This window comes from Chryseobacterium sp. T20 (assembly GCF_047345655.1).
Lineage (GTDB): Bacteria > Bacteroidota > Bacteroidia > Flavobacteriales > Weeksellaceae > Chryseobacterium.
Map to the genome: position 1 here is coordinate 1 of NZ_JBLFDU010000006.1, position 57,671 is coordinate 57,671.

A 57,671-nucleotide genomic window follows, 5' to 3' on the forward strand; every position below is an offset into this window, starting at 1 on the left:
TTTAAAAAACCTTTATCTTTACGATAAAGGTTTTTTTGTTTTGTAGATATATCCAGATCGTAGGTAGCAGGGATTAGTTAGCAGATGGTAGATGTTAGGCAGCTGTTCAACGGGATGAACTTATAAATAATGAGTAATGAGCCAATTATTTGGATCTTTTTCTTTCCTTCCAGCTCCCAGCCTCCGGCTTCCGAATTCCTCCATCAATTCTTTATACCTGGTAGTAGTCTTTACCTTCAATACTGTTCTTTATCCCTCAGCATTGTCACTCCGTAGGAGTCTAAACAGAGTTCTTCTTCATTAAAATGCTTCGACCCAGTTCAGCATGACACTGCTAATACTGAGTGCTAAAAAAACTTGCACATTATCCCTGTCATCTTACATCCTTTAAACCTCTCATACATAAACCTTGATTCCTAGGGAATGACACAATGGGAATAAAAGTGTATTTTCACATTTACAACTCTGAGCCCTAATCTCAATAACTCGAATCCCGTTACCCCGGAAATTAAGCGCTCTATCATTTTAAGCTCATATATCGCTTATTGTAGCTGAAAGTTAATTCAGGTATATAAACGAGATTTAATCCCTCAGAATTTACCTTATTTTAAGTCAAAAGAAATAAAAAACCGCTTCTCTAAAGAAACGGTTCTTATTGGTTACATTTTGATGGTAATCTTACATATCACTGTTGGTGTCCGGGCATTTGAAATCATCGCTGCAGGTTGCACAAACAATGGTTCCATTGCAATAATACATGCAGAAATCTGTTTCTGGAAGGTTAGCTCCTCCTGCAATGTTTTTTAATTGGTCTTTTTTTAGTTTTTTTAGATTTTTCATATTGTTTTAATTGAAAATTTGTAAGTAAAGTAAAAATAGTTAAAATATTTTTTATTAATAATGTTTATTGAGTTAAAAATAAAAAATTAATATAATAAACAGTTTTGAGAGTTATATGATCAATGATTTTTATCTAAATATTTGACTGCTAATAAAATAAATGCTATTTTTAAGCTAGCGTTATCCGAAAAGCTTATAGAGTAGGAAAAATTAAAACTATAACTATGAAAAATCTAAAAAAACTTTCAAGAGACGACAAGAGAAGCATTGTTGCTGGAATAAACTCCCCAGCCTATTGTTTTGAAGGAGGTGGACCGGGAGAAGGAGGTTGTTCTGCAGGAGAAATTTGCTCTGGCGGGAAATGTGTTCCTTACGAAAATCCAGGTGGAGGAGGAAACCCTGGTGGGGGTGGAGATACTTATACGTGCATCTGCCCATGGGGAACTTTTACACAACCTACCCCATGTCCGGAATTTTATTGTATAACAGGATAGGATAAAATGGTATTCATTAATTAACTCTCATAATAGTTAGTAATAGAAAATTATTGATTTTATTTAGTAAATATTGCTAATTTAGGCAAGCGTTATCCGAAAAGCTTTCAGAGTAGGAAAAACTAAAACTATAACTATGAAAAATTTAAAAAAAATTGAGAGAAAGGAATTGAAAAGTATTTCAGGAGGAATTGATAAGTGTTACGATCTGAGGGATTCTCCTGATGATCCTTGTCAGGAATTGAATGATCAAAATAATGGTTGTTACAGAATGAATAGCTGCACAATGCTATGTACACGCGTTTCCTGTTTAACTGGAATGTAATATAGTAAAAACGGCTGCCTCAAATAGAGGCAGCCGTTTCTTTTTTATTTTTTAATCAATCCCAGTTCGATCAATCTTTCATGCAGGAATTCTCCGGCAGTAGTATCTTCGTATAATTTTGGATTGTTTTCATCTATACAGTTTTCAAGCGCATTTAAAGACATTGCACTGATAGGATGCATAAAGAAAGGAATTGAATATCTTGAAGTACTCCACATTTCTCTTGGTGGGTTTACCACTCTGTGGATGGTAGATTTCAATTTGTTGTTGGTATGTCTTGAAAGCATATCTCCAACGTTGATCATTAGCTCATCTGGTTCTGCAATGGCATCAATCCATTCTCCGTTGTGGTTTTGAACCTGAAGACCCTTCCCCTGTGCTCCCATTAAAAGAGTGATAAGGTTGATGTCTCCGTGAGCTGCTGCTCTTACCGCATCATCTGGCTCCTCAGTGATTGGAGGGTAGTGAATAGGTCTTAAAATAGAATTTCCTTCTGCGATTTTGTCATCAAAATAAAATTCATCTAAACCAAGGTGTAATGCTAAGGCTCTTAACACATACTGTCCTGTTTTCTCAAGCATTTGGAATGCTTCTTTACCAACTTCGTTGAACTTTGGAAGTTCATCAACGATTACGTTGTCCGGATACTCAGTTCTGTATTTTGAATCATCAGACAGATACTGTCCAAAATGCCAAAATTCTTTTAAGTCTCCTTTTTTGAAACCTTTAGCAGTTTCTTTACCGAATCCTACATAACCTCTCTGGCCACCAATTCCTGGAATCTCATACTTTTGTTTCGTTTCCACTGGTTGTTCAAAAAAGTTTTTCACCTCTCCATACAAATCATCCACTAGGTTGTCATCAAGAAAGTGGCCTTTTAAGGCTACAAAACCAATTTCTTCATAAGCTTTTCCGATTTCATTTACAAATTTCTGTTTGCGTTCCGGGTTGCCCGAAAGGAAATCACGCAGGTCTACACTAGGTATTTTATCCATTTTTAGAAATTTACGAACAGCAAAATTACATTTTTTTTAAATTAAATGATTTTAAAATCATTATTTATAAGTTAAATTTGCTGTATGAAAAAATATTCTTCTAAGAGAAGTATCCAAATACTTGCACATCTTCTTCAGCAGTACGGAATTGCAGATATCGTAATTTCTCCGGGGTCAAGAAATGCTCCTTTGGCCATCCATTTTTCAGAGGTAGATAGTTTCAACTGTTACAGCATTGTAGATGAAAGAAGTGCTGCTTTCGTGGCAATGGGAATGGCAAAAAGTGAGAAAAAACCAGCAGCGATTACCTGTACGAGCGGATCAGCGGTAGTTAATTATTATCCGGCGATTACCGAAGCTTTCTATCAGAATGTTCCCCTTTTGGTACTGACAGCAGACCGACCGACTGATTTCGTGGATATATTTGATGGACAGACGATAAGGCAGAAGGATGTTTTTCATCAGCATTCCTATGGTGATTTCCAGCTTTTGGAAGACAGTAAGGAGAATGCAGAAGATATTAATTTTGATATTATTAAAAAAGCTATTGAACTTTGTTTTGAAAAACAAGGTCCGGTACATATTAATATTCCTTTAGAAGAACCTTTATATGAACTGGTGTCAGAGCTTCCTACTTTTCCAACGGTAGAAAAGACAATCAAGCATAAAGAGTATGAAATTCCATCTAATCTTATTGCAGAATGGCATACTTCACAGAGAATAATGCTGTTGGTGGGAACAAGAGATTACAGTCCGGAACTGGAAAACCAATTGACTCAATTGGTAAAGAACCATTCTGTGGTAGTATTGAGCGAAGCCAATTCAAATTTACACCATGAGAAGTTTTTCAAACATATAGACCGTTATATTTTCAATTTTACGGAAGAGGATTATAAAACATATGCTCCTGACCTGTTGATTACAGTAGGACAGAATGTGGTTTCCAAAAAGGTAAAGCAATTCCTGAGAAGTGCACGTCCGAAACAGCACTGGCATCTTGATGAAGTATGGCAGCCCGATACTTATTTCTCACTGACAGAAAAGATAGAGGTGAAACCTGAGGTTTTCTTCTCAAAACTATTGAAATTTATTAATCTGGAGCCTAGACCTTATTTTAATCTTTGGGATGTTTTAAGGGATAAAAAAGATGCTAAACACGAGCAGTTTTTAAATACAATTGATTTTTCAGATTTTTATTTCTTCAATAAAGCATCACAGACGATTCCTGAAAATTATAATATTCACATCAGTAATTCATCTGGGATCAGATATGCTCAGTTATTTGATTTCGGAAAGAGAAAAATGTATTGTAACAGAGGAACAAGTGGTATTGATGGATCTACTTCTACAGCAATGGGATTTGCCATTAAAAATGAAAATCCAACTTTACTGATCACAGGAGACCTGAGTTTCTTCTATGATATCAATGGTCTTTGGAACCAATATATTCCACCATTTGTAAGAATTATGATCTTCAATAATGGTGAAGGAAATATCTTTAAAATCATTCCGGGACCTGGAAATGCCAACCCGAATACATTAGACGAATTTATTGCTACAAAACACCGCAAGAATGCCGAATCTCTGGCGAAACATTTCGGATTCTCCTATATCAGAGTAGAGGATGAGCTTACCCTGGACAGAGTTCTTGAGAATTTCTTCAAACCTGATGCACAGCCAAAAATCCTGGAAGTAAATACTCACGGGAAGAATAGTGCAGATGTACTGAAGTCGTATTTTGAGTTTATGAAATAGATTTAAAGATCAAGATATTCTTCATTCCCCGGCAGATTGATAATTCTGTCGATAGGATAGATAAACATATCATCAAAATCATTCAACGCATTAATGATCTGGAAATGGGTGAATTGCTTTATATTCTGTAAAGTAATCTCCGTTTCTTTGATCTTTTTTTGCTTTAAAAGATGCTGTCTTTGTACTCCGTTCAACAGATAAGTAGAAGGTGTAAACCAATCTTTTCCTTTCAAAAACAAAAGGTTAGAGAAAGAAGTATCGGTGATATGATTGTTTTTAACAATGATAATTTCTTCAGCTTTCGCCTTAGCTTTCATTTTATCCAGTTCTTTACGATCCTCAAATTTGAAAGAATAATCGAAGCTGTTATTTTCTACCAGTTTGAAATCCTGTATTTCCGGGATTGCATAAGGAATCATCTGTGTTCTGATCTTTTTGTCAAGGTCATAAGCAATTCTTAACTTGAAAAGCCCATCCTCATCATGCTGTAGATTTTTATAGATTTTGGCCAGATCAATAGAGTCTTCTTTCCCGAAATGGGAAAATGTTTGATTGACACGTTTCTGATGTAGATCCAATAGAAAAACCTCCTGATCTTCTACTTTAATGCTTTCAATGAATTGGGACATAGATTTTATTTTTCATTTCCTGATACTCGTCTTCTAATTTACTCATGTGCGTTATACCGCCTCCGCTTTTGAAATAAAGTTGGTCTTCTTCTTTTTCTATAAAGCGTATCATTACACAACTGTCTACATTCTGGCCGTCAAACCAGCCGCAAACTCCCGTGTAATATCCTCTGTCATATCCTTCCGCATCCAGAATTATTTCCAGTGTTTTAGGTTTGGGAGCTCCTAAAATAGAGCCCGCAGGAAGAAGTTTCTGCATAATGCTTCCTACTTTTCCCTCATATTCAGGTTTTATCATTCCTGAAATTTCAGAACTCATTGCATATAGATCCTTTTGTTGGGTTTTGATAAAGTCAATATGCTGGAACTGGTCCACCTTTACTTCATCAGCTACCATACTCAGATCATTCCGGAGAAGATCTACCACGGTGTAATGTTCTGCCTTCTCCTTTCTGTCATTCTTCAGAATTTCTGCTGCATTTTCAATAGATGCATCAATTGTTCCTTTCATAGGATAGGTGAAAATTTTTCCGTCGATGATCTTTACAAAAGTTTCAGGAGAAAAAAATACAAAAAAATCTTTATAAAAAACTTTGTACTTAGCATTTGAGTGGTAAAAAATTTCTTCTAAGGTTAAATTGGTCTCTATCTTCGTTTTTCTAGTATAATTTACTAAGTAAGAGTTTCCCAAACGAATATTTTTCTGAACCTTATCAAAGCCAATCTGAAAGCTCTCCAAGGTTTCAGGAAAGGATTTCCAGACTACTTTTTTGTCCAGTTTATGGGTCTCTTTGGTGTTTGAAAACTCTTGAAAATCAATAATTAAACCTTCTTTTTCAATTTCATGCTTCTGATAGATTTCAACATTCTCCGAAAGAAAGTCGATGACGAAAAAATAGGGAACCTTCTGAAGAGAAAGTTCGTCCATTTCCATAAATTTTTGATGATTCACTGAAAACATTCTGCAAAAATACTTATTGATGTTTACTTTTGCATAAATTTTTTTATGATGCAGAATAAATATCCTCAGAAACCGGGAATAGATTTTATATTGAAGCAGGCATTTTTTTATTGGAATAAAACACTCGTTTTTCAGTTGATGTTTTCCATTGTCTTTTTTGGAATATTGCTTACCGGAGTGATGCTTTTCGGAGAGAAGTATGATATTTTTTCTTACAATAAAGAATTGCAGGAAGCCTTTATGCAAGGCACTCAGGTTTATCTGAAGAAAATGGAGCAAATAACAGCTACCGAAAATTATCAGATGTTTACATTGGCAATCTGGGGAACGACAGCATTTCTGTACCCCTTGAATCTTGGAATGTTCCAGATCTTCCGTAAGCTTGATCTTAAAGAGAATATTGTGATAGGAGATTTGTTTGCAGGGTACAACGGACTTAACTTTTTTAAGTATGTGGGATATTTTCTTTTCTGGTTCTTTATATATAGATTTACCATTCCTACCGTTGTATTGGCAGTAATTTGGGTTGCTGTAACCATCTTTGTTGCTCCATTGATGTTCTTTACCAATAAAAGAATTTTTGAAGCCATTTCCCTGAATTTTAAAGCTCTTAAAATGTATTTTGTTGAAATCATGGTGTGTGTGATCGTTGCTTTTCTATTTAAGTACTTAGGTTTTGCTTTGTTTCTGATAGGTGGACTTTTCACTTTTCCTTTTTGGAATGCTATGATTTATTCACTTTATAAAACTGTCTTTTCGGAGAAAAGTTAAAATTCATTCGTGTTTAATGTGATGTTTTACTAAAAAAAAGTAAATTTGGTAAAATCATTAAATATTTAAACTATGTCTGAATTTAACGAATTTGATCAGCAAGGCTCAGTACCTAATAGAGATACGGGATCGATTATTTCTCATGCTTTTGAAATGTACAAAGGCGTTTTCGGCTACGGAATTGTAGCTATGATTATTTATCTAATTGGAGGGTCTGTTATTCAGATGCTTACGGGGTTTGATTCTGCTTCTATGGTAGAAGAGATGAAATCTTCAGGAGGCGATTTTAATTATTGGAGTGCTCCGGGACTTCCTTTATATATGGGGGCTTCCAGCCTTTTTGGTCTTTTATTATCTCCTTTGTATGTAGGATTGATCTACATGGTAAATAAATACAATACCAAAAGCCCGATTGAATTTTCTGATCTTTTTATCGGATACCGCCAGAATTTTGTAAACATTTTGATTTATAGTCTTCTTGCCTGGATTATTTCCTCAATTGCTCTGGCATTGTGCGTTTTACCTATCATTTTTGTATATCCTTTCCTTTTAATTGGATACCCGATTCTGTTATTTGAAAATGCTTCAGCTACAGAAGCTTTATCAAAGTCTTTCAACATTGCTAAAGAAAACTATGGAACTTTCTTATTGACAGGATTTTTAGGATTTTTGATTTCTATTGCAGGGGTTATTCTTTGCGGAATAGGGATTATCCTGACAGCTCCGTTTATTATGATTGTAATGTACTCAACCTATTGTGCTTTCTTAGGAAAACCAAGACAAATTATGTACAGTAAATAAAATAAAAATACATGATGAATAAGGACAAACAAATAAGCAGTGTTGCGATAAAGCAGATGTCGTTGCTGGCCATCATTCTGGTATTGGCTGGATTGATCTGTTTTAATCTGGCATTGTTTATTCCTTCGGTGTTGGGAGCAATTACCATTTATGTAGTCTGCAGGAAGTATAATTTTTATCTGCAGGAAGAGAAAAAATGGAAACCATCACTCGCTGCCTTTGCATTAATGTTTGCAAGTCTTATTGTTCTTATTCTTCCGATCTATTTTATTGCTGATCTGATTATTGATAAACTGGGAAATGCACAGGCTTATATGGCCAAGTTCAATATCTTCCTGGATAAAATCCATTCTTATATTTTCTCGAAAACAGGATTTGATATTCTGAGTAAAGAAAATATGGCCAAGCTGAAAGATAATGTAGGAAAAGTTTCTACTTCTGCTGTCAGTGGTACATTCAATACCCTTACGGTAGTGATGTCTATGTATTTTATTCTCTATTTTATGCTGGAAAGACCAAGGCTTTTTGAAAAGATCCTTACTTCTTCAGCACCGTTGAAGAGATCCAACATTTCTTTGATAGGTGATAAAATGAGAAAACTGATCATGGCCAATGCTATCGGGATTCCGGTTGTAGCTATAGGACAGGGGATCGTTGCCCTTATTGGTTACCTGATATTTGGGGCGCCGGGAGCAGCACTGCTTTTTGCACTAACCGCTGCAGCTTCTGTGATTCCTGTAGTAGGAACAGCTATTATATATGTTCCGGTGTGTATCTTTATGATTGCAGAAGGCAATACCGGGCAAGGGCTGGGCTTAGCAATTTATTGTGTGGTCGTGGTAGGTCTTACGGATAACCTGCTTCGTTTTACCCTTTTAAAGAAACTGGAAAATATTCACCCATTGAATACGGTCTTCGGAATCATCATGGGAATGAATCTTTTTGGCTTTATGGGACTTATTTTCGGGCCTATTCTGATCTCATTGACCCTTCTTCTGGTTCAGGTATACAGAAATGAATTTTCGGATGAAGAAACCCCTCCGGATCTTGAACTACCCGGTCAGGATGATATTAAAGAAAAATTAATTTAATTATATAAAAGTGGAAGGACTTAATCCCGAAATATTAAAAGAAATCTGTGTAATGAAAATGCCTTTCGGTAAGTATGAAGGAACGGTTCTGGTAGATCTTCCGATCAGCTATCTTGAATGGTTTAATAAAAACGGAATGCCAAAAGGAAAACTGGGAATGCAGCTTTCAACAGTTTATGAGATCAAATTAAACGGACTCATGGATCTTTTGATTCCCATCAGAGCAGCGGTAAGAAATGGATTGTAAAAATTAAAATATACCCATTTTAGTATATAATTTCGGCGGCATCGAAGATGCCGCCGAAACTATTTTATCATTAATCCTTTTAAGCTTTCAAAGCTGCAATTTCATCTCTCAGCTTGGCTGCTTTAATAAAGTCAAGATTTTTTGCTGCAGATTCCATTTCTTTCTGTTTCTGAGCAATCATTTTCTCAATATCTTCACTGGCATAAGTCGCTTTTGTTTCAGCAACTTTCTGAAGGATTTCTTTTTGTGTATACTTTTCATCAGGGAAGTCTTTGCTTCTTCCCACAAGATTTTCAGAAATCTTTTTATTTAAAGCTGTTGGCTTCAGACCATGCTGATCATTGTACTGCATTTGTTTAGCACGGCGGTATTCGGTTTCATCCAGAGTGGCCTGCATGGATTTTGTAATCTTATCAGCGTACATGATCGCTTTTCCGTTCACGTTTCTTGCGGCACGTCCCACAGTTTGTATCATTGATCTTCTGCTTCTCAGCATTCCTTCTTTATCAGCATCCAGAATGGCAACTAATGAAACTTCAGGTAAATCCAATCCTTCTCTCAATAAGTTCACTCCAATCAGTACATCAAAAAGTCCTAAACGAAGATCCTGCATGATCTGAATACGTTCCAGGGTTTCAACATCCGAGTGAATATATCTTGTTCTGATTCCGAATTTAGTGAAGTACTTGGTAAGTTCTTCAGCCATTTTCTTTGTTAAAGTAGTTACCAGAACCCTTTCATCGGCATCAGATCTTTTCTGGATTTCTTCCATTAAGTCATCAATTTGATTTAATGATGGTCTTACCTCGATAATCGGGTCAAGAAGTCCCGTCGGACGGATAATCTGCTCAATATAAGCACCTCCGGTTTTTTCCAGCTCATAATCTGCAGGCGTTGCAGAAACATAAATAACCTGATTCTGAATGGCTTCAAATTCCTCAAACTTTAAAGGTCTGTTGTCCATCGCTGCCGGAAGTCTGAAACCGTATTCCACCAATGCTTCTTTTCTGCTTCGGTCTCCGCCGTACATGGCATGAACTTGAGGAACGGTAACGTGACTCTCGTCAATAACCATTAAAAAATCTTTAGGGAAATAATCAATCAGGCAGAAAGGTCTTGTTCCCGGAAGACGGCCGTCAAGGTATCTCGAATAGTTCTCAATTCCTGAGCAATAGCCGAGTTCTTTAATCATTTCAAGATCCAGTTCAGTTCTTTCCTGAAGTCGTTTTGCTTCTAATGGCTTCCCAACGGAGCTAAAGAAATCCACCTGTTTTACCATATCATCCTGAATATCTTTAATCGCTCCATTTAAAGTCTCCTTTGATGTTACGAAAAGATTGGCAGGATAAATCTGTATCTGATCAAAATTATCCTCTACATTTCCTGTTACCGGGTCAAAACTCTGAATTTTTTCAATTTCATCTCCAAAAAACTGAATTCTGATTGCATTATCCGTGTAAGCAGGGAAAACATCAATCACATCTCCTTTCACACGGAACGTTCCTCTTTGAAACTCATTGAGAGTTCTGGCATACAACGCATTAACTAATGAATGGAGAAGTGCTGTTCTCGTCACTTTCTCACCAATGGCAATAGAAATTAAAGATTTATGAAATTCCGTAGGGTTTCCGATACCGTAAATACATGAAACAGAAGCAACGATCAAAACGTCTCTCCTCCCTGATAGAAGACTGGCGGTTGCAGAAAGACGTAATTTTTCAACTTCTTCATTAATACTCAGGTCTTTTTCAATATAAGTTCCCGTTGTAGCAATATAAGCCTCGGGTTGGTAGTAATCATAGTAGCTGACAAAATATTCTACAGCATTTTCCGGGAAAAACTCTTTAAACTCCATAAAGAGCTGGGCGGCAAGAGTCTTATTGTGTGCTAATACTAACGTTGGACGTTGTACTTTTTGTATAACATTCGCAACAGTAAAGGTTTTTCCGGAACCTGTTACCCCTAAAAGCGTTTGATATTTCTCACCGATCTCTATTCCTTCAGTAAGTTTTTCAATAGCTTGAGGCTGGTCTCCGGTAGGTTTATATTCTGATTGAAGCTTAAAATCCATAGAAAAGAATGTATACAACAAAAATACGAAAGAAATTATTAGGCCGTATAATGTTTTGAAGGTGAATATTTTGATAATAAAATTTTAACTTATCACTCTTTTGGTTTTGATTTTTTACCGATACCTGAAAAACAATTGAAAAATAAAAAAGCGCTAATTATTAGCGCTTTTGTTATTATGGTCGTGTAAAAGTCATCGTTGCCGGGACCTTTAGTACCGAAGCAATGGCTTTTCCGTCTTTCATTGCAGGGATCCATACTGTTTCGTTACTGATCTCGGTGACGGTTTTCAGAAGTTCCCGGTTCAGGATTTCATTTTCCCCTGAAGTGGTTACCTGAGTTGTTTTTCCTGTCTCATTAATATGAATATAGGCGGTAGATGTTATAGGACCTTTGTAGTCTCCTAAATTACTCACATCCACATTTTTACTTATTTTGATTTTTAAATCTTTAGGTCCTCCTGGATATTGTGCAGGAAATTCATCAGTATTTTGTTGGGTATTGATAGCTGTATCAGTGTTTTCATCTTTGTTGTTTTCGCTTGTGCTATATACCCTTGGAACTATTGTATCTGAAACTTTTTTTAATCCCTGTCTTTTAAAACCCATTATAACAGATGATTTTCCTTCTTCTTTGGCCTTTTCAAAATAAGAATGAGTCATTAAGCTGACCTGATAAGGTTGTGGATTTTTTGTTGTTCTGGCATTTTGAGAAACTTTGCTGATATAAATATTTGAAAAATCGTCTTTATTGTAATTTTTCAAATCGCTGTTTTCTATTTTTTTTGAATCAATCCAAACTGCATAGCTTTTTTTGTCTGAAAATGAATTCAGTTCGTTTTCTGTTGGAATTCTTTTTTTCAGCTCAGGCATAGAAAAGAACGTGATTTTCTGCTCATTTTTCTGATGTTTATTAAGCAATGGATACAGTTCACCAAGCCTTTTTCTATCACTTTCGGTAACCTTCTTTGAAAACTCGGGATAATTTTCCTGCTTCAGGAGATCTGCATACTTTGCTAATATGTCTTTGAATTCCTGATAAGGGTCCTGACCCGCTATTTGGGCAGGGATCTCTGCTATTCTTTCAGAAACAAGAATATGAGAAGAATTACCCGCATATGTTCTTTCTGAAAATAATGCAACTGCTGCAATCAAAACGGTGATTCCCGCTGTTTTCTTTAACATACTAAATTTTGATTTTTTTGTATTCATCATAACAAATCTTTTTTTGGTGTTATTAAAATTAAATGAATGAGTCAAAGGAGGATTTTGGTGGCTGAGAATTTCTTCAAGAATAAGATGCTGATATTCTTTCATGTTATAATTACTTTTCATCACTGCCTCATCAGCCAAAAATTCATGATTGGTTATGACTGCTTTCTTATACAGAAAAAGAATAGGATTGAACCAGGTGAAAATCTTTAAAATATCCAGAAACAATAGATCTGCACTGTGTTTCTGTTCAATATGAGTCTTTTCGTGAAGAAAAATTCTTGGATCTATTGTATGATTATTCATATAGCTTTCTCCCATATAAATGGTGTTCCAGAAACTAAAAGGAGAAAGGTTTTCTTTTGTTAATACCACATTGTGATGCTGATACTTATGCTTTTCTCCCGAGATTCTTTTTACAGCAAGAATGGAGAAAATACTTTTTAGCAACAGAAAAAGTGAAATCATAATGTAAATTCCCCAAAACACATTTTCCCAGTTAAAACTTTCCTGCTGCTGCGGGATAACAACCAGTTGCTGTGCCGTTTCTTCCATGATCAGTTGAGGGGTTTTCCCGATATTCTCGCTTGGAAGGGTAATGGTAATAAACGGAATTGTATAAGAAAGCAATAATGAGCTTAATAAATACAGCCGATTGAAATTGTGCATTCTTTCTTTTTCCAGAAACAGATAATAAACGGTAATGAAAATAGAAGAACATAGAATTATTTTCAGAATAATAGCAGTCATATCTATTCTTTTATCTGTTCATCAATAATGTCGCGAAGTTCTTTCAGCTCTTTTTGGCTAAGTTTAGTATTGGAAGTAAAAAATGATGCAAATTGTGTCACAGAGCTGTTGAAAAAACGGTCAATCATGGAAGTCATTTCTTCCTTGAAATATTCCCCTTTTTCTACCTTTGGATAGTATTCGCGGGAATTTCCATAGAGCTTATAGCCTATCAGTTCTTTGTTCTGCATTCTTTTAAGCAAGGTTGCAATAGTTGTTGCAGCAGGCTTTGGTTCCGGATAGGCCTCCAGAATATCCTTCATGAAAACGGTTTTCTTTTCCCAAAGAATTTCCATAAGGACTTTTTCAGAATCAGTTAGTTTAATCTCTTTCATTCTACAAGTTTGTAATTTGTTCTACAAATGTAGAATAAAAATTGGTTTATGCAAATTTTATTGGCATTATTTTTCCATTCGATTTATAAAACCTAATCATAATAATATGAAAATCAATCAATTTTATATTCCTGTAGTAAGCCTTTTTCTTTTTTTATCCTCTTGCAAAGAGAATCAAGCAAATGCTCAGAAGACAGGAAATGACGGAAGTGTGGAAACGGAAAATCCTAATTCTGATTATAAACCGGCATTTAAAGGGCAGACAAGAATTAAAGCTGTAAAGACAACCACAGCCTATAATGTAGAAATATTGAATAAAGATTTAGGAAGGCCATGGGGAATAATCAATTTACCTGACGGAAAATTTCTCATCACAGATAAAAAAGGATACATGAATGTCGTTTCAACAGATGGAAAACAGGTTTCAAAAATTGAAGGCTTTCCAAAAGTAGATTCAAAAGGACAGGGCGGAATGCTGGATGTTGCTCTTGATCCTGATTTTAAAACCAACAATATGATTTACTTCAGTTTTTCGGAACCATTTGGAAAAGGAAATTTAACATCTGTAGCGAAAGGTAAACTATCTGCGGATCTTAAAAATATTTCAGAAGTAAAAGTTATTTTCCGCGCTGAACCTTCTTATGACGGTGATAAACACTATGGAAGCCGTCTGGCTTTTGATAAAGATGGAAATTTATTTGTCAGTACGGGAGAGAGATCAGACAAAGTTACCCGCGTATATGCGCAGAAAACAGATAATTATCTTGGAAAAATTTTAAAGATTACCAAAGATGGTAAACCTGCTCCGGGAAATCCTTTTATTGGAAAATCCGGCTATAAACCGGAAATCTACGCTTACGGAATCCGAAATCCGCAAGGAATGGCTATTGATCCTAACGGTAATCTTTGGGATGTGGAAATGGGGCCAAGAGGTGGTGATGAAATCAATCTGATTCAACCGGGAAAAAATTACGGCTGGGGAGATGTAACTTATGGTATTGAATATTCAGGGGATAAAGTAGGACAGGGAATTACCCAAAAAGAAGGAACCGAACAACCTGTCTATTATTGGGATCCTGTGATTTCACCAAGTGGAATTACTTTCTATACCGGAAATATTGAGGAATGGAAAGGAAATCTTATTATCGGATGTCTGAGTGGGGAGCATATTAACAGAATTGTGATGAAAGATAATAAAGTAGTCGGTGAAGAACGTCTTCTTACAGATCAGAAAGAACGTTTCCGTGATGTATTAAACGGAATGGATGGAAATCTGTATGCAGTAACAGACAGCGGTAAGCTTTATAAAATTTCAAAAAAATAGGAAAAAACTGTATCAAAATGTCATTCTGAACGAAATGAAATGTAGTGAAGAATCTTATGTTATTGGTTTATAAATGAGATTCTTCCTTCATCAGAATGACAAAGGTGAAATTATTAACCTTTGATACAGTTTCTTTTTATTCTCTTAAAACTTAAAATTAAGTCTGGCGAAAACCTGTCTTCCGGCAAATCCCATCTGTACAGGATCAAAAATACCTCCGGCTTCCGTATTTCCGTCGGATACATGAGTGGTCTGTAGAGTAGGATATCTGTTGAACAGGTTTTTACTTCCTAAAGTCAGATTCAGGTTCTTGCAGAATTCATAGCCGAAAGAAAGATCGGTGGTTACTTTTGGATTATATACCTGTTCTGAGTCGTCATAGCCAATCAGGGTTACCTTATCAAACCTTACCATCTGCAGATTTACATTGAATTTGTTGAGTCTGTAATTAAGGTTTAAATTCACTTTTGTTTTCGGAGCAGAAGCAAGAATAAATGCTTTTTCTCTTGCACTCAGGTAAATATCTTCTTTCCCTGCCAGTTGTTCTGAGGTATTCACTTTTGTGATTTCCATATCATTATAGTTTCCTGCTAATGTAGCGGTCAGTTTTCCTGAACCGATATTTTCAGTATAGCTTAAGATCACATCAACGCCTTTTGTTTTGGTATCAATGGCATTGGAGAAGAACTGTACCTGGTCAATAAATGGATTTTCTGCCTGAACCTCTGCCGGCAAGTCTGCTTGTGCAAAATATCCGGTAAGAACGATTCTGTCTTTAACACGGATGTAATAACCATCTACGGTTGCTGTAAATTTTCCTGTATTGAAAGTAAACCCTGCGCTACCGTTCACTGAAGTTTCCTGCTTCAGTTGAGGAATTCCCAGACTGCTTGCAATTTTGCTGTCATTAGATGCCAGCTGGATAGTAACTAATTGACCGCCCTGGAAGTTGGTAAACTGCTGGCTGTAGTATTTCTGAGCCAGAGAAGGAGCTCTGAACCCCGTAGAAACAGATCCTCGGAAAGCAAACTGTGGCGTGATAGCATATCTTGTCGCAAACTTACCATTTAAAGTACTTCCAAAATCATTATAATTTTCAAACCTTCCGGCAATGCTTATCATCCAGTTTTTGGTAACATCCAATTCAGTATCTACATAGGCTGCGAAGTTGTTTCTGCTCTTTCCTGTATCTGAAGAATAGCCTGGAAAACCTTGTGAGCCACCTGGCCTTACATTGCCACTTGAAGGATTCGTAACCAATAAGTTTTGAGGTGTGCTTGGAGTCACAAGATTTCCATTGACATCATACATGGCGTAAGAGGCTTCTTCACCTTTGATGATATCAAATTTTTCATACCTGAATTCAGATCCGAAAGCAACGTTAAGCCCTTCCAGTACTTTGAACTGCTTCACAGCATTAAACCCAGTTGTATTCTGTAGCAGAGAATGTCCTCCTGCATTAAAGCTTGTAGGAGATTTGACTCCTAAAGTGGCATTAATAGTATTGTCTATCTGATAAGTGAATCTGTTGTTCCCAAAAGCATTATAAAAATCTACATCCCAGTCTGCAACTTTGAACTTTAATCCGTTGTCAAACGTGAAATCCGTAATGCTGGTATTTTCAATCGGGTTAAATCCTGTCGGGTAAACTTCAGGGATATTACCGTCTGCATCAGGGGTTCTGGTCCATGCATAAGCCTTAGTATTTCTATGTGAAAAACCTTGGCGGGAATAAAACTTCAGACCATCAGATAATGGCACTTCGATATTTCCGAAAAAGTAAATGTTCTGAGCTTTTGCATCCCCGAAACGCTGTCTGGGAGAGGTATAAACATCCGGATTTGCATTTCGTATGGCGTAATCTTTATTCACAAACTCTACGGTGAAATTTCCGAAACCGCCTTTTGATCCTATTTTAGTCCCTAAATTTCCATTGAAATCAAAGGTGTTTCCATCCACTTTATGGTCTGATACAACATCATTATTACCTGGACTTTTGAAAAGATTCATACCTGTGAATAGATTTCCTTCAAAACCTTTGTCTCTGTCATTCAAAATAACATTGATAACTCCTGCGATAGCATCCGATCCGTATTGGGCTGATGCTCCGTCACGAAGAACTTCCACTCTTTTTATAGCGCCAATCGGGATCGTATTCATGTCATATCCCGTATTTCCTCTTCCTTTGGTTCCAAAAAGGTTAATCAGTGAAGATTGATGGTATCTTTTTCCATTTAACAAAAGTAAGGTCTGATCAGGGCCAAGACCTCTTAAAGTAGCGGGATCTACAGCATCAGCACCGTCGGATCCTGATTGTTTATTGGAGTTGAAAGAAGGTGCAGAAAATTGTAAAAGTTGGTTGATTTCCACTTGTCCTGTTGACTGGCTTACCTGTTTAATGTCAATGATATCGATGGGAACGGGCGTGTTTACCACTGTTCTTTTCTTGTTTCGGCTCCCGGTAATGGCAACTTCGTCAATTTTTGATTCTTTCAAAGTATCTTTTACCTGCTGGGCATAGGAGAAGGCAGAAACTCCAAGGAAAATAATGCTGATGTATTTTATTTTCATATTAATAATTTTAAGTGATGATTCAATCAAAATTATCAATATTTATTTTTAAATCAATACGAAAATAAAATATTTAGTATGGATATCTTAATTTCGTATTGATTTGTAATAAATTCGGAAAAATAATAATCTATTATTTGAATTTAATTAAAATTTTTAATGTTAAAAGCTGGTAATGATTCTGTTAATTCCTTCTTCTAAAATTTCCTGGGATGTAGAAAAGCAAATTCTGATATGTCCTTCAGCTCCTTTTCCGAACCATCTTTCTGATCCCGGAACAATGGCGACTTTCCCCTGAGTTAAGACATGCTGGGCAAATTCATCACTTGTCATTCCGTTTTTAATCTTTGGAAACAGTACAAAAGTTGCCTCCGGGAGATTAGGGGTTACAATTTCTGAATGGCTTAATAATCTGAAAGCAAGATCTCTGTTACTCTGTAAGTGACTCAAAAATTCTTTGTACCATGGTTTTGCTTTCTCCAGTGCTACACTTCCGGCAATCTGAGACAGCGTAGAAACTCCTTCTATGGTGGAGTTGAAATTAGATTTTTCTGTGAAATCTTCAAGGATATCCTGATCATTGCAGAGTACAGCTCCAATTCTCAATCCTGCTATTCCAAATGATTTTGAAAACCCATACACGGTAAAGCTCTTTCTCTTTGCCTTCTCTGAAACGGAAGAATACGTATGAAAGTCTTTATGATCATAAATAATATCACTCCAGATTTCATCACTCATTACCCAAAGATCATGAGCAGATGCAATTTCTGCTATTTTTACTAATACTTCTTTAGAATAAACTTTTCCGAGCGGATTGTGAGGATTGCATATGCTGATAAGTTTAGTCCTGGGATTGATTAAAGAAACCAGTTTTTCAAAATCAATTTCTCCTGTTGCAGTATCTACAGGGCAAAGCATTACTTTACCACCTGTAGTTTCGACTGATTTTTTGAAAAGAAAATCTACAGGATCCAGAATAATGGCTTCATCCCCGGGATTGAGAACGTAGGATGCTATAAGGAACATTCCCTGAGCAGCACTGTTGACAGCCAAAACATTCTCCGGTGAGAAACTTCCATGTTTTTCCAGGTTAAAATGATCTGCAACGCTTTTCTTAAACTCCGGAAGTCCGGAAAACGGGCCATAGCTGAGGTAACCGTCTTTCAGGTATTCAATAATTCCCTGTTCTATTTCAGGTGCTGTTCTGAAGTCAGGATCAGCTGCCGTAAGAGGAATAATTCCTTCTTCGAGCGTAGCCCATCTTCCGTTATACGCCTTTCTTTTCAGGGCTTCAAAATTGATATCGTTATTGGTGAACATCATTATTTATAAGATATGGGTAAAATATTTTCGGTTTGTTGGTTGAGTGGAAGCAGAAACTGATTGAGCAATATCCTTCCGTTGTTGATATGAACCTCAATTTCAGGCTTTCTCTTGGCTTCATATTTACTGAAAGCGATCTGTATATTTTGTTCTTTAACTAAATATTTCGTTAATAAAAAAGAATCTTTCAATGCAGAAGTAACTCCCTGGCTGGTAAATGGAATCAGTGGATGTGCTGCATCACCTATGAATACTATGTTCTCTTGATAAAATGGATTAAGCTTTTCAAGTTCATAGACATTCCATAAATGTACATTTTTATAATCTGATTTTCGGATGATTTCCGGGACTAAAGGGTGCCAGTTTTCAAAAACTTCAATCATATATTTTCTTAAGTTCTCCACAGAACATTCATTGATCATATATTTTTGGTTATCAAACTGTGAATACCAGAGAACGGTATCTTCAGAAAGTTTAAGAATCCCGAAAGTAAGGCCTCCGTCTTCATGGTGAAACTTCATAAAATCATTTTCAATAGAATTGGCAATTTCTTTGTTTTGAATGATATTCACAACTTCACTTTCTCTTACTGCTCTCATTATTCCATCTTTAAAAAGATGTTTTCTGATCCTGCTTCTGGAACCGTCGGAGATGACAGCAAGGTCAGCATCAACATCAGTCCCATCGGAAAGTTTCAGTTTTCCGTCTTGTAAATCATCAATAATGATGGTTTCTTCGTAGGTTATCTTTTCCGGAGCAATGTTTTGTGCTAATAAACTGATCAATGAGTGTCTTGAAATGGCGAAAACATGATCAAGTTCCTTTTCAGCCAATACATTTCCGGTGTGAGAATACTTTGTGTATTTTTTTAAAAAGTTTCCATACTTAAGAAGCATTTCTGGGTCAATAATCTGGTAAAGATAATCCATTCCTTCCTGTGGAATGAGAAAACCGTGGCCTGCCAGATCTTCTTTTTTTCTTCTTTCGTAAATGTGGTAGTCGATCTTGTGCTTTTCTAAGTAATTCGCCATGCTCAAGCCAGAAATACCGGCGCCCACGACAGCAATTTTCTTCATTTTCGGAATAAAGTGTTTTTCAGGTTGGTTTTTTAAGTATTTTTTTAATCTCCCTTAGGTAAATGCAAAATTAAAATTAAAAACCTTCACTATTTCAAAAAATAAGTCAATTTGATTTTGATTTCATGAAAAATAAAACGAAAAGTATAAGATATACTGTGTAATAAAAATATATGATTGATTTATGTGTGTTTGTAAAAGGAGTTTGTTTGTAATATCTTAATGGTTTTTAATGGGTTAAGTGATCGTTTCTTTTGAGAACGTAAAGAATCAGATTGTTTTTTTGCTTAACAGACTTTGAGTTTCAGGGCATAAAAAAACCGGAAAAAATTCCGGTTTTATGATTAAGCTTTTTCAAGCTGAACAGTAAAGTGTCTTAAGATTTCCGGTTCCCAGGTAATCTTGTATCCTTTTGCTATTTCTTCACGTCTTTCGTATACGTTTTTGATAGCAGCAGCAATATAATCCATGTGGTTGTTGGTATAAGTCCTTCTAGGAATTGCCAGACGTACCAGTTCTAACTTCGGATAACGGTTTTCTCTTGTAGCAGGATCTCTATCTGCCAGTAAAGTCCCGATTTCTACAGTTCTGATCCCTGCTTCTTTATAAATTTCAAGCCCTAATGTCTGCGCCGGATATTCTTCACGGGAAACATTCGGAAGGAAGTTCAAAGAATCGATGAATACAGCGTGTCCTCCGATTGGCTTCTGAACAGGAATTCCATATTCAATCAGTTTATTTCCAAGATATTCAACCTGAGAAATTCTACTTTCAAGGTAAGCGAACTCAGTAGCTTCGTCAAGACCTACGGCCAATGCAGCCATATCTCTTCCTGCCATTCCTCCATAGGTAATGAACCCTTCGTAGATAATGGTGAAGTTAGAGGCTTTTCTGAAAACTTCTTCGTTATTCAAAGCAATGAACCCTCCGATGTTCACTAAACCATCTTTTTTGGAACTCATTGTCATTCCGTCTCCGTAAGAGAAAATCTCTTTACAGATCTCTTTAATGCTTCTGTTTTCCTGTCCTGCTTCTCTTTTTTTGATGAAGTAAGCATTCTCTGCAAATCTTGCTGAGTCAAAGAATACAGGGATTCCGTATTGATCAGAAAGTGCTTTTACAGCTTTCATGTTTTCCAAAGAAACGGGTTGTCCTCCGGAAGAGTTGCAAGTAATGGTAATTAAACAGAAAGGAATATTTTCTTTTGGATGACTTTTGTAAACTTCTTCCAGTTTTTCAAGGTTGATATTTCCTTTGAATGGGTGAAGATCATTAATATCAAAAGCTTCGTCTATCGTACAGTCAATTGCATGTGCTTTTCTGATTTCGATATGCCCTTTTGTCGTATCAAAATGCGAGTTCCCCGGAACTACGTCACCTTCTTTTACCAATACTGAGAAAAGAACGTTTTCAGCAGCTCTTCCCTGGTGCGTTGGTAATAAATATTTGAATCCTGTGATTTTTTCAACAGTCTTCTGTAACTGCTCAAAAGAACGGGATCCAGCATAGCTTTCGTCTCCGGTCATCAAAGCAGACCATTGTCTGTCAGACATTGCTCCTGTTCCTGAATCGGTAAGCAGGTCAATATAAACATGTGAAGATCTTAGGTTGAAAAGGTTATAATTAGCTTCTTTAAGCCATTGCTCTCTTTCTTCTCTGGTGGACTGATAGATTTCTTCCACCATTTTAATGCGGAAAGGTTCCGCGTACGGTAAATTCATGAGTTAAATTATGTTTTAAATTGTTTGTAAAGAAAATGTGCTTGAAAATAATTTTTCAAAATTCATCAATGTATAGATAAGTCGGAAAAAGGGATTATTCCGGAGCCTTAAATATATTTTCATCAGAATGGAATCCGGCTACACCGCCGCTCACTGCAAACTTCATGGCAGAAGCTGCTGTCATTCCCACTACAGGTTTGATGTTTTTTTCTTCAGTAACAATTACCCAGCCCGAGATGGCGTACGAGTGGGGAAGGTATACCGCAACGTAATTATGCTTGTCAACGTCCGACATTTCTTTTTGAGTTAAAAAACCGATTCTCCAGATTTCCGGATTTTCATTGGTTTTTACCCATACAGGATCGTTGAATTTTTTCTTGTCGCCTACGAATGAAGACATGACATCTTTCGTAGGAGTGTAAATGTGTTTTACTCCCGGAGTTTTCTCCAGTAAGCTGTCCATGGTATCGAAAAAGAATCTTCCGACCACGAATTTATTTCCTAAATATCCTAAAATAGCTGTAAACAAAATAATAGATACGAATACAAGCCCGGGAATCTGCTTGGCCAAAGAAGGGACAAGGTTGTCAATCGCACTTACAATATACCAGATTACAAAAATGGTAAGCCCGATAGGACCAATAATAACCAGTCCCTGGAAAAAGTTTTTCAGGAACATATTGGCGATATTTTCAAAGCTTGGCTTCTTCAAGGTGTATTCTTTACTATTCTTATTTTAACCGTGGATGGTTTCTTTATTTCCGTAGGATTTAATAATATTGGCTTCATATTCCAGCCATTCTTCCCAACGTTTGTTTACTTTTTCCGGATCTCCGAGCTGTCTTGCAAATCCGATGAAAGTAGTATAATGATTGGCTTCAGAAATCATCAGTTCTTTGTAGAAAACCTTAAGCTCTTCGTCTTTGATGTTTTCTGTAAGAACTTTGAACCTTTCACAGCTTCTGGCTTCTATCATAGCAGCAAAAAGCATTTTGTCTACGATGAGGTCTTCTCTGCTTCCCTGTACAATAAATTTTGCCAGTTCATTCACGTAATCATCTTTTCTTGCTCTTCCAAAAGTGAAGCCTCTTTTTTTGATGATCTCATGTACCTGATTGAAGTGATCAAGTTCCTCTTGTGCAATGGCAAGAAGTTCTGTCACAATCTCAGGATATTCCGGAAGCATCGTAATCAGGCCTATGGCATTGGTTGCTGCTTTTTGCTCGCACCAGGCATGATCCGTTAAAATTTCTCCAATGTTTCCTTCTGCAATATTTGCCCACCTTGGATCGGTAGGTAGTTTCAACTTAAACATGTTGTAAAATTTTTGTAAATTTAAACAAATTGAGGTAAGAAATGTGACTTTATTTCAATTTGATCTTTAAAGTCTTAAGATGCGGTCTTTTTTCTTAAGAATTCCAGAATGTTCCAACCAGAGGTATCTACTTTTTTCAATCCTGCAGAAATAATGAAAGCTAAAATGATATTAATCCCATAAATAATGACCATCAAAAGCCACCATGGCATATTTTCTTTTAACGGAACGACCAGAAAATAGACAAGTGAAGAGCTGATTCCCTGCGCAAAGTAGAAGAAAATAGCATTCTTTCCGATATGGGTAATGAAGTTTTCTTTTGTGATTTTCAGTCGGTTGTAAAGAACGAATAAGGTCACCAGAGAAAATAATGCCCAAATGATATAAGGAATTTTTGGGGGGAATTTATTTTTATTGATTTTATAAAAGATGTCTCCTCCGTAGTACCAGAACATCCATACAAGAGCTGCTCCTACAAGTCCATACAATACAGGTATTGCTTTGGTAGGGATCTTTTTTCCACGCATTGTGTGGCCGATTAAAAATACAGCAAGATAAAATGCAACATATCCCACCTGCCCCGTTGGATAATATTCCGGGAAGATGTTGAATAATAAGGTTAAAGCAATACAAAGTCCAATGAACCAATTGATATGTTTTGGGAAAAATCTTAGGATGAGCACTCCGAAAACCGTGAGTATATAATACACTTTAAGATACCAGAAACTTCCCATCACTACCGGAAAAGTATCAGCATTGGTGTACTGGTGAAGATACCAGTTTCCCAGGTTTTCCCATTGAGGATATGTTGAAATGCTGGTTGTAGAATATTTTGAGCCAAATGTAGAGTAAAAGCTCTGGAGCCATTCCATAGAAAAAAAGCTGAGCCCAAAGACTTTAAAGAAGTAATCTAAAAAGAACAGGAAGGTCACAAAAATCATATAGGTAATCTGGAGTTTCAGAAGACGGTATAATGTTTTTTCAATATTGGCTCCTGAAGTAATCCCGCTCAGTGCGTAAAAGAGTGCCACATCAAAAACCAAAGAGAAAACTCTTACTTCTGCGGGAATATAAAACTGTCCAGACCAGAAAGCGGTATGGATAAATATGATGGAAAGTGTTGCCAGTCCTTTGGCGAAATCAATGTAGAGATCTCTGTTCATTATAGTTACTTGGGTGTTCTTTTTTGTTGTTTCAAAAATACAAAGAAATTGATTGGGTAAAATATAAAAGCTTTTAAAAACAAAAAAGGGGCGGAACATACTGCCCGCCTCCTTTCTTAAATATGCTAAAAATGAATGTTCTTGTTTATTGAAGATGTTTAAATTCTTCTGCAGAAATTTCTCCCGACTGAATTTTTCTAAGCTCATCTATATATTGACTCATGTATGCGTCAATTTCAGGATTTACAGTGTTCTTAGCCATCTTGTAAGTACCATTTAATACTCCCTGATAATAATAGAAGAAGTTGTAATCGAAATTGGATGCATTAAGATCGTATTGTCCTAAAAGGAATCCTAAACGAACTGCAGATCTTCTCTGTGCAGGAGTTCCGTGATGGTTTACATTGGTTGTTTGGTAATCTCCAATGCTTTGTGCAAATTCATAAGCCGCTGCAATTTCCGGGAAGCTGGTTTTATTGTACCCGTTAGGTCTTCTTAAATAGTATCCAGCAAAGCCATCTGCTTCAAGTTCGTTCGGTCTGTACGTTGATTCTGATACCGAAGGAAGGTTGAAGATGTACTGCAGTTGATGTCCATACTCGTGAGCTAGGATCATCGCGTTTACAATGTCGCCGCCTTTTGATTTTGCATCATAATAGATCGCATATCCGTAATAGATCTTTCCTGTAGAATAGGAAATCGCATTATACGTTGAATTGAAATTGGATGGATCGTTCACGAAACGAAGCGTAGGATTGCTTCTTCCCCACATACTTGCAATTTTAGTCATTTGTGCATTCATAAAATTGGTGTCTGTGGAATTTTGAAGTCCTGTTAGTAAAACTGAGTTGGAGCTCCAGTTGTTGTCTACATAAGAACAGATTTTTTCAAGATCCCCAGGCTGATCAATTTTTGCACTTAGTGCTTCTTGCTGAGGTTGAACATTGTTGTCCATTTGGTCATCACTACATGCTGTTAATGAAGTAACAGCAATGGCACCTGCTAGTAAGCAGAGATTAAAGTTTCTTTTCATATATAAATTCAATTTGGTAAAACGAAGGTATGAAATTATCTCTTAAGTGTGAGTACATTATTGAAAAAAATTATTCAAAACATAGTGAATAGGATTTTAATTAAAAAAACATTGCTTTGATTGTAAGCTATTTAGAAATTTATATGTATATTTGCACCTCGAAATAACTAAAAATTTATAAACAATGTTTGCAATTGTAGAAATAGCAGGGCTTCAATACAAAGTTGAGCAAGACCAGAAGTTGTTTGTAAACCGTTTAAAAGGAGATAAAGGAGGAAAAGTTTCTTTCGATAAAGTTCTTCTTACTGTAAACGGTGCAATCACTGTAGGCGCCCCAGCTGTAAACGGAATCACTGTAGAAGCAGAGATCCTTGACCACGTTAAAGCTGATAAAGTAATCGTTTTCAAAAAGAAAAGAAGAAAAGGTTACAAAGTGAAAAACGGTCACAGACAATCTTTAACTCAAATCGTAATCACTGGTATTACTGGTTTTGAAGGTGGAGCTAAAAAAGCTGCTGCTAAAAAAGAAACTGTGAAAGGTGAAGTTCTTTCTGACAACGCAACTGTTAACTTTGGTGAAGATCACGAGTTGAACTACCACTTAAAGAAAAACAACTTGTCTCAGTCTAAAGAGAACAGAGAAACTTTAATTACTTTAGGTAAAGCAGTTAAAGTTGAATTAGAAAAGAATATTCTTACTCATGAAGAAGTAGATGCTGCTATCATTAAGAATATCGATCAATTTAAAGCACTTAATAAATAATCCAGTAATAAAATGGCACACAAGAAAGGAGTCGGTAGTTCCAAGAACGGTAGAGAGTCTCACTCTAAAAGATTAGGTGTGAAGATTTTCGGAGGACAAGAAGCTATTGCCGGAAATATTATTGTTAGACAAAGAGGTACTCAGCACCACCCAGGTGATAACGTGGGAATCGGTAAAGATCACACTTTGTTTGCATTAGTAGATGGTAAAGTAGTTTTCAGAAAGAAAGCAAACAACAGATCTTTCGTATCTGTAGAGCCAAACGCATAATTTAAGCGTTTTATAAAAATTAAAACCTCAGTTTTTACTGAGGTTTTTTTATTGGCTTTTTTTAATATATTCATTTATTCGTGAAATATTTTATATTTGCTAACTATTCAGTTTTGAATCAGTTGCGATAGCCGAAAAGCAAAAGAGTAGGCCAATATTAAAACAAAATATCTATGAAAAATGTAAGAAAATTAACCAGAAAGAATTTAAGGGAAGTAACCGGAGGTGTAGCAGCAGAATGTCCTTCCATGTTTCAGTCTTGCGATGAGTGGTGCAGATGGACTCCATGGCAGAAATCACACTGCATGCTTTCTCAGCCATGCACAGAATGTTTTGAATAGCATCAGAAAATATCAACCGAATCTTCTTTAAGATCACAAATAGAGCTGAACCTTTAATAGTGTTCAGCTTTTTTTAATATTAAAAAACGTTAAATAATGTCTCAAGGCTGTGAAATATTGATATATTTGTCCGTAAACCTATAAAAAAATTATTGCGGAAGCCGAAAAGCAAAGAGAGTAGGCAACAAATAAAACTAAACAATCATGAAAAATTTGAAAAAATTAACGAAAAAGAGCCTTAAAGAAATCAATGGAGGAGCGGGTACAGTATGGTGTCCACCAAAACCAATTACTTCATGTAGTACATGGTGCGGACTGACAAAGGAACAGAAAATGCGTTGTCTGCTTGATGTAGAAGAGCCTTGTGAATGCATTTAATCATCTCTATCTTGTATAGAGCTTTAAAATAAAGTTCGGCGGCTTCAAAGAAGCCGCCGAACCTGTTTTATATTATGTTCTGTTTAAAATCCTACCTGGAATCCTGCTTTAACCCCGAATTTAGAAATATCAGGTCTGTCAAGATAATTTCCTCTCCAGTTGAAATCCACTCTGAAAATTCGAAGGTTTCCAATTCCTATATTTTCAATCCCGAATCCATATTCATAATAGATATGTTCGCTTGGTGCAGAATATTTAAAACCTTCTACATTGATCGCTTTGGAGGCATCACTTAATGTTCCATAGGCTCCTCTGATAAATGCAACTTCTCTCAGTTTCAGTTTTTTAATCAAAGGAATGTAAGAAAGGATCTTACCGTTAAAATGATGTTCTAATTGAAGAGTCGTATACGCATCCGTCACAAACTCATAATAGTTAAGCTGAGAGAATGTATTCGGTACCAGACCATAGGAAAGGTTGGCAGGAATAATATTCTGTAATGCCAAAGGAACTGTATTGAAGTTCTTTCCAGCTTCGAAATTAACCACTAGTTTTCCCATACTTCCAATTAAAAATGGCTTGTAGAGCATAAACTGGAGTTTGTCATAATTAAAATCAGCATTGAATAAACCTTCAATACCTCGTGTATATCTTAAAACAATAGTTGGAGCTAAGTTTCTGGCCTGGTAACGGTCAATTCCGGTTTGTGAGAATTTTGCACCAGGTTTGGCAATTAAACTGATGGTAACGTGCGAGTCATTAACTGTCTGTCTCAACTGCCCGTCTTTATAATACATCAGATTGAATTTCTCAGGAATAGCAGACTTAATACTCTGCATCACTCCATCTACTCTGATCTGGAAATTTTTCCATGGTTCAATAGCAGCAAAAACGCTTGTTTTGTTTACGGAACTTAAAGAAATGTTTTCTCCTCTTGCAAAAAAGGTACTGGTAGACGAAGATTGTGGAGTAACACCATCACCTGATGTAAGCTGTCCCCCAAGCTGAACAATATCTCTGCTGGTTCCTGCCCCAATCATAAAGCGGTTAAGCTTATTGAACATATATCTTGCTTCTACGCCATATTTAAACTGTTGATCTTTGAACCCATACGCTGTGTAAAACTGCGCTCTCCAGGTATCATTCAATCCGAAATAGGTTCTTGCTCCTAATCTTATTCTGTCACCTTCTACTTCATTTCTTCCGTAAATTGAGAAAATAGGACCAATATCTATTCCTTTAAAGGCATTATAATAACGTGAACCAAGTGTTTCAAACAGTTTTACCATTCGGTTGAATTTCGGCGTCTGCTGAAGCTGGTCAAGCATGTTATAAACGCCCTGTTCTGCTTTAGATAAAGTGTCAGGTCTGGCTTTAGTCCAATATGCATCGTCTTTATTGGTGAACTTGTCTTCGTACTCTTCTTCAGTACGTTTGAATACTTTAGGATCAAGAGGCTTGTTGAATTGATAATCGGAATAATCTACCGATCTTTTGGCGATGATACTTTTTGCGCCTTTCTTTTTTGAGAAAGGACTCATTTCAAATTCGGTGATCAGTTTTTTAGGAAGAAATGTAGCGTCATCAGGATTGTCGTATTCTACCTGAGTATACACACTGTTGACAAAGTTGACGTTGATCTTCTGTGTTGACTTTAATGTTGCTCCTAAAACAGCATAAGTATCAGTATCAATATAAAGGTTTCCCTGGAATGCGAGAATGTCTTTTCTCTTGGGCTGATACCTTATCTGAAAGGCTTTCTCACCACGTATCGTAATGGTGTCCATAAGGCTATAATCGTAAGTGCTGAAACCATCACTTCCAACAGGGCTCTGGAATCCGATATCGAAATAATTCAGAGTATTGTCGTAGATATTGATATCACGGTATAAGTTTTTAGCCGAAACCGTAATGACCTGATTGTCCTGGAAACCTGAGGTTTTTTGGGCAACTAATGTTCTTTTACTGTCTTTATCCGGTTTGTTTTTACCATAATTTTCATAAACGGCTTCATTCAGGAAAATAGGAAGTCCAAGTCTTCCGCTTGCTGTGGAATCTGCATAATCGAAAATGAAATCCAGTTTGTTGAAAATCTTTTTCTTCATGAATGCGCTGTCAAGATTGTTCAGGTCAAACTGCGTTTTTTCATACTCTTTATAAGAGTAGGTATCGAATTTTTCCAGTCCGTTATTTCTTTTCTGTGCCCATACTTTCTGCATAATGGCATAAGCCGGATTTTCTTTCTTGCTTTTGTATTTTGTTTTTCCGCTTTGAAGAACAATCTCCTGAATGTCGCTTACTTTAGCCTGTGAAAGCTGTACGAAAATATTGTCAGCATTTTCAGGGGTGATATCAAGAGTTTCTGTAGTATAATTTTTTCTGGAAAATTTTAACTGATGAATGATGCTATCAGACTGAATGATGAAACTGCCTGAAGTTGTCGTCAGGGCAGGTGTTTTACTGTCGTTGATAAAGATATCAACTTTATTGAGTTCTTTACTGTTCTTTTCGTCAACCACCTTACCGCTCGCTTTGTTTTGAGCGCATACGGAACCGGCGAGAATCAGAAAGAAAAATAAAAGATAGTGTTTTTGGGAATTATTGTTTAACATCATTCGTTTCTTCAGGCAATTATCATAAACAAAAAGCATGCAGTTTATTTAAAAAATAGGTAAAAAAATAAAATATTTTTATTCTATCCTATAAAACGACAAAAATAGCGAAAATAATATATGTATGGGCGAAAAATTAATCGGGAAGTTTTAATGCTTAAAATATAATAATCAGAGAATTAAAAGAGAGCATAAGTCACAATCTCTATAGCAGATTCAGGTGCTGTTTTAAGGATTTATAAAATGAAAAAAGACTTACAAAAATGTAAGTCTTTTTTGCTCCTCCTGCTGGGCTCGAACCAGCGACCCTCTGATTAACAGTCAGATGCTCTAACCAACTGAGCTAAGGAGGAATTTCCTTTGTTTTAAGTGGTGCAAATATAATAGGAATATCCGTACCAAGCAAGTTTTTGTTCCTGAATATTGAACGAAAAAAGCTATTGGTTTATTTTTCAATAAATTAAATTTTAAATATTTTTCTGTGATGGGCAGGAGATTATTCATGATTTTATAAATTCCAGCCGATAAGCTTTGGGACTTTTGCCCCGCTGCGTTTTAAAAAATTTATTAAGATGGCTCTCATCAGTGAATCCCAGCTCATCAGCAATCTCTGAAATTCTGTTGCTGCTGTGTTTTAAACGGTGCTCTATTAAGGTGGTTTTATAATTATTCAGATAAGACTGAAGGGTTTCACCGCTATGTTTTTTAAAGTATTTACCAAGATAATTTTCAGAAAACCCGAACTCTTTACAGATATTTTCAGTTCGTATTTTTTCAGGTTCATAGATATTCGCCTGTATATAATTCAGAATCGTAATAATTCTTGATTCTGAGGTTTCATCAATCTTCTGTGGGAGATATTTGGCAATATTGCGGGCAACGATAACAATAAGTGTATTAATGAGTTGTGCGGTTATGTCACTGTGGTACAGGTCTTTATTGACGGCTTCTCTTATCAGAGCTTCTACAATAGGTCTTACAAGTGTTTTATCTGTCTGATTTTTTAGAATACATCCGGGTTTGTGGTTGGCATTTTCGAGAATAAACTCCAGACGTTTGATATTCTCTTTCGAAATTTTATCACTTTTTAAATAAATATTACTGAACCTCAGAAAGAGAAAACGGGTCTTTGTATCAATCCAAAACTGGCTGCAATCCTGTGGTGTCAGAAGAAACATGTGGTTATCCGAATAGGAAAAGCTGTGCTTATTAATGCAATGCTGCCCTGTGCCTGATAAAATAAAGACAAGTTCAAAGAAATTTTTTCTGCTCTCTTTATCCGGGAACGTTTCTAATGTTTCAAAGTGAATGCTGTAAGGCTCATATAATACGTCTCTGTTCATGTGTGTTACTTTTATAGGCAAAATTATACAAAAATAGGGAAGTTTTGTACCGGTAATTTGCTAATTATCAGTATAATTTTGCCTTGTTCAAATATTGCAATTGTCTACCAACATAAAAAAGTTACTCGATAAAGGATCAAATTTCAATATTAAAAAATTATAACATACTAATCATATATACAGATGAAAACCAATAGATTTTTTTTGATTTCTTCGATTTCAGTACTATTTTTCTTCAACTCAGCTAAGGCTCAGCAGAAGGTCATTCAAACGGATTTTAATAAAGGAACCTGGGAGCAGGTGGGAAAAGGATTACAGCGTAAATGGATATCCGGTTCGGAAAGTACTTTTGCCTTCTGGAAAATGGATAAAGATGCTCACGTAGCTCCTCATAGTCACCCCAATGAACAGGTGACCTATATTAATAAAGGAAGTGTAAAAGTACTCATGAATGGAAAAGAGCATATTATAAAGGCTGGCGGTGTGCTGGTGATTCCTCCAGGTATTACGCATGAGTTCTTCTGCCTTGAAGATGGAACCGAAGATCTGGACTTCTTTACTCCTGTGCGTAAAGACTGGATGGATGGATCAGCATCTTATCTTTCAGCACAAAGGAAAAATCTTGAAATCGTGGCGCAGTTTACTGATTCCAGACCAGGAAATGTAGCAGTGAGTCATAACGGGAGGGTATTTGCTACTATGCACCCTTTATCCGATCCCAAACAGCAATTGGTAGAAATCTTCAATGGGAAGGCGGTACCTTTTCCTTCTACGGATTTACAGAAAAATGGACAACCGGCTGAAAATAATAAATTTGATACTCCGCTGGGAGTTACTATAGATAAAAAAAATCGTCTATGGATGATTGATATGGGGCTTGAGCTTGGGAAAACCCGTCTTTGGTGCTTCGATTTGAAAAAGAATAAAGTAGCTGAAAAGATAGAATTGTCTGCCGATATTGCTCCGAAAGGCAGTTTTATTCAGGATGTAGTGATAGATGAAAAGAATGGCTGGGCTTACCTTGCAGATATAGCCAATCCGGGAATTATTGCATTGAATCTTAAAACAAAAAAAGCAAGGAGGTTCGGTGGTCATCAGGCTTTACAGTCGGAAGATGTAGATATGATTATAGATGGGAAAGTCATTGATTTTGGAGGTAAACCATCCCGTGTAGGCGTTAATCCTATTACGCTTTCAGATGACAGGGAAACATTATTCTTCGGTTCTATGAATGGAACATCGTGGTATGAAGTTCCTGCCCAACTTTTTAGAGAAAATAAAGACGACAGTACAATAGGAAAATCCATTAAAAAATTCGGAGAAAAACCAGTGAGTGATGGTGTGGCTACAGATCAACAAGGGAATCATTACATTACTGATCTTGGAGGTCATGGTATCAGTAAGCTGGATAAAAATGGAAATCTCACGGAATTCATTAAAGATTCAAAATTACAGTGGCCTGATAATATTGCAGTTTCTGATGATGGCTACCTGTATATTTCAGTCAACCAACTTCATACAACAACAGCATTTTCCGGTCAGCCGGATGCCGGAAAACCTCCGTATTTTATCTATAGGGTTAAATTATAAGCTAAAATTTCTTACAAAATATAAATCACATAAAATATTTAAACAATGAACAAAACGTTTAAGTCGGTGGCGGTGTTGAAGTCTAAACCGGAGAAAAGAGATGATTTGAAAAATGCTTTACTACAACTGATAGAACCAACCCGTAAGGAAACCGGCTGTATGTATTATATTCTTTTTGAGGATAAAAAATCTCCCGGAACTTTCTATATGTGGGAAGCGTTTGAAGATGAAAAGGCTTTTGAATTTCATACCCAAACCGAACATTTCAAGAACTTTGCAGGCCAGATGGATGAATTGATGAGTGAGCCTATACAGCTTGTTGAACTGGAAAGAATTTCAGAGGAATAAAACTCTTGTCATCATAAAAGTTAAGATCAGACCAAATAAAAAGACCTGCACTTTTGCAGGTCTTTTTATTTTATAGTTCCGGAATTTTATTTCTTTAAATCTTTAAGAATTTCCTGAACAGCTCTTTCCAGTTGTGGATCATTGTTCTGAAGACGGTCCATAAAGGTATTTTTAACATAAATATCAGGTTTTACACCTGTTTTTTCCAGGTTCTGTCCGTCTAAGGTGTAAGTCCCCCATGAAGGAAGTCTATAAGAAGATCCGTCTACCAACCCTTTTGCTGAAGTGAAAATAATCCATCGATAAGTATCCTGACCGATAATTTTACCAAGTTTTAGAGCTTTGAACCCGGCTGCCGTCATTTCGGCATCACTTAATGAAGCTTCGTTGATCAGAAGAACAATAGGTTTTCCGGAAGGAGCGAAGTTCGGTTGTGTTGTTATTTTTCCTTCACGGTATTTCCATTGCAGATAAGGTCTCTGAGAAAGGAAATTCAATACTTTGTCATGAACATTTCCACCGGTGTTGTAGCGTAAATCGAGAATAACAGCGTCCTTTCTGTTCTCCTGTTCTACCATGTCCAGAAGGAATCGGTCCAGTTCATCAGTAGACATGTTTTTCATGCAAGAGTAAGCAATGCGGTTATTGCTCAGTTTGTCTACACGCTGGTGATTGTTGTAGATCCAATCATCGTAAAGTAATCCTTTTAATTCCCCATTAGAAATTGGATGTACTTTGGTGGTTACAGTTTTACCATCACGATTAAAGGTAAGAACAAGTTCATCCTGTTTTTTAGGGCTTGTGAAATACGTTTCGATATTTTCGTTTAGATCAATCTTCTTTCCGTTTACAGAAGTCAGTTGATCACCAGGTTTGATATCAACTCCTGAACGGTAAGCGGGAGATTTTCTCACAATGCTTTCTACCGTGTAAGGCTGATCTTTTTTGAAGATAATTCCGGTTTCGTTGGTGAAATAGTTCAGGAAAACAGTTTCCTCTTTTCCGGTAGATGAAAATCCGGTGTGTGAAGAATTAAGCTCACCTAAAAGATCATTCAATAAAATTCGCAGATCATTTCTGTTATTTACAAACGGAAGGTATTTTGCATACTGCTTTTTTTTGGCTTTCCAGTCGATACCATGGAATTTTTCATCGTAGAAGTTTTCTTCCACACCCGTCCATGCTTCAGCATACATCTGCGTAAATTCTGAGGCCAGATCTTTATCAAAGCTATATTGGATATTGATTTTCTCAGGCTTTAATGTGGCAACAGTTGTTTTGTAGATATTGCCTTCTATCAGAGCGAATAGGTTTTTCTCATTTTTGGTTAGATAATAAGCTGCTTTATCAAACACTTTTTCAGATTTGGCAGGCTCAAAATCGGTGAACACCTTTTTGTACAGTTGTCTTTTCCCATTATCCTGATTAGAATTAAATAATAGAATCTCTTTTTTATCATCAGCGAAAACGGTCGGATCATCCTGATATCCATATCGGTCGGTTACCAGTTCAATTCTGTCCAGGGTATCTTCAGGATTTACTTTCAGCTCTTTGATTACCGGTTCTTTTTCTTCTTTTTTCTCTTTGTCCTTGTCTTCTCCTTTTTTGTCCTTCTTATCTTTATCCTTTTCTTTATCAGAAGATTTTGTTTCCTTTTTTTCTTCAGTGAAAAGACTGTCAAATTTTTCAGATTTAAAAGGTTCATCAAACCAATCCAGAGCCATGCGGTAAATGTTAGATTTCTGCATGCCTAAAGGGTAAGACGGATTGGTTCTGTCGCTCGCGAAATAAATATACTTGCCGTTTGGAGACCACACAGGATCTTCTTCTGAAACTCCAGTGTTGGTAAGGTTTAAAGTCTGTGCTTTTTTAATATTATGGATGAAAATATCGAGTTCGAAGTTTCTTTTTGCAGAAAATAATACATATTCATTGTTGGGCGAGAAAGAAGGTCTTGAGTTTTGGAATGCCCAGATTTCATCTTTTACAATGGTAGTGGATTTGAAACTTTTTAAATCCAATAATCTTACTTCATCCCTTCCGCTTAAGTAAACGGCTTTTGAAAGGTCGCTGTTCAGGGTGATGCTGCGGTTGTTTCGTAAATCTTCGGTTAATTGCTTTGGCTGTCCTTTTCCGTCTGCCTGAATCGTAAACCAGTTTTGATAGCCGTTATAAGTTTGATTGTAAAGTAAAGTACGGTTGTCTTTCAGCCATTTTACTTCCATAGCACGTTCTTTACCGTCAGAAACCTGCTGGGCAAACTTCCCTTCAATATCAGAAACGAATATGATACCACGGCTTATGAATGCCATTTTTTTACCGTCCGGAGATACATCATAATAGGAAATATTATTTTCCACATTGAAATTCTGTGCTTTTTCCAGGGTTTTATTGGTATTCAGGCTGATGTTGAGTGGAGTTGTTTTTTTTGAGGCTACATCATATGTATAAAGCTGATAATCCTTTTCAAAAATAACTTTGGATCCGTCGGCTGAAACAAACGGTTTTTTAATAGAAGTATCAAATTGCGTTAAAGCAGTTTTTTTACCATTTTCGATTTTATAAAGATTGTATTCGCCATTATTTTCATCAGAAATAAAATAGATAATCCCATTTTTATCTACACTTGGGTTGAAGTCTTTTCCTTCGTAGTTGGTGTACTGTTTGAAAGAATTACTTTTTGGATTGTATCCAAGAATATCAGGATTATTTTCTCCCTTATAACGTTTTCTCTGTACCTGATGAGCACTTTCAGATGAGCTTGTGAAAAGATATTCTCCTGCAGGAGTTTCCACAAGTCCATTGGTATAGTTAAAGTAATTATTGAAAAGTTTTTCTGGAGTTTTTCCTTCAATTGTCGTTTTAAAACTGCCGAAATTATTATTTCTGGTGGAAGTAAAATAAATCGTTTTACTGTCCCATGCCCAACTTTCCATTTCGTCTTTTCCGGTATGGAAAGTCAGTTGCTTGATGGTTCCGCCTCCTGCGGGCATTACATAAACATCATAATTTCCGTATTGGTTAGAGCTGAATGCAAGCCATTTCCCATCCGGAGAAAGACGGGGATTGATTTCTTCTCCATCCAGCGCAGTAATTCTTGAAGCATTTCCTCCATTGGAATCTGCTTTCCAGATGTCACCGTCATAAGCGAAGTAAGTTGTTTTTCCATCAGGACTCAATGAAGGACTTGATAAAAAATAAGACTTTTCCTGCGCTGAAACTCCGATTATAGAAAATGCTGTTAATAACGAAATAATAGTTTTCTTCATGGTACAATTGGGTATTTATTCAATGCTGTATATTGGTTTTTATTATTCTTATCGTTGTAGAGCGTATTTGTTAGGATTTTCTCAATATCGATTACTCTAAAAAAGAATAGTCGGATGATTAAGGAAATCGTTACATGAAAAATGCCTGAAAGGTGCAATGATATTCAATACAACAGGTCAATACTTCATAAAAATTAAGGTAATTTACAAATATCTGTCTCCTGAGGTTATTCTACAACATACTTTTTCATTAGTGAATTGGAAGTATTGATTTAAGCAGGTAAATTCGGAGATGTGAAAATGATTAAATTCCATGACTTTCATTCAATGTTTTTATAGCAAAAACCTTTACCAAATTTGGTAAAGGTTTCTATAGTATATGATTTCGAGAAAAAATTATTAAAAATTATATCCGATTCTTAAGTGTAAATCAATTTCACCATAATTACCATAGTCTGTTTCATGACGAAAGCCAAAACCGATTCCTGCTTCATAATTGAAATTTTTGGCAAAACTTCTTCTTATTCCCCATTTTGGAACAATAGAATAACTCTCAATACCTTTATTGTTGCTTGAGAATACATCAGTTCCAGGTCTATAGTTTACAGCAATTCCAAGAAAATTTCCTGAATTATTTTTGGTGTTAAATCCCTTTTCGCTTCTTTTACTAAGGTTGTAGTAATATCTTGGTTCCAATCTAAAGTTAGGATGCCAAACCGATCCATTTCCTACAAACCATGAGGGTTCTAAACCTGCTTCTGCTCTTAGTGCGAGGCTATTAGAAATTTTTAACTCATTATTCAGCCAAACTCCTACAGTGCCCAGCTGAATATTGAAAATTGATTTTTCAACAGTTGCTTCCTGTTGTGAAAATATTTTACAACTTGATAGTAAGAATATAAAAAAAAACAAATTTTTTCATTATTGCTATTATTGTTTTGTTACACTCCAATTTCCACTACCAGCACCCATTTTCCAGGTGCCTGAGTGACTTCCCATATTTCCAGATAGAACAAATCCAGAGTTAGGGGAAGGCGTATTGTAAATTACGCCTCCATATACATTTGTATAATATATATCTTGTGTATTATTTATGGTTCTGATGACTTCAACCGATCCACTTTTTTTAATATCTAAAACAAGATTTCCATTTTCACTACCTGTATACGTTCCTACCCATCTACCCATATATGGTGAAGTTTGATTCTCCTGTTCTTCTTTCAAGCGTGTATTTTCTAATATATCTTCACACGAAAATATCACACCTGAAATTAGAGATAGTAACAGAAACAATCTAACATTTTTCATATTTAATAGTTTGCAGTAGCAATTTTACTTCCATGCCATTGTCCGTTTCTCTTAACAATACCATACATAAGTGTCTTAAATTCCTGAGGCTTTTTCAGTGCACCTGGCGAGGCACTTGGACTCACATTACCACTAGAATCTATATTAAATCCTATTTGGAATCCCCAGTCAAAAGTTTTATGAACATCATCTGTACCATATTTATGGTCATAAAAAGTTTTGGCTACCATTAATTTTCCTAGAGGTGCAGCATTGTAAGAGAAGGTAATGTTATTACCAGGTCTAGGCTTTCCTAAGGATTGCCAGAAATTGCCTAATCTTTTTACTGTTTCATTCCAGAACAATTTGTTTAAATTTTCATGTGACAGCTGTTTGTTTCCTGCCTGTAAAGCAGCATATAATCCTTGATCCAATAATGGATTACTAGAGGTGTAATTATATGGTAAAATATCTTCAATATAGAAGTCATCTTTGAAAATTGTAGGATAACCTTGAGTGCTATATCCGGATATTGTATAAACATTTGGATAATAGGTAGGTGTCCAAAACGTATTGGCATCAAAAATTGTTCTGTTGTTGTTATTGTAGATAGACGTAATTCTATTTTGAGAAGGAGCAGGATTGAAATAGGATGAATAATCATAGTAGAATGTACCAGAAATAACTCCTAGCCTAATTTCATCAACATTTTCTTTTCTCCAAAATCCTGTCCATCCTCTATATTGGTGTTTTACTTTAACACCTAAATTGTAAACAAGGTAATAATTATAATTATATGCTTTGGATTTTACTCTTCTTCTACTCTCGTATTTGTCTACACACATATCAGAATCTCCAAATAAACTTTGAAGAAACGTTGTATAGGTATCACAGTTTGGCAGGGAATTGATAAAGTTTGACATTTGAACATTAGGATCTGTTACTGGAGGGGAATTTGTGGATGTCCCTCCTCCGCCTCCACCTCCCAAAGGAGGCATTGTAACCGGATAGTATCCCAGTCCATCGTCAGAATAAATAGAATAAACCATAGGTGCAGGACGTTCTGCTACAAAGTTGCTTCTTATTTCATTATCAGTAGTATATAGTAAGTTGTCTGCTATTTTTTGTTCCGCTAGATAATTAGTTAATACTTCATATTTGTCTTCATTAATTATAAATATACCTACATCAGTATATTTGTAAATATCTGTACCAACTTGTATTTCCCCATCACTATTTAATAATGCCGAAAAAGCATCATCTCCTATGATTTCTTCCAGATCATCGATGTCACTAATCATTAAATCAATGTTTCCAATGTGTGAAGCTGCATCAGGGGATTCCATGAATCTTGCATTGTTTTTTAATGCTTCCAAGCGCTCCTTCGTTTTGTTGTAAACGGTTTCTTCATTACCTTCAGTAACAATTGGTCTCAAGGAAGTAATACCCAGACCATCTATAAAAGCAGCAATTTTTTCATCTTCTGCTTCTTTTAAATCGTCATAAGCTTCCTGTAAAGCTTGTTTAGTTGGAAAATAAGCTCTGCCATTGATGACTTTTGCCTCTGCAAGTTTCCCCGATAAATTTTTTGTGATTTTTTCTTGTGTAGCTTGAGACTCTGTTAATAGCTCATCATTACAAGATGCAAGAAGTGTTACTACCGTTAATAGTAACAGTACTTTTCTTTTCATAAGTTATTAGTTGTTTAGTTTTAAGTTGTAAATATATGTTTTTTTATGATTATGATAATAAATTTCATGTAAATTTATATTTGCAATATTAAATAATGAGGTATAGGAGGCTTTTATTTACTTTTTCTCCAAATTTTCTGTATTAAAATAGTTAGGGTAAGACGGTTTTATAGTATGTATTTGGTATGTTAATTCAGATTTTTTGTGGATTCTCTGTATCGGACTCTTATTAATTCAAAAGACCTGTAACTGCTGTACTGCTGTATTTGATGATGACTTCGGTATTTTGTGCTCTGCGATTGGTTTTTGCGGTCGACTTTTTCAAAGCAGTAGGGAGGGGCTCTTCATAAATGAATGCTGTTCACTATGAACTAAAATATCTGTCTTTTTGAATTACAGTGTAGATAAAAACAAAAAAAGACTTACATTTCTGTAAGTCTTCTTGCTCCTCCTGCTGGGCTCGAACCAGCGACCCTCTGATTAACAGTCAGATGCTCTAACCAACTGAGCTAAGGAGGAATGTCCTTTGTTTTAAGTGGTGCAAATATAGGACGAATATTTATACCCTACAAATATTTTTAAGAAAAATTTTTAAAATTTTATAATTTACCCATAAATACTTTGAAGATGTCGCTTCCAAAGATCAGTAACATCAATCCTAACAGGAAGATAACTCCAATCATCTGTGCGTTTTCCAAAACTTTCTGCGGAACAGGTTTTCCTACAATAATTTCATATAAAGTAAATAAAACGTGTCCACCATCAAGTCCCGGAATAGGAATAAGGTTCAGGAATGCCAACCATACGGAGAACATTGCTGTAAAGCTCCAGAAAGCTACCCAGTTGATCTTAACGCTTCCATCCGCATCTTTATCTACAGGCATATTCTTTACAATAGCAATAGGACCTCCAACGTTCTTATACCCCTGAACTTTAGAGTTGAACATAATTTTGAACTGCTTAACCTGAGTAGTTAATGCTTCAATAGTTCTAGTAAATCCTCTTGGAATAGCCTCACCGAAAGAATATTTTTTATTGGTTACAATATCTTTTGCAATGCTTTTTGTATCAATTGCGATACCCAGTTTTCCGTTTTTATCTACAGAAACTGCCGGTAATGTCTGTACAGCTCCGTTTCTTTCAACGTCTACAGAAATTGTTTTTCCTTTATTTTCACTTAAAAGAGCACTTACTTCATCAAAAAATGCTGCTTTCTTACCATTGATTCCTACAATTTTATCACCTTTTGCAAGACCAGATGCCTGAGAAGAAGGAGTTGCTAATGAATCAACAACCATAGAAACTCTTGGAGTGATATAGAGTCTTGCTTCTTTCTGTTTTAGAACATCTGCTACACCATCTGCATTCACCGGGAAAGTAACTTCCTGCCCGTTTCTGTTTACGGTAACATGATCTCCTAATAGAATATTGATTGAAGTATTTTCAAGTCTTTCCGCTGGTTTTCCGTCTACGCTGATGATTTTGTCACCATTCTGGAATCCCATTTTCTTTCCTGCTGAAGTAGCTTCAATACCGTTGTTGAATTTTGTGATATCCGTATACGTTTCCCCGTTGAAGAAAGATAAACAACTATAGATTAACCATGCAAGGAAAAAGTTAACAGTAACCCCACCCAACATAATGATCAGTCTCTGCCAAGCCGGTTTTGATCTGAATTCCCATGGCTCTGCCGGTTTTTTCATTTGGGCAGTATCCATACTTTCATCTACCATTCCGGCAATCTTCACATACCCTCCGAAAGGAAGCCATCCGATACCATATTTCGTTTGTTCAGGGTGTTTTCTCCAGTCGTTATCCGGAAGTTTTGATATATCGATAGGAACTTCTTCCTTCTTTCCGTTCACTTCTATTACTTCAGAATCCGGTAAGTTTTTTGATAAAAATTTATACTGCCATTTTCCGTTGATTTTCTTCATGGAGAATATGGAGAAATAAGGATCAAAAAACAGGAAAAACTTCTCTGCTCTGGTCTTAAACCATATTGCCGGTAAAAAATGCCCAAGCTCATGAAGAAGCACAAGTATAGAGATGCTCAGAATGAACTGAAAAAGTTTAATTGCTATTTCCATTAATAAATTTTAGATTTTAATTTGCAAAGGTAACAATTATCAAAACTATGCCAAATAAAAAAGCTCCCCGAAACAAGAAGCTTTGTCATATTTAAAGACGATTTGATGATAAGATTATAAATTGAAAGAAACACCAAGGCTGCCATTATTACCAACCTCTGCAAAGACTCCAATTTTCTCTGTGAAGAAATAGCGGGCTCCGATGTGAGCTCCTACTCCAAAGTCTCTCCCAAGAACTCCAAGGTCTACTCCAGGATAGATGTCCCATTTGGAGGGCAGGTTTAAAGCTTCCTGCAAGTGAAAGTTTAGTCTTCCGAAAACAAAAACACGATTATCCTTATCGTTGTTTTTATAATTATCAAAGTAGCCATTAATCCCGGCTCCTACTGAAATAAGTTTGTTGAGTCCATAGTCATAAGTTCCAGTGATTCCGGTTCCATATCCCCACGCGCTCAGTCCCAGTTGTATTTTCTGATCTCCCTTTCCTGTCCAGGCCTGAGCATTAGCCATAGCACCAAAAAAGAAGATCGCCACCATAAAAAACAATTTCTTCATAAATTTTTAATTTTAAGGGTAATAATAAAAAATATCTCTATCAAAAATGAAACCGAAAGAATAGCAATAATATAAAAATGGTTGACTTTAATAAATTATTAAGAAATAGGAGCTGATTTTTGCTTAAAAAACTATCTTTTCCATCATTTAATTCTCTTTTTGTAATCATAAAAGCTGTATTTTTATAGTTCACATTTGGAATAATTTAAAAAGAATAAAAGATGAAAGTTGTAGGACTTAATTTAGATATCATCTGGAAAAATAAAACTGAGAATTTTGCACATATAGAAAGCGAACTACTGAATGTGGAAGCAGATCTGTTTCTTCTTCCTGAAATGTTTTCAACAGGCTTCTGCATGGATGCTTCTGAAGTCTCAGACAGAAATAATGAATCACTGGAGTTTTTTAAAAGAATCTCAAAAGAGAAAAATGCAGCATTTAGCGGAAGTGCTCCGGTAGAACAGAACGGAAATTTTTACAACAGAATGTTTTTTATAAAGCCGGATGGTGAAACTGTTTTTTATGATAAAAGACACTTGTTCTCTTTTTCCGGGGAAGATAAAGTTTATACACCAGGAAAAGAAAGAGTAATTGTTGAATATAAAGGAATACGTTTCCTGCTTCAGGTATGTTATGATCTGCGTTTTCCTGTATTTGCAAGGAATAATGATGATTATGATGCCATTTTATATGTTGCCAACTGGCCCGAGAAAAGGGTAGGAGCATGGGAACACTTGCTAAAAGCCAGAGCTATTGAAAACTTATCTTTTGTATTTGGTTTAAACAGAATCGGGACGGATGGAAATGATCTGTTGTATCAGGAAAGTTCTCACTGCTTCTTTGGGGATGGAAAAGAAATTTCTCAGAAACAGGGAAATCTTGTATCTGCAGAACTCTATATGGAAGAATTAAAAGATTTTAGAAAACATTTTCAGTTTTTGAATGATAGAGATTCCTTTTCTATTGAATTTTAAGATTTTCCCACAGATTTCGCAGATCTTCACAGATTTTTAATTTCTATATAAAGAAAAATAAGCATAATTATCTGTGGAAATCTGTGCGATCTGCGGGAATTATAAAAAACAAAAAACTGTGAAAAATCACAGTTTTAAGCGTATTCTTGTAAAAGTTGTGTGAGGGTATTCACATCATGAACACCACTTTCCTTCCATAGCATTTCTCCTTTTTTGAAAATGGCCAGTGTAGGGACTCCACGCACGCCATACTGAGCTGCCAGTGCAGGATATTGATCTACATCTACCTTTATAATTCTGGCTCCTTCGCCAATATTTTCCTTTACTGTATTTAATACCGAAGACTGTACTTTACAAGGCTGACACCATGTTGCGAAAAAATCAATAAGTACGGGTCTTTCGGAATCTATGATTTCCTGAAATTTTTGTGACATAATTTTGGTTTTATTAGTTTGCTTTTTTGTTTGTTTCATCCTGGATCGCTTTTACATTCTTCCAGGTCGTACCATCATAAGCTTCCACACCATTTTTCTTCAGAATTTCCATAGCCTGATCTGCCTGGATTCCTTTATTGCAAAACACTACAACTTTTTTACCTTTTAGAGTTTCTATATTGTTTTGAATCTCTGCCAAAGGAATGTTGATGGCATTCTTCGCTGTTCCTGCAGCATATTGCTCTGGAATTCTGACATCTACCAATGTTACATCAGAGCTGTTAACCACTTCTTTGATGTTGGCTGTAGAAACGGTTGCTGTAGGATTTGTTTTACAGGCACTTAGCGTAAATGCTAATGCTAAAAATAATCCGAAAAACTGAATTTTCATGTCTTACAGGGTCTTAGATTGGCATACAAAATCTGTGGTTGGAAGTTTTTCCGTTTTTTTGATTCCGTTAAAACCACCTTCTATTTCGGTAAAGTTTCTGATTCCGTGTGAGTTAAGAATGCTTGCGGCAATCATGCTTCTGTACCCACCTGCGCAGTGCAGGAAAAAGTGTTCAGAATCATCAATGGTACGTGCCCAGTCGCTGATGGTATCCAATGGCTTATTGTAAGCATTGTCAATGTGTTCTGCAGAGTATTCAGTCAGTTTTCTTACATCAATTACCGTAGCGCCTGTTGTAAACTGCTCTGCAAATTCAGATGGAGTAATTCTTTTAACTTCGTCAATTTCCTTACCAGCATTTTTCCATGCTTCAAAACTTCCTTTCAGATAACCAATCACATTGTCAAAGCCTACTCGGCTCAGTCTTGTGATCACTTCCTCTTCAGTGCCTTCGTCAGTAACTAATAATAAAGGGTGTTTTACATCTACAATAAGCGTTCCTACCCATGGGGCAAAATCACCTTTCAGTCCTATATTGATAGAGTTGGGAACAAACCCTTTATGGAAGTCCGCAGCGCCTCTTGTATCTAAAATTAATGCTCCTGTTTCTTCTGCCAGTGCTTCGAAATCTTCTGGTGCTACAGGCTGCAGTCCTTTGTTCATAACAACGTCCAGACTTTCATAGCCACCTTTATTTAAAGCAACATTCATCCCGAAATATTTCGGTGGAGCTGTTAAACCATCCAGAACTTCTCTGATGAAAGATTCTTTATCTGGTTGATTAAGAGCGTAATTGGTCTTCTTTTGGTTTCCTAAAATATCAACTGTCTCTTTCTGCATATTTTTCCCACATGCAGATCCGGCTCCGTGAGCTGGATAAACTGTGATGCTGTCATCCAATGGCATGATTTTGTTCTGAAGGCTGTCGTAAAGAATTCCTGCAAGGTCTTCCTGAGTAAGATTAGTTGCCTTCTGGGCAAGATCCGGTCTTCCAACATCTCCTAAAAACAGCGTATCACCAGTAAAGATTGCAGTTTCAACACCGGTTTCATCAATTAAAAGGAAAGTGCTGCTTTCCATCGTATGTCCTGGAGTGTGCATCACTTTTATTTTTACCTTCCCGATCTCAAAAATCTGATTGTCTTCAGCAATAATGGCATCAAATTCCGGAGCAGCAGTAGGTCCGTATACAATAGGAGCACCTGTTTTCTTGCTTAAATCCAAATGTCCTGATACAAAATCTGCATGGAAGTGAGTTTCAAAAATATATTTTAAAGTGACATTGTCTTTTTCCAGACGATCCAGGTAAGGTTTTACTTCTCTTAGCGGATCAATAATGGCAGCTTCATTCTCTGATACAATATAATAGGCACCCTGAGCCAGACAGCCCGTATATATTTGTTCAATTTTCATTGGGGTCTTTTTTTAATGAGTTAAAGATACAAAGTATTAGATAAATTCTAAATGAAATGTTAAATCCCATTGATAGTTTCTTTCAATACTTTGTTAAACGTATGTTTAGTATGCGTTGTTTTTTCAGCAAAAAGAATGCCTTACATAATGTCAATTGGCGAATGCTGTTTTATATCATGTTTAGGTTTTATATACTTCCTGATATGAAAAAAAATAATCATGGTTTAAGATTTGATTATCAAAGAGCAAATTTATTTTCGAAAGGAATAGAGAGAAGTTCTTCAGAAAATATCTTTACATATTTTACAAAAAATTTTATATTTATAAGTTTAAAAAAGCAATCAAATGGCAGACAAAACACAATTTATTGAAGAACTTAACGCTAGATATACTCCGAAAGGAGAGCATATAATATTAGGAAAAGGGATGTTGGACGGAGAAGTAGTCACAGAAGTGAATGTAAGTATTCCTCTGAAAACCATAAACCGTCACGGTCTTATTGCCGGAGCTACCGGAACCGGTAAGACAAAAACATTACAGGTGTTTGCAGAACAGCTTTCTCACGCAGGAATTCCGTCTTTGGTTCTGGATATTAAAGGAGATTTCTCCGGAATTGCAGAAGCAGGCCAGATGAATTCTATTATTGAAGAAAGATATGCCAAAACACAGCTTCCTTATAATCCACAAGGTTTTCCTGTAGAACTCATGAGTATTTCCGGAGGAAAAGGAGTAAAACTGAGGGCTACGGTTACAGAATTCGGGCCTGTTTTATTAAGTAAAATCCTTGAATTGAATGATACCCAGCAAAGTATCATGTCTATTGTCTTCAAATATTGTGATGATAAAGGACTTCCATTGATTGATCTTAATGACTTGAAGAAAGTGCTGCAGTATGTGACGGATAATGCACAGGGAAAAGCTGAGCTTGCAGCCAATTATGGATCTATTGCACCAGCATCTTTGGGAGCTATTTTAAGATCTATTGTAGCTTTGGAACAACAAGGAGCGGCAGGATTCTTTGGTGAGCTAAGCTTTGATGTTCATGACTTGCTGGAAACAAGAGACGGAAAAGGAGTGGTTAATATCTTAAGAGTAGCAGATATCCAGAACAAGCCACAGCTTTTCTCCACGTTTATGCTTTCGCTTTTTGCAGAAATTTATATGACGTTTCCAGAAGAAGGAGATAGCGGAAAGCCGAAATTGGTATTATTCATTGATGAAGCTCACCTAATTTTTGATGAAGCTTCCAAAGCGCTTCTTTCACAAATCGAAACAATGGTAAAACTGATCCGTTCCAAAGGAGTGGGGATCTATTTTATTACCCAGATTCCTGGTGATGTCCCTGAAAATGTCCTTTCCCAGTTAGGATTGAAAATACAGCATGCCCTAAGAGGATTTACGGCAAAAGATAAAAAAGAAATTACCAAAGCCGTTGAAAATTATCCTACCACAGAATATTACAATGCTTCCAGCCTGATTCAGAATCTGGGAATTGGAGAAGCATTTGTGACGGCTCTTGATGAAAAAGGAATTCCAACCCCATTGGTACATACTTATCTGATCTCTCCGGAATCAAGAATGGATGTTCTGAATGATGCGGAAATTTCTGATCTGACTTCAAGATCAGCACTTGTGGCGAAATATGAGCAGGCAATTGACAGAGAATCTGCTTACGAAATGCTTACTAACAGAATGGAACAGGCGGCACAAAATCCGTCACCTACCCAAAAGACAAGACCGGTAAAAGAAGAGCCCGGAATGTTTGAACAGGTATTGCAGAGTAAAGCTGGCCGTACTTTTACCTCTACATTAATGAGAGAAGGAGCAAAAGCTATTCTCGGAATGTTCGGTCTGGGAGGCAGAAGAAGATAATTTTGAAAGACAACCTGCTGTATTTTGATATATTTTTTGTTATTTTAGCAGGTTATCTTTACTTAACAAAGAAAAATAAGACCGTATTTTATTGGGGAATAAAGGGTCGGTTTTGAATATTAAACTAGAAAAACAGCAGTTAACACACATTCATGTATTCAATTATAGATATAGAAAGTAATGGTGCAGGTTATAGAAATGAATGCATTATAGATATCGCCATTTACAGATATGACGGTCAGAAAATTATAGACCAGTTTATATCTCTGGTAAACCCTGAGGGTGATATTACCCCTTTTGTACAAAAGCTGACCAGTATTACCCCGAAAATGGTCAAAACTGCTCCGAAATTTCATGAAATTGCCAAAAGAGTGATAGAAATTACTCAAAATACAACTTTGGTAGGTCATAATATAGATTTTGATTACAGAATGCTTCGTCAGTCATTCAAAAGGCTTGGTTATGATTTTAAAATCAATACTTTAGATACAATTCCTTTAGCGAAAAAGCTGATTCCTGATGAGGTAAGTTATTCGTTGGGAAAATTGGTGAAATCATTGGGTATTCCTTTGACGAATCATCACAGAGCAGAAGGTGATGCAAGAGCCACATTAGAGCTTTTCAAACTTCTGATTTCAAAAGATACCGAAAATGAGATTATTCAGAAGCAACACGATGAGTCTAACGCCAAAACGTATATTAATAAGATTAAAGAATTGACCCAGGATCTTCCTAATGATAAAGGTTTTGTCTATTTTCAGGATGAAGGCGGACGTATCATGTTCTCTGATTATGTTCAGGATATCAACAAATTTTCCAAAAAGGTTTTCAATTCCAAATCAAAAAAATGGGAACAGATTCAGAAAGATGTTGAACAGATTAATTTTGAACTTACCGGAACAGATATTATTGCTAAACTGATCCTGAATTCCAAGAATATTAAAAAGAAAGAAGTTTTACCTTTCGGATTATATTTCAGGAATAATAAATATGTGGTTGAGAAAAATAAACTCAATAAAACTGAGAAACCGGTCTTGAAATTCAGATCATTTACCCAGGGAACAAAAGCTGTTCAGTTTATTGGATCTCAGGAAGAATTTAAAGATTTTTCTGTATTGAAACAGAAAATTGAATTCAGGAAAAGAAATGAACTTTGGCTGGGGCCTGGAAGAAAATTAGGAGAAAAGTTATTTTTAATCATAGAAAACGGGAAAGTGGTTTCTTTTGGATTCTATGAACTGTTTACGCAGATTCAGACACTGAGTAAGCTGGCTAAGTTGAAAATTGATCTTCCGCTATCTTCCACAGATCTGAATAACGAATTGCAGTTGGCGCTGCTTCGTGGGGATTTTGAGACATTACCGTTACCGAAGTAATAGAGTGTCTATACGTTACAAGTTGTCTTCTGAAGACAATACTTGTAAAATCAATTTTTAAAAAGTAAAAAATAAATAGTATTTTTGCAAAAAATAAATACAAGCAATGCAAAATTTTAAACAAAATAAAACTGGAAAAAAGGGAGCTGTAAAGTTCTCTAAGGTTTGGAATATTTAAAAGAGTTGTCTTGCATAAAAAATAATCAATGTGGCAGGCTCTTTTCTGAAGAATCTGCCTTTTTTTATGTTAAAATGAAATTATGAATTCAAAAGAATTATTAAAGATTGCCAATGAGTTTGGCACACCAGTGTATGTTTATGATGCGGAGTCCATCAAAGTTCAATACGAAAAACTTACCTCTTCATTTTTAAAACATACGAAGTTCTTCTACGCTGCAAAGGCTTTGACAAATATCAATATTCTTAAGTATGTCAAGAACCTGGGGGCATCTTTGGATTGTGTATCTATTAACGAAGTTAAACTGGGATTAAAAGCAGGATTTTCGAAAGAAAAGATCTTATTTACTCCCAACTGTGTTGACCTGGCTGAAATAGAGGAAGCAATGACTTTCGGAGTTCATATTAACATTGATAACATTTCTATTCTTGAGCAATTCGGGAATAAATACGGAAACACCTATCCTATTTTAGTAAGAATCAATCCGCATATTTTTGCTGGTGGGAACTATAAAATCTCAACAGGGCATATCGACAGTAAATTCGGTATTTCCATTCATCAGGTTCGTCACATCGAAAGAGTGATGAAAAGTACCAACCTGAATGTTGAAGGACTTCACATGCATACAGGAAGTGAAATTAAAGATCCTGATGTATTCCTTCAGGCGTTGGAGATCATGCTGGAACTTTCTGAGCATTTCCCGAACCTGAAATATCTGGATATGGGAAGTGGTTTCAAAATCCCTTACCAGGACAGTGAAGAAGAAACTGATGTAAGAACATTAGGTAAAAAAGTAGAGAAAGTAATTTCTGAGTTTTCAAAATCTACAGGGAAGAAATTCGAATTATGGTTTGAGCCTGGTAAATTTTTAGTTGGGAAAAGTGGATATTTATTGGTGAAAGCTAATGTAATCAAACAGACAACGGCTACTGTTTTCGTTGGGGTGAATTCTGGATTTAATCACCTGATCCGACCAATGTTCTATGATTCTTACCATATGATTGAGAACCTGTCTAATCCGAAAGGAGCAGAAAGAATTTATACGGTAGTAGGAAATATCTGTGAAACGGATACATTCGCATGGGACAGAAAGCTGAATGAAGTAAGAGAAGGTGATATTCTTGCTTTCCACAATGCAGGAGCATATGGTTTTGAAATGAGTTCAAACTTCAACTCAAGATTAAAGCCTGCTGAAGTTCTGTTCTTAGATGGAAAAGCTCATTTGATCCGTAAAAGAGATGAGTTTGAAGATTTGTTGAGAAATCAGATAGAAGTAGTGATGTAAAATCCGAAACATATCATATAAACAGCTGCCTTTTTTGGGCGGCTGTTTTGTTTTACTGGGAAACTAAACCTCACAGGTTTTCAAAACCTATGAGGTTTAAAATGGAAAAAGAATTCAAAATTAAATTACAAGTTTTTAACATTGAATTAGGGACGGAGTCTCAACTTTATTAGCTAAATTTGATAGTGATAGGAAGATTTTTCTCTTTCTCAAGTACTATTTTCACCAAAAAACAACCACCAAAACATAGTAATTATGGCAAAAAACATCGCAGAGCAGATTGTTGAAATGCTCGAAAATGCCAATGTGAAAAGAATTTATGCAGTAACCGGCGACAGTCTTAATCATCTGAATATTGCGGTCAAAAAAAGCAGTATCCAATGGATTCATGTAAGACACGAAGAAGTAGGAGCTTATGCTGCCGCTGCAGAGGCTGAGCTTGATGGGTTCGCTGTATGTGCCGGAAGCTGCGGTCCTGGGCACGTTCATCTGATCAATGGAGTTTATGAAGCTCATCGCTCGCATGTTCCAATGCTGATTATTGCTTCTACGATTCCCAGCGACGAAATGGGAATGGACTACTTTCAGGAAACCAATACGATAAAACTGTTTGATGACTGCAGCTATTATAACCAGATGATTACCCGGCCAGAGCAGGTACAGAGAACTGTACAGACTGCTATTCAACATGCAATTTCCAAAAAAGGAGTTGCGGTGATAGGTCTTCCGGGAGATGTTTCTGAACTGGATGCTGAAGAAGGCTCTACTTCCACTCAGATCTTTAAAACCAATCCTGTGATAAGACCATCCGATGATGAACTGAAAAGCTTATCAGGGCTTATAAATAAAAGCAAAAAAGTAACCTTATACTGTGGAATAGGTGCGGCTGAAGCCCGTGATGAAGTGATTGCTTTGTCTAATCTGTTAAAAGCGCCCGTAGGATATTCATTTAGGGGAAAAATGGCTATCCAGCCCAATAACCCAAATGAAGTGGGACTTACAGGTCTGCTAGGATTTCCTTCAGCGTATCACGCCATGCACGAAGCCGATCTTGTGATTCTTCTGGGGACGGATTTTCCTTATCAGAAATTCATGCCTGTAAAAAATAAAATCGTCCAGATTGATGAAAGTCCTGAAAGATTAGGAAGAAGAGCAAAACTGGAGTTAGGACTTGCTGGAGATGTCAAAGAAACCATTAAAGCATTATTGCCCTTACTTGACGAAAAAACGGATGTTCATTTCCTGAACGAGCAGCTGGCATTTTACGATAAAGTGAAAGAAAACCAGTTGGAGTATGTGAAAGATTCTGGAAAAGAGAATGCTATTCAGCCGGAATATGTGGCCCACACTTTAGACAAACTTGCTAAGCATGACGCTATTTTTACGGTTGATACCGGAATGTGCTGTGTTTGGGGAGCAAGATTTATTACAGGAACGGGCGAAAGGAAAATGCTGGGTTCGTTTAATCATGGATCAATGGCGAACGCAATGCCAATGGCTATCGGGGCAGCTTTAGCACATCCTGGCAAACAGGTGATTGCCATGTGTGGAGACGGAGGATTGTCTATGCTGTTAGGAGATATGGCTACTATTTTTCAGTATAAATTACCGATAAAACTGATTGTATTCAACAATAGAACGTTGGGAATGGTAAAGCTGGAAATGGAAGTTGGCGGAATGCCGGATAATGAAACAGATATGATTAACCCTGATTTTGCAATGGTTGCACACGCTATGGGCTATCCCGGAAAAAATGTGCATCTTCCTGTAGATGTAGAAAGTGCTATCAAAGAATGTCTGAATCATGATGGACCTTATCTTCTAAATATTTTCACCAATCCTAATGCGCTGGCGCTTCCTCCTAAGATTGAATTTGACCAGATTATGGGAATGACGAAATCTATGGCTCAGCTGATGCTGGGTGGTAAAATGGATGAGGTTTTTGAAACCGTAAAAAGCAATTATAAACATATTAAAGGTCTGCTATAAGATTAAAAAGCAATGAATTTAAAACTTGCTTTGAATTCACAATATTTAAATTCTGAAACTTCATGCTTTGCGTGAAGTTTTGTTTTTTATAAATAAGCTAAATATTTACCTTTGTTTATTATTAGTAAACAAAATTATGAGAACGGTACTTTTATTTTTGGCTTTGTGTGCTGTGAATTTTTCATTTGCACAGGATCAGGAAGACCGTGATGATTCTTTCATCAGGGAGAGCAATAAAAATATTCTGAAAATAGACATCAAAGAACCTTTTATGCAGGTGGCTGTAAAATGTAATGATTTTAAACCTGCAGCCTATGAAGGAGGTGTTGTAGCCTATAAAGAAATCCTCAACAAATATATGTATGCATACCTGAATTCTGATTTCTATGCTTTGACTGGAGATTTTACATTTACCTTAGTGCTTGATGCTAAAGGAAAAGTAGTAGATGTGAAAGGAATGCCCAAAGTACAAAACAGTGAAGTTTTTTTTGACGATATGCAATATGTAGTAAGAAGAATCAAGAAAAACTGGACTCCTGCCTCTTGTGGCGGGCAGCCTGTAGCTTCACAGATTAAAGTTAAAATGAACTTCTCTTCAATGTCTGTGGATATCGATTAGATGCAAAGGTTTTCTTTTCAAAATTTAAACGCAGGGAGATATTTATTAAAGGGATAAAATAAGCTCTGGAAAAAATAAAAATCAAATGGAAGCCATTGTCAAAAAAAAGGAGTTTCAGTTGATTCTAAAACAATAAGTGAAAATCAGTTCTGTTAAAAATACCTATAATCATGATTAAGAAATTTTTGTTGCTCGTCACTTTCTTTACAACAAAATTAATTTTTGCTCAAAATGAAGTTTTGGATAAATATCCTTATGGCCAAGATTTTTATGTTGGTGGGCTAAATTAATTAACGAAGGAGATGGTAAAGGTTGTTAAAGAACAAAAGTTGTTGCCTTGTGAAAAAAGCGAAGAGCGGTATAATGTACAGATTCTTGTGTATGAAAATTCAACCATCAATTATGTTAAAGATTTTGATACTGTAGATATTCAAAAAAATAAATGTGCATTTGATTTCAGTCGTAAAATTATTCCCCATCTCAAAAGATGGATGCCGGCAAAAGTGAACGGGAAATTTATTGGAGCAATTACCAAAATTGAAATAAATCCTTTTTATTTAGTTAATTCCAATGATGATCCAAGTAAAAATAAACGGAAGAATCCAACCTTTAAAAAAGGAATAGAAGCTTTTGGATTTGAGATTAAATCCATTTTTGAAAGATACATAGTGAAGAATGAGGATAAAAGAACTGTATTAACATTTATTGTTAATGAAAAGGGGGAAATGGAGAATTTCGTGATAGAAGGTGATTTTTCTGACTTTGATAAGAAAAGTATAATCAATAGTCTATCTAAAATAAAAGGGAAATGGAATCCTGCTACATTTAATAATATTCCAATTAGAGCTAGAATTAAACAGCCCGTTTTTCAAGAATTTGATTTTAGGACAGAGATAGAAGATAAGAGCAACATAATCAATTCAAATTTTTATAATAACAGATACAGATAATCTCCTGACATTCTGTCACAATATTTTGTATCTTTGCAAACTTATTTGTTCGTAATTTAAAATTGCGGACCTTAAATCGATTATCGTGCAGGAAAAATATATAGACGAAACAAAACAGGGCGAAGCTTTTGCTATTGCAGAAAGACCGGAGAACTCTAAAAAACTGTTTTTAGAAAGCTATGGTTGTCAGATGAATTTCTCTGACTCTGAAATTGTTGCATCCATTCTTAATGAGCAGGGCTATAATACAACAATGAAAGTTGAAGAAGCAGACCTGATTCTTTTAAATACATGTTCCATCCGTGAAAAAGCAGAACAGACCGTAAGAATGCGTCTTTCTCAGTTCAAAAATCTGAAAAAAGAAAGACCGAATATGACGGTAGGAGTTCTGGGATGTATGGCAGAAAGATTGAAAACCAAGTTCTTAGAAGAAGAACAACTGGTTGACCTTGTTGTTGGCCCGGATGCCTATAGAGATTTACCGAATCTTTTAAAAGAAACCGATGATGGAAGAGATGCGATTAACGTTATTCTTTCCAAAGAAGAAACTTATGCAGATATCAATCCTGTTCGTTTAGGAGGAAACGGAGTTACCGCATTTGTTACCATTACCAGAGGTTGTGATAACATGTGTACATTCTGTGTAGTTCCTTTTACAAGAGGAAGAGAAAGAAGTCGAGATCCACACTCTATTATTGAAGAATGTAAAGACCTTGCCAATAACGGATATAAAGAAATTACCCTTTTAGGGCAAAACGTAGACTCTTACCTTTGGTATGGAGGAGGTCCTAAAAAAGACTTTGCTAAAGCTTCTGAAATGCAGAAAGCAACGGCCGTTAATTTTGCTCAGCTTCTTGATTTAGTGGCTAAAGCTGTTCCTGAACTGAGAATCAGATTCTCTACTTCAAATCCTCAGGATATGAGTCTGGATGTATTCAAAATGATGGCAAAGCATCACAACATCTGTAAATATGTTCACCTTCCTGTACAAAGTGGAAGCAATAATATGCTTGAAGCGATGAACAGACAGCATACCCGTGAAGAATACCTTGATTTGATTAGAAAAGCGAAGGAAATTGTTCCGGAAGTAGCATTCTCTCAGGATATGATCGTTGGATTCTGTAATGAATCTGAAGAAGATCACCAGGATACCTTAAGTCTGATGAGAGAAGTAGAATATGACTATGGCTATATGTTTGCCTACTCAGAAAGACCGGGAACACCGGCTCACAAGAAAATGGAAGATAATATTCCGGCTGATGTGAAACAGAGACGTCTTGCTGAGGTTATTGCGCTTCAGGGTGAGCTTTCAAACCAAAGAATGAAATCTTATGTAGGCAGAGTACATGAGGTTCTGATTGAAGGAATTTCCAAGAAGAACAAAAACCAATGGAAAGGAAGAAACTCTCAGAATGCTGTATGTGTTTTCGATAAATTGGAAGGGCAGAAAATAGGTGACATTGTGAACGTTTTTGTTCATGATAACACACAGGGCACACTTTTAGGGAGAACAGTAGATCAGAATTAAGCAGTGATCAAAGCAGTTTATCTTTTTGCAATGCTTTCGTTTGCTATGGTATTTAGCCAGACAGAAAAAAATGTAAAAAAATATCCTGCAACCGTAGGAGATATCAAATTTGATGCGAAATTGGATAATGCTGATTTTAAGAAGTGTGGCTCAGAAAAATGGGGACATTTCAGTTTTCAGTATTATCAGGGTTCAAAGGAATTTAGCTATAAGGGTGAAAAGATTACGATCACTGAAAAACTTAAAAAAGAAAATATATATTCTGAAAAAAAGATCAACGGCTATATTACCGTGAGATTTTTAGTAAATTGTGAAGGAAAGACAGGCCTCTTCAGATTACAGCATTTGTGCCCGGATCTGAAAGATTCTGTACTGGATGAAGAATTAGAAAATAAACTGCTGCAGTTTACAAAATCACTCAATGGCTGGATGCCGAAAGAGATAAAAGGTTTAAAAGTAGATTATTATCAGTATTTAACCTATAAAATTGAAAATGGAAAAGTTTCAGAGGTATTACCTTAGCTTTTTGTTACTTATCGTTTACACCAATACTATTGCACAGGTCAACTGTAATGCAGTAGAGGGTGAGAACTGCAAAAAAGCGTGTGAGTTATACAACTGGGCTTCAGATTTACAGGGGTTCGCAGAATCTCAGGAAGGTTTCGATAAGGCCATTGAATTGTGCCCGGATTTCTCACATGCTTATATGGAAAAAGCCGTTCCATATCTTAAAAACGGAGATTTTGTAACCTGGAAAATTTTAATGGATAAAGCGGTTGCTTTAGACCCCAAAATGCACCTTGGCTACAGAGGCTGGACGAAGTTTCAGTTTTTAAGAGACTATAAAGGAGCAATTCAGGATTTAGAATGGTTAAAAAAATATGAGCCCGGAGACTTAGGAAGATCTCAAAACGGGGACTATAATCTGGACGTAGTAAGGGCTATGTCCTACAGTGCTTTAGGACAGAAAGAAAAAGCAGCAGGGATTATAGAAAGACTTCTGGCTACCAGAGGTTATGTGAAGGGAATGTTTGATCATTATCAGCTGGGAGTTACCTATTTCGAGCTGGGAAGATATGACAGAGCCCTGGAAAATTTTGAAAAACAAAGCAAAGAGTACGACTTTGCTGAGAATATATACTTTAAAAGTAAAGTTTCTAAGATCAGAAACAAAGATTATTTGGATTTAAAAATGTTAGCCTTACAAACGTATGATGAAGGGAAGACTATGAAAGATGTCTACACTCATCACTTTAACAAAGTCTACAGAAAAGAAATTGAAGAGCTGTAGAAGATTAACATTCAGTCAATAATCAAAAATTTACTTATGAGCAACGAGCTACAAAACATAAAAAACCGTTTCGGAATTATCGGAAACTTTCCTGCACTCAATCGTGCCCTCGAAAAATCTATTCAGGTTGCACCTACAGATATCTCTGTATTGGTGATTGGAGAAAGTGGGGTAGGGAAAGAATTTATTCCGAAAATCATCCATTCAGAATCCAGAAGAAAACATCAGCCTTATATCGTCGTAAACTGTGGAGCCATTCCGGAAGGAACTATAGACTCTGAATTATTCGGACACGAAAAAGGAGCTTTTACAGGAGCTACAGCTACAAGAAAAGGATATTTTGAAGTAGCAGACGGCGGAACCATCTTTTTGGATGAGGTGGGAGAACTTCCTCTACAAACTCAGGTTCGTCTTTTAAGAGTGCTGGAAAGTGGTGAATTTATGAAAGTAGGTTCTTCACAGGTACAGAAAACCAATGTGAGAATTGTGGCTGCGACCAACGTTAATATGATGAAAGCCATCCATGATGGAAGATTCCGTGAGGATTTATATTACCGTTTGAATACTGTTCAGATTGATATGCCGCCTTTGAGAGAAAGAAAAGGAGATATCCATTTGTTATTCAGAAAATTTGCAATAGACTTCGCAGAGAAATACAGAATGCCGGAGTTGGAACTGGAGCAGAGTGCTGTTCATTACATTGAAAGTTATTCTTTCCCGGGGAACGTCCGCCAGCTAAGAAACTTAGTAGAGCAGATGACCGTTGTAGAAAGAAACAGAAATATTACTGCTGAGAAGCTTGCTGAGTATATCCCTATGGAAACTCACCTTCCAATGGTTGTCAATACGCAAAGCACCCCAAAACAAAGCGATTTCGGAAGTGAAAGAGAGATCATGTATAAAATTCTATTCGATATGAGGAATGATATTAATGATTTAAAATCCTTAACTTCGGAACTGATCAAGAACAGAGGAACAGCAGATCTGAGCAACCATGAGAAAAACCTGATCAACAGGATTTATACGCCTGAAAGTCAGCCGCAGGTAAATTCCGGATCTTTGTTATATTTTGATAATAATAATGATACTCCGGCCGTTCAGACTCCTACGATTATTTCGACACCTGAGGACAGCTATGAAGATATTGAAGATATCGAAATTGAAGAAAACAGACCAGAATCACTCTCTCTTCAGAACAATGAAAAGGATTTGATTATCAAAGCTTTGGAGAAGCATAAAGGACGTAGAAACAGAGCTGCAGATGAGCTGGGAATTTCACAAAGAACTTTATACAGAAAAATAAAACAATATAACCTGGAAGATTAGCAAAACATAAATAATGAAAGTCAATTTAACACCTAAGCCGATCAATTTTAAACTCGGAGAATACATTAACAAAGGGTTCGAACTTTTAAAGAAAGATTTCGGGAATATTTTTGTAGCATTTTTAGTATGCTTTGTGATGTCTATTATTCCGTTCTGCGGACTGCTTGCAATGGGCAATTTATACAAATACCTTCAAAGGTTGAACAGAAATCAGCCGGCAAGTCCAGGAGATATTTTTGATTTCAAAGATTTCATGCCTTATTTTATGCTGCAGTTAATTGTTTTTGGTGGCGTTTTATTGCTTTACATTCCTTTATTTGCTGTGCTGGGTATATCAGGTGCATTATCTGAGGGTAATGAACCCAATCCAATGGTAGCACTATTTGTGTTCCCTTATGTATTTTTAATAATAGCAGCTATATATTACTTTGTACTAAAAGGCTTTTATATCATTCCGTTAATCAGTCTTAAAGGAATCAAAGAAGTAAAAGAAGCCTGGAATATTTCAAAAATAATGAGCAAAGGAAATCTATTGTCAATTTTTCTTTTCTCATTGGTAGTGAGTATTTTATCCCAGATTGGTATTGTTGCTTGCGGGATAGGAATTTTTCTTACCTTACCATTCTTATACACAGCAAATTATTTTGCTTATGAAGATGCTATTCAAC

The 57,671-nt window shown here is 36.1% G+C and carries 52 protein-coding genes and 2 tRNA genes (1 of these 54 running past the window's edge); 26 read left to right on the forward strand and 28 right to left on the reverse strand.

The features are described from left to right. Positions 1–678 precede the first annotated feature (678 nt). On the reverse strand, positions 679–840 hold the full coding sequence (locus tag ACMA47_RS14605) for a bacteriocin-like protein (RefSeq protein WP_185103632.1): 162 nt from the start codon (positions 838–840) through the stop codon (positions 679–681). Positions 841–1,064: 224 nt separating this feature from the next. On the opposite strand from ACMA47_RS14605, the gene ACMA47_RS14610 reads away from it, so the two are divergent. Both ACMA47_RS14610 and ACMA47_RS14615 read left to right on the forward strand, forming a co-directional pair. Further along, a complete protein-coding gene (locus tag ACMA47_RS14610) occupies positions 1,065–1,334 on the forward strand; it encodes a bacteriocin-like protein (RefSeq protein ID WP_413930349.1) in 270 nt (89 codons plus the stop codon). Between the two features lie 136 nt (positions 1,335–1,470). Beyond that, entirely contained in the window at positions 1,471–1,659 is a 189-nt protein-coding gene (locus tag ACMA47_RS14615) for a bacteriocin-like protein (RefSeq protein ID WP_413930350.1), read from the forward strand. A 44-nt stretch (positions 1,660–1,703) separates the two neighbouring features. On the opposite strand, the gene ACMA47_RS14620 is transcribed toward ACMA47_RS14615, so the two are convergent. Continuing rightward, on the reverse strand, positions 1,704–2,654 hold the full coding sequence (locus ACMA47_RS14620; protein WP_413930351.1) for an isopenicillin N synthase family dioxygenase: 951 nt from the start codon (positions 2,652–2,654) through the stop codon (positions 1,704–1,706). A gap of 84 nt (positions 2,655–2,738) precedes the next feature. Here ACMA47_RS14620 and menD point away from each other — a divergent pair, with 84 nt between their 5' ends. Further along, on the forward strand, positions 2,739–4,409 hold the full coding sequence (gene menD, locus ACMA47_RS14625; protein ID WP_413930352.1) for a 2-succinyl-5-enolpyruvyl-6-hydroxy-3-cyclohexene-1-carboxylic-acid synthase: 1,671 nt from the start codon (positions 2,739–2,741) through the stop codon (positions 4,407–4,409). 2 nt (positions 4,410–4,411) lie between these two features. On the opposite strand, the gene ACMA47_RS14630 is transcribed toward menD, so the two are convergent. Then, positions 4,412–5,038 carry an aminotransferase class IV gene (locus ACMA47_RS14630; RefSeq protein WP_413930353.1) on the reverse strand — a complete coding sequence of 209 codons (627 nt, stop codon included), beginning with the start codon at positions 5,036–5,038 and terminating at the stop codon, positions 4,412–4,414. Beyond that, the gene (locus ACMA47_RS14635; protein ID WP_413930354.1) at positions 5,022–5,999 is read right to left on the reverse strand and encodes an aminodeoxychorismate synthase component I; all 978 of its coding nucleotides are present in this window, start codon (positions 5,997–5,999) and stop codon (positions 5,022–5,024) included. The genes ACMA47_RS14630 and ACMA47_RS14635 overlap by 17 nt, the downstream gene beginning before the upstream one ends. A 45-nt stretch (positions 6,000–6,044) precedes the next feature. Between ACMA47_RS14635 and ACMA47_RS14640 the strand changes: the two genes are divergently transcribed. From ACMA47_RS14640 to ACMA47_RS14655, 4 genes are all read left to right on the forward strand, one after another. Then, a complete protein-coding gene (locus ACMA47_RS14640; RefSeq protein WP_079243568.1) occupies positions 6,045–6,770 on the forward strand; it encodes a hypothetical protein in 726 nt (241 codons plus the stop codon). Between the two features lie 72 nt (positions 6,771–6,842). Further along, complete coding sequence (locus ACMA47_RS14645) at positions 6,843–7,571, forward strand: beta-carotene 15,15'-monooxygenase (RefSeq protein WP_413930355.1); 729 nt, start codon at positions 6,843–6,845, stop codon at positions 7,569–7,571. 11 nt (positions 7,572–7,582) lie between these two features. Beyond that, a complete protein-coding gene (locus ACMA47_RS14650; RefSeq protein ID WP_413930356.1) occupies positions 7,583–8,662 on the forward strand; it encodes an AI-2E family transporter in 1,080 nt (359 codons plus the stop codon). 10 nt (positions 8,663–8,672) lie between these two features. Then, positions 8,673–8,909 (forward strand): DUF3820 family protein, encoded by a 237-nt coding sequence (locus ACMA47_RS14655; protein WP_413930357.1) that lies wholly within the window; start codon positions 8,673–8,675, stop codon positions 8,907–8,909. A gap of 79 nt (positions 8,910–8,988) precedes the next feature. On the opposite strand, the gene uvrB is transcribed toward ACMA47_RS14655, so the two are convergent. The 3 genes from uvrB to ACMA47_RS14670 form a co-directional block, all read right to left on the reverse strand. Next, a complete protein-coding gene (gene uvrB, locus ACMA47_RS14660; RefSeq protein ID WP_413930358.1) occupies positions 8,989–10,980 on the reverse strand; it encodes an excinuclease ABC subunit UvrB in 1,992 nt (663 codons plus the stop codon). Positions 10,981–11,155: 175 nt separating this feature from the next. Beyond that, entirely contained in the window at positions 11,156–12,940 is a 1,785-nt protein-coding gene (locus ACMA47_RS14665; protein ID WP_413930359.1) for a M56 family metallopeptidase, read from the reverse strand. 2 nt (positions 12,941–12,942) lie between these two features. Further along, positions 12,943–13,314, reverse strand: a complete 372-nt coding sequence (locus tag ACMA47_RS14670) for a BlaI/MecI/CopY family transcriptional regulator (RefSeq protein ID WP_413930360.1) — start codon at positions 13,312–13,314, stop codon at positions 12,943–12,945. Between the two features lie 106 nt (positions 13,315–13,420). Here ACMA47_RS14670 and ACMA47_RS14675 point away from each other — a divergent pair, with 106 nt between their 5' ends. Further along, complete coding sequence (locus ACMA47_RS14675; protein WP_413930361.1) at positions 13,421–14,638, forward strand: PQQ-dependent sugar dehydrogenase; 1,218 nt, start codon at positions 13,421–13,423, stop codon at positions 14,636–14,638. A 144-nt stretch (positions 14,639–14,782) separates the two neighbouring features. On the opposite strand, the gene ACMA47_RS14680 is transcribed toward ACMA47_RS14675, so the two are convergent. From ACMA47_RS14680 to ACMA47_RS14715, 8 genes are all read right to left on the reverse strand, one after another. Beyond that, positions 14,783–17,209 carry a TonB-dependent receptor plug domain-containing protein gene (locus tag ACMA47_RS14680; RefSeq protein WP_413930362.1) on the reverse strand — a complete coding sequence of 809 codons (2,427 nt, stop codon included), beginning with the start codon at positions 17,207–17,209 and terminating at the stop codon, positions 14,783–14,785. 162 nt (positions 17,210–17,371) lie between these two features. Then, on the reverse strand, positions 17,372–18,532 hold the full coding sequence (locus ACMA47_RS14685; protein ID WP_413930363.1) for a pyridoxal phosphate-dependent aminotransferase: 1,161 nt from the start codon (positions 18,530–18,532) through the stop codon (positions 17,372–17,374). Further along, positions 18,532–19,608, reverse strand: a complete 1,077-nt coding sequence (locus tag ACMA47_RS14690) for an FAD-dependent monooxygenase (protein ID WP_413930364.1) — start codon at positions 19,606–19,608, stop codon at positions 18,532–18,534. Before ACMA47_RS14690 ends, ACMA47_RS14685 begins: the two co-directional genes overlap by 1 nt. A 344-nt stretch (positions 19,609–19,952) precedes the next feature. After that, positions 19,953–21,329: a tryptophanase gene (locus tag ACMA47_RS14695; protein WP_413930365.1), complete on the reverse strand. Its 1,377-nt coding sequence runs from the start codon at positions 21,327–21,329 to the stop codon at positions 19,953–19,955. 94 nt (positions 21,330–21,423) lie between these two features. Then, on the reverse strand, positions 21,424–22,041 hold the full coding sequence (locus ACMA47_RS14700) for a DUF502 domain-containing protein (protein ID WP_034692765.1): 618 nt from the start codon (positions 22,039–22,041) through the stop codon (positions 21,424–21,426). 24 nt (positions 22,042–22,065) lie between these two features. Next, positions 22,066–22,644: a tRNA-(ms[2]io[6]A)-hydroxylase gene (locus ACMA47_RS14705; protein ID WP_062676098.1), complete on the reverse strand. Its 579-nt coding sequence runs from the start codon at positions 22,642–22,644 to the stop codon at positions 22,066–22,068. Between the two features lie 74 nt (positions 22,645–22,718). After that, entirely contained in the window at positions 22,719–23,807 is a 1,089-nt protein-coding gene (locus ACMA47_RS14710) for an acyltransferase family protein (protein WP_413930366.1), read from the reverse strand. 145 nt (positions 23,808–23,952) lie between these two features. Continuing rightward, complete coding sequence (locus ACMA47_RS14715; protein ID WP_413930367.1) at positions 23,953–24,840, reverse strand: metalloprotease; 888 nt, start codon at positions 24,838–24,840, stop codon at positions 23,953–23,955. Between the two features lie 184 nt (positions 24,841–25,024). On the opposite strand from ACMA47_RS14715, the gene rplU reads away from it, so the two are divergent. The 4 genes from rplU (at position 25,025) to ACMA47_RS14735 (ending at position 26,592) form a co-directional block, all read left to right on the forward strand. After that, complete coding sequence (gene rplU / locus ACMA47_RS14720) at positions 25,025–25,603, forward strand: 50S ribosomal protein L21 (protein ID WP_076597840.1); 579 nt, start codon at positions 25,025–25,027, stop codon at positions 25,601–25,603. 12 nt (positions 25,604–25,615) lie between these two features. Next, a complete protein-coding gene (rpmA, locus tag ACMA47_RS14725) occupies positions 25,616–25,873 on the forward strand; it encodes a 50S ribosomal protein L27 (RefSeq protein ID WP_002984034.1) in 258 nt (85 codons plus the stop codon). 173 nt (positions 25,874–26,046) lie between these two features. Continuing rightward, on the forward strand, positions 26,047–26,214 hold the full coding sequence (locus ACMA47_RS14730; protein WP_413930368.1) for a bacteriocin-like protein: 168 nt from the start codon (positions 26,047–26,049) through the stop codon (positions 26,212–26,214). A gap of 204 nt (positions 26,215–26,418) precedes the next feature. Beyond that, on the forward strand, positions 26,419–26,592 hold the full coding sequence (locus tag ACMA47_RS14735) for a bacteriocin-like protein (protein WP_413930369.1): 174 nt from the start codon (positions 26,419–26,421) through the stop codon (positions 26,590–26,592). An 83-nt stretch (positions 26,593–26,675) separates the two neighbouring features. Here the strand turns inward: ACMA47_RS14735 and ACMA47_RS14740 are convergent, their stop codons facing one another. The 3 genes from ACMA47_RS14740 to ACMA47_RS14750 all read right to left on the reverse strand — a co-directional run bounded on the left by ACMA47_RS14740 (position 26,676) and on the right by ACMA47_RS14750 (position 30,547). Continuing rightward, on the reverse strand, positions 26,676–29,207 hold the full coding sequence (locus ACMA47_RS14740; RefSeq protein ID WP_413930370.1) for a DUF5686 family protein: 2,532 nt from the start codon (positions 29,205–29,207) through the stop codon (positions 26,676–26,678). Between the two features lie 276 nt (positions 29,208–29,483). Then, positions 29,484–29,557: transfer RNA gene (locus ACMA47_RS14745), tRNA-Asn, on the reverse strand. Between the two features lie 147 nt (positions 29,558–29,704). After that, positions 29,705–30,547, reverse strand: coding sequence for an AraC family transcriptional regulator (locus tag ACMA47_RS14750; RefSeq protein WP_413930371.1), 843 nt, complete (start codon positions 30,545–30,547; stop codon positions 29,705–29,707). A gap of 183 nt (positions 30,548–30,730) precedes the next feature. Between ACMA47_RS14750 and ACMA47_RS14755 the strand changes: the two genes are divergently transcribed. Both ACMA47_RS14755 and ACMA47_RS14760 read left to right on the forward strand, forming a co-directional pair. Then, complete coding sequence (locus ACMA47_RS14755) at positions 30,731–32,137, forward strand: L-dopachrome tautomerase-related protein (protein WP_413930372.1); 1,407 nt, start codon at positions 30,731–30,733, stop codon at positions 32,135–32,137. Between the two features lie 45 nt (positions 32,138–32,182). After that, a complete protein-coding gene (locus ACMA47_RS14760; RefSeq protein ID WP_413930373.1) occupies positions 32,183–32,485 on the forward strand; it encodes a putative quinol monooxygenase in 303 nt (100 codons plus the stop codon). Between the two features lie 86 nt (positions 32,486–32,571). Here the strand turns inward: ACMA47_RS14760 and ACMA47_RS14765 are convergent, their stop codons facing one another. The 7 genes from ACMA47_RS14765 to ACMA47_RS14795 form a co-directional block, all read right to left on the reverse strand. Continuing rightward, on the reverse strand, positions 32,572–35,754 hold the full coding sequence (locus ACMA47_RS14765; protein ID WP_413930374.1) for a S41 family peptidase: 3,183 nt from the start codon (positions 35,752–35,754) through the stop codon (positions 32,572–32,574). Between the two features lie 399 nt (positions 35,755–36,153). Further along, a complete protein-coding gene (locus ACMA47_RS14770) occupies positions 36,154–36,666 on the reverse strand; it encodes a hypothetical protein (protein WP_413930375.1) in 513 nt (170 codons plus the stop codon). A gap of 18 nt (positions 36,667–36,684) precedes the next feature. After that, complete coding sequence (locus tag ACMA47_RS14775) at positions 36,685–37,062, reverse strand: hypothetical protein (RefSeq protein ID WP_413930376.1); 378 nt, start codon at positions 37,060–37,062, stop codon at positions 36,685–36,687. Positions 37,063–37,064: 2 nt separating this feature from the next. Further along, positions 37,065–38,732, reverse strand: coding sequence for a hypothetical protein (locus tag ACMA47_RS14780; RefSeq protein WP_413930377.1), 1,668 nt, complete (start codon positions 38,730–38,732; stop codon positions 37,065–37,067). A gap of 445 nt (positions 38,733–39,177) precedes the next feature. Then, positions 39,178–39,251, reverse strand: a tRNA-Asn gene (locus ACMA47_RS14785). A gap of 80 nt (positions 39,252–39,331) precedes the next feature. Then, positions 39,332–40,822: an RIP metalloprotease RseP gene (rseP, locus tag ACMA47_RS14790; protein WP_079243555.1), complete on the reverse strand. Its 1,491-nt coding sequence runs from the start codon at positions 40,820–40,822 to the stop codon at positions 39,332–39,334. A gap of 114 nt (positions 40,823–40,936) precedes the next feature. Next, a complete protein-coding gene (locus tag ACMA47_RS14795) occupies positions 40,937–41,377 on the reverse strand; it encodes a DUF6646 family protein (RefSeq protein WP_047428734.1) in 441 nt (146 codons plus the stop codon). A 221-nt stretch (positions 41,378–41,598) separates the two neighbouring features. On the opposite strand from ACMA47_RS14795, the gene ACMA47_RS14800 reads away from it, so the two are divergent. Then, entirely contained in the window at positions 41,599–42,351 is a 753-nt protein-coding gene (locus tag ACMA47_RS14800; RefSeq protein WP_413930378.1) for a nitrilase-related carbon-nitrogen hydrolase, read from the forward strand. Between the two features lie 134 nt (positions 42,352–42,485). Here ACMA47_RS14800 and ACMA47_RS14805 read toward each other — a convergent pair whose 3' ends face one another. From ACMA47_RS14805 to ACMA47_RS14815, 3 genes are read right to left on the reverse strand one after another with little or no spacing between them, the layout of a single operon-like run. Continuing rightward, positions 42,486–42,785, reverse strand: a complete 300-nt coding sequence (locus ACMA47_RS14805; RefSeq protein WP_034692844.1) for a thioredoxin family protein — start codon at positions 42,783–42,785, stop codon at positions 42,486–42,488. 13 nt (positions 42,786–42,798) lie between these two features. Continuing rightward, on the reverse strand, positions 42,799–43,176 hold the full coding sequence (locus ACMA47_RS14810) for a rhodanese-like domain-containing protein (RefSeq protein ID WP_413930379.1): 378 nt from the start codon (positions 43,174–43,176) through the stop codon (positions 42,799–42,801). Between the two features lie 3 nt (positions 43,177–43,179). Then, positions 43,180–44,589 carry an MBL fold metallo-hydrolase gene (locus tag ACMA47_RS14815; RefSeq protein ID WP_413930380.1) on the reverse strand — a complete coding sequence of 470 codons (1,410 nt, stop codon included), beginning with the start codon at positions 44,587–44,589 and terminating at the stop codon, positions 43,180–43,182. A 345-nt stretch (positions 44,590–44,934) separates the two neighbouring features. On the opposite strand from ACMA47_RS14815, the gene ACMA47_RS14820 reads away from it, so the two are divergent. From ACMA47_RS14820 to ACMA47_RS14870, 11 genes are all read left to right on the forward strand, one after another. After that, complete coding sequence (locus tag ACMA47_RS14820) at positions 44,935–46,461, forward strand: helicase HerA-like domain-containing protein (RefSeq protein WP_413930381.1); 1,527 nt, start codon at positions 44,935–44,937, stop codon at positions 46,459–46,461. Between the two features lie 152 nt (positions 46,462–46,613). Then, on the forward strand, positions 46,614–47,837 hold the full coding sequence (locus ACMA47_RS14825) for a PolC-type DNA polymerase III (protein ID WP_413930382.1): 1,224 nt from the start codon (positions 46,614–46,616) through the stop codon (positions 47,835–47,837). 260 nt (positions 47,838–48,097) lie between these two features. Further along, positions 48,098–49,300 (forward strand): diaminopimelate decarboxylase, encoded by a 1,203-nt coding sequence (gene lysA, locus ACMA47_RS14830; RefSeq protein ID WP_174774481.1) that lies wholly within the window; start codon positions 48,098–48,100, stop codon positions 49,298–49,300. Between the two features lie 255 nt (positions 49,301–49,555). Further along, positions 49,556–51,289, forward strand: a complete 1,734-nt coding sequence (locus ACMA47_RS14835) for a thiamine pyrophosphate-dependent enzyme (RefSeq protein ID WP_413930383.1) — start codon at positions 49,556–49,558, stop codon at positions 51,287–51,289. A gap of 136 nt (positions 51,290–51,425) precedes the next feature. Beyond that, entirely contained in the window at positions 51,426–51,908 is a 483-nt protein-coding gene (locus ACMA47_RS14840) for a hypothetical protein (protein ID WP_413930384.1), read from the forward strand. A 302-nt stretch (positions 51,909–52,210) separates the two neighbouring features. Continuing rightward, positions 52,211–52,858: a hypothetical protein gene (locus ACMA47_RS14845; protein WP_413930385.1), complete on the forward strand. Its 648-nt coding sequence runs from the start codon at positions 52,211–52,213 to the stop codon at positions 52,856–52,858. Positions 52,859–52,943: 85 nt separating this feature from the next. Beyond that, entirely contained in the window at positions 52,944–54,386 is a 1,443-nt protein-coding gene (miaB, locus tag ACMA47_RS14850) for a tRNA (N6-isopentenyl adenosine(37)-C2)-methylthiotransferase MiaB (protein ID WP_413930386.1), read from the forward strand. Between the two features lie 3 nt (positions 54,387–54,389). Continuing rightward, positions 54,390–54,908 carry a hypothetical protein gene (locus ACMA47_RS14855; protein WP_413930387.1) on the forward strand — a complete coding sequence of 173 codons (519 nt, stop codon included), beginning with the start codon at positions 54,390–54,392 and terminating at the stop codon, positions 54,906–54,908. Then, positions 54,880–55,677 (forward strand): tetratricopeptide repeat protein, encoded by a 798-nt coding sequence (locus ACMA47_RS14860; protein WP_034692731.1) that lies wholly within the window; start codon positions 54,880–54,882, stop codon positions 55,675–55,677. Before ACMA47_RS14855 ends, ACMA47_RS14860 begins: the two co-directional genes overlap by 29 nt. A gap of 36 nt (positions 55,678–55,713) precedes the next feature. After that, positions 55,714–57,003, forward strand: a complete 1,290-nt coding sequence (locus ACMA47_RS14865; RefSeq protein WP_413930388.1) for a sigma-54 interaction domain-containing protein — start codon at positions 55,714–55,716, stop codon at positions 57,001–57,003. Positions 57,004–57,016: 13 nt separating this feature from the next. After that, a protein-coding gene (locus tag ACMA47_RS14870) for a hypothetical protein (protein ID WP_413930389.1) crosses the window boundary here: on the forward strand, positions 57,017–57,671 show its 5' portion. Its footprint extends 50 nt past the window's final position; the window shows 655 of its 705 coding nt (coding positions 1–655); it begins with the start codon at positions 57,017–57,019; its stop codon lies off the right edge, out of view.

Bases quoted from the DNA above. Each gene is read 5' to 3' on its own strand.
- ACMA47_RS14605 (WP_185103632.1), bottom strand. From the start codon at position 840: ATGAAAAATCTAAAAAAACTAAAAAAAGACCAATTAAAAAACATTGCA.
- ACMA47_RS14610 (WP_413930349.1), top strand. From the start codon at position 1,065: ATGAAAAATCTAAAAAAACTTTCAAGAGACGACAAGAGAAGCATTGTT.
- ACMA47_RS14615 (WP_413930350.1), top strand. From the start codon at position 1,471: ATGAAAAATTTAAAAAAAATTGAGAGAAAGGAATTGAAAAGTATTTCA.
- ACMA47_RS14620 (WP_413930351.1), bottom strand. From the start codon at position 2,654: ATGGATAAAATACCTAGTGTAGACCTGCGTGATTTCCTTTCGGGCAAC.
- menD (WP_413930352.1), top strand. From the start codon at position 2,739: ATGAAAAAATATTCTTCTAAGAGAAGTATCCAAATACTTGCACATCTT.
- ACMA47_RS14630 (WP_413930353.1), bottom strand. From the start codon at position 5,038: ATGTCCCAATTCATTGAAAGCATTAAAGTAGAAGATCAGGAGGTTTTT.
- ACMA47_RS14635 (WP_413930354.1), bottom strand. From the start codon at position 5,999: ATGTTTTCAGTGAATCATCAAAAATTTATGGAAATGGACGAACTTTCT.
- ACMA47_RS14640 (WP_079243568.1), top strand. From the start codon at position 6,045: ATGATGCAGAATAAATATCCTCAGAAACCGGGAATAGATTTTATATTG.
- ACMA47_RS14645 (WP_413930355.1), top strand. From the start codon at position 6,843: ATGTCTGAATTTAACGAATTTGATCAGCAAGGCTCAGTACCTAATAGA.
- ACMA47_RS14650 (WP_413930356.1), top strand. From the start codon at position 7,583: ATGATGAATAAGGACAAACAAATAAGCAGTGTTGCGATAAAGCAGATG.
- uvrB (WP_413930358.1), bottom strand. From the start codon at position 10,980: ATGGATTTTAAGCTTCAATCAGAATATAAACCTACCGGAGACCAGCCT.
- ACMA47_RS14665 (WP_413930359.1), bottom strand. From the start codon at position 12,940: ATGACTGCTATTATTCTGAAAATAATTCTATGTTCTTCTATTTTCATT.
- ACMA47_RS14670 (WP_413930360.1), bottom strand. From the start codon at position 13,314: ATGAAAGAGATTAAACTAACTGATTCTGAAAAAGTCCTTATGGAAATT.
- ACMA47_RS14675 (WP_413930361.1), top strand. From the start codon at position 13,421: ATGAAAATCAATCAATTTTATATTCCTGTAGTAAGCCTTTTTCTTTTT.
- ACMA47_RS14680 (WP_413930362.1), bottom strand. From the start codon at position 17,209: ATGAAAATAAAATACATCAGCATTATTTTCCTTGGAGTTTCTGCCTTC.
- ACMA47_RS14685 (WP_413930363.1), bottom strand. From the start codon at position 18,532: ATGATGTTCACCAATAACGATATCAATTTTGAAGCCCTGAAAAGAAAG.
- ACMA47_RS14690 (WP_413930364.1), bottom strand. From the start codon at position 19,608: ATGAAGAAAATTGCTGTCGTGGGCGCCGGTATTTCTGGCTTGAGCATG.
- ACMA47_RS14695 (WP_413930365.1), bottom strand. From the start codon at position 21,329: ATGAATTTACCGTACGCGGAACCTTTCCGCATTAAAATGGTGGAAGAA.
- ACMA47_RS14705 (WP_062676098.1), bottom strand. From the start codon at position 22,644: ATGTTTAAGTTGAAACTACCTACCGATCCAAGGTGGGCAAATATTGCA.
- ACMA47_RS14710 (WP_413930366.1), bottom strand. From the start codon at position 23,807: ATGAACAGAGATCTCTACATTGATTTCGCCAAAGGACTGGCAACACTT.
- ACMA47_RS14715 (WP_413930367.1), bottom strand. From the start codon at position 24,840: ATGAAAAGAAACTTTAATCTCTGCTTACTAGCAGGTGCCATTGCTGTT.
- rplU (WP_076597840.1), top strand. From the start codon at position 25,025: ATGTTTGCAATTGTAGAAATAGCAGGGCTTCAATACAAAGTTGAGCAA.
- rpmA (WP_002984034.1), top strand. From the start codon at position 25,616: ATGGCACACAAGAAAGGAGTCGGTAGTTCCAAGAACGGTAGAGAGTCT.
- ACMA47_RS14730 (WP_413930368.1), top strand. From the start codon at position 26,047: ATGAAAAATGTAAGAAAATTAACCAGAAAGAATTTAAGGGAAGTAACC.
- ACMA47_RS14735 (WP_413930369.1), top strand. From the start codon at position 26,419: ATGAAAAATTTGAAAAAATTAACGAAAAAGAGCCTTAAAGAAATCAAT.
- ACMA47_RS14740 (WP_413930370.1), bottom strand. From the start codon at position 29,207: ATGATGTTAAACAATAATTCCCAAAAACACTATCTTTTATTTTTCTTT.
- ACMA47_RS14750 (WP_413930371.1), bottom strand. From the start codon at position 30,547: ATGAACAGAGACGTATTATATGAGCCTTACAGCATTCACTTTGAAACA.
- ACMA47_RS14755 (WP_413930372.1), top strand. From the start codon at position 30,731: ATGAAAACCAATAGATTTTTTTTGATTTCTTCGATTTCAGTACTATTT.
- ACMA47_RS14760 (WP_413930373.1), top strand. From the start codon at position 32,183: ATGAACAAAACGTTTAAGTCGGTGGCGGTGTTGAAGTCTAAACCGGAG.
- ACMA47_RS14765 (WP_413930374.1), bottom strand. From the start codon at position 35,754: ATGAAGAAAACTATTATTTCGTTATTAACAGCATTTTCTATAATCGGA.
- ACMA47_RS14775 (WP_413930376.1), bottom strand. From the start codon at position 37,062: ATGAAAAATGTTAGATTGTTTCTGTTACTATCTCTAATTTCAGGTGTG.
- ACMA47_RS14780 (WP_413930377.1), bottom strand. From the start codon at position 38,732: ATGAAAAGAAAAGTACTGTTACTATTAACGGTAGTAACACTTCTTGCA.
- rseP (WP_079243555.1), bottom strand. From the start codon at position 40,822: ATGGAAATAGCAATTAAACTTTTTCAGTTCATTCTGAGCATCTCTATA.
- ACMA47_RS14795 (WP_047428734.1), bottom strand. From the start codon at position 41,377: ATGAAGAAATTGTTTTTTATGGTGGCGATCTTCTTTTTTGGTGCTATG.
- ACMA47_RS14800 (WP_413930378.1), top strand. From the start codon at position 41,599: ATGAAAGTTGTAGGACTTAATTTAGATATCATCTGGAAAAATAAAACT.
- ACMA47_RS14805 (WP_034692844.1), bottom strand. From the start codon at position 42,785: ATGTCACAAAAATTTCAGGAAATCATAGATTCCGAAAGACCCGTACTT.
- ACMA47_RS14810 (WP_413930379.1), bottom strand. From the start codon at position 43,176: ATGAAAATTCAGTTTTTCGGATTATTTTTAGCATTAGCATTTACGCTA.
- ACMA47_RS14815 (WP_413930380.1), bottom strand. From the start codon at position 44,589: ATGAAAATTGAACAAATATATACGGGCTGTCTGGCTCAGGGTGCCTAT.
- ACMA47_RS14820 (WP_413930381.1), top strand. From the start codon at position 44,935: ATGGCAGACAAAACACAATTTATTGAAGAACTTAACGCTAGATATACT.
- ACMA47_RS14825 (WP_413930382.1), top strand. From the start codon at position 46,614: ATGTATTCAATTATAGATATAGAAAGTAATGGTGCAGGTTATAGAAAT.
- lysA (WP_174774481.1), top strand. From the start codon at position 48,098: ATGAATTCAAAAGAATTATTAAAGATTGCCAATGAGTTTGGCACACCA.
- ACMA47_RS14835 (WP_413930383.1), top strand. From the start codon at position 49,556: ATGGCAAAAAACATCGCAGAGCAGATTGTTGAAATGCTCGAAAATGCC.
- ACMA47_RS14840 (WP_413930384.1), top strand. From the start codon at position 51,426: ATGAGAACGGTACTTTTATTTTTGGCTTTGTGTGCTGTGAATTTTTCA.
- ACMA47_RS14845 (WP_413930385.1), top strand. From the start codon at position 52,211: ATGGTAAAGGTTGTTAAAGAACAAAAGTTGTTGCCTTGTGAAAAAAGC.
- ACMA47_RS14860 (WP_034692731.1), top strand. From the start codon at position 54,880: ATGGAAAAGTTTCAGAGGTATTACCTTAGCTTTTTGTTACTTATCGTT.
- ACMA47_RS14865 (WP_413930388.1), top strand. From the start codon at position 55,714: ATGAGCAACGAGCTACAAAACATAAAAAACCGTTTCGGAATTATCGGA.